Raw genomic sequence first — 56,092 nt, 5'->3', positions numbered from 1 at the left:
TAATTTATTTTTTACAAACCTAACTCATTTAATAATACAAAACAATACCCACTTTTAGTGATATTTAAGTTTTTTTTTAAACAGAAAAATAAAAATTAATCGATAAAAATTTTCATTGGGTCAAAAAAAGCGAAATATCCTTACCTATCTTACCCATCAATCAATACTTTCTTCTGGGAATCAAAATCCAATTTGATATAAAAAAGCGTAATGAGAACAACTGTAATTTCTATCAAGGCACTACCCCAATAAATGCTAGCAATACCAAAATACATTGGGAGTACAATCATCAAAGGAATATAGAATACAACTTGGCGTAATAGTGCCAAAGAACTTGCTTTTTTACTGCTGTTAATTGCCGGAAAATAGGACAACGCCAAAACGGTTATCGGCAATAAAGGCAAAGTAGATATGTAAACCCTAAAATGATACAATTGCTCCGATTTTAAAACTGTATTGGGTAGCATTGTTGAAATAACTTCTTGGGAAAAAAGTAGAGATACTATATAAAAAGGACTCAGAATAACGATACCTGTAATTGTATATATCACCAATGACTTCCAAGCTCTTTGATGTTGGCCTGCACCATAATTCATTCCCACCACAGGCTGTAATCCTCTCATCAATCCGAATAATGGAGTAAGCAAAAAAAGAAAAAACCGATTCACAACAGTATAAAAAGAAATATCATTTGCTGTTCCGTAGTCCGATAAGGCATTGAATACAACCATGCTTTGCAACACACTCATTACCGAAAAAATCATTTCCGGCAATCCCAATTTTATTATCCGAGTTCCTATCGATTTATTATAAGATAATGATTTCCAGTTGGTTTGGAATGAATTTTTCTGTTTCCCAAAATAATACAATCCCGAAAAGGAATAAATAATCATACCTACATTTGTCGCCCAAGCTGCCCCTACTACGCCCCAACCAAAAGTGGATATAAAAATAGGTTTCAATAGTATATCAATCACGAGACCAATGGCAATCATTCCTGCTGCCGTTTTCATTTTTCCTTCTCCGCGAATCAACATATTGATGGCCAACCCGTGAATCCAAAACAAAGAACCAATCAAGGTTGCCCTAAAATATTGAGTCGCCAAAACACTAATTGTTCCTTTGGCTCCCATTAAATGCAAAAGCTCTTCGGCAAATACATAAGCCGGAATCGCAAACAATAATGAAAAGAAAAGACAAAGTATATTGAAACTTCCCAACAAATGATAAAGTTTCTCTTTTTCATTTGCCCCCAACCAAATGCTCAAGGCAGCACTCGAGCCCACCCCTATTAATCGTCCAAAACCTAAGGTAATCTGCGAAAGCGGATAAGCCATTCCTACTGCCGCCAATGCTTCGTTACCGATAAGATGCCCCACAAAAATGGCATCCAAAAAATTATTAACTCCATACAAAACAATGGCCACCACGGCAGGCCAAGATGTTTGCCACATGACATGCCTGAGGTCGCCTTGAAGTATGAACTTTTTTTGATCTTTCATATTAATGAACTAGAATCTTTTTTGTGTTACAAGTCAAATTGTTGGAAAGCAATACTACTTTCTACTTTATAAACTTCTTTTTCAGCAATCGCATTAATGATAATCGCATTTCTATAGGCGCCCATACCCAAATCGGGTGTTACAAAACCGTGTGTGTGCAACTCACCATTTTGAATGAAAATTTCTTCCCCATTTTTATCTATACTGTAATTTCGAGTTACATCATAAAGCCCATCATCTGTTCTTTTGATGCGATTCTTAATCCCTTCGATAAAAGCTGGAGTTTTATATTTATAGCCGGTGGCCAAAATAACAAAATCGGACTGGTGCGTAAAAGACTGTTCTTTTTGCACTTGGGTAAAAGCCAGAGCGTAATTTGAATCTTCCTCTTTTTCATGAATATCGTCAAGTTGACAATTGGGTCTTAACTGCATATTTAAAGGAGTATCATCAACACTCATTTCATACATAGTATCAAAAATACCGTTAATCAAATCGAAGTTGATTCCTTTGTATAAAGGCGGTTGCTTTCCTAAAGTTGCTTTGCGCTTTTCAGGAGACATTCCATAAAAGTAATCCACATATTCTGGAGAAGTCAACTCTAAGGTTAACTTCGAATATTCCATAGGGAAAAATCGATCTGGACGTGTAAACCAGCTCATATACAAGCCATTTTGAGATTCTAGCATTAAATCCTGGAAAATCTCGGCGGCACTTTGTCCAGAACCAATAATAGAAACTGACTTACTATTCAGAATTGTTGGTTTATGTTTTAAATAATCTGAAGTGTGAATCACGTTCGGATACTTTTTATCCTTCATAAAATCAGGAAAATGAGGTTGTGTTCCAGTTCCTAAAACCAGTTTTTTTGTTAAATGAATTTCCTCTTTTTGGCTATGTTTGTCCACTACCCTAATTTGATAAGTAGCATTAACCTCATCAAATATAACATTCTCAACATACTTATTGAACTGGCAATTCGGTAATTGATTCACCACCCATTTGCAATAAGCATTGTACTCTTTTCTGAGAATAAAAAAATCCTCCCTGATAAAAAACTTGTACAACCTATTCGTTTCCTTCAGAAAATTAAGGAAGCTGAAACGGCTTGTTGGATCGGCCATCGTAACCAAATCAGCCATAAAAGGCACTTGTAAAGTGGCGTTATCGAGCATTAATCCCGGATGCCAGTCAAAACCTTCTGACTGGTCTAAAAAAAGTGCATAAATTTCTTGAACCGGTTCTAACAAAGCTGCCAAACCGAGATTAAAGGGACCGATACCGATCCCAATTACATCATATATTTTTTTATTTTTCACTGTATTATATTTAATAATTTAGGATAATACCCTCAATTTCAACATTCTTGCTTTCGGGGAATTTCTCCCAATAACTTTGTCTCGTGCAAAATGTAAGATGAGCTGTTTTATGAGGCATCTCGATAATTTCTTGCTTTTTAAAACCAAATCTTCCAATTAATTTATCCATTGCAATGGCTTCTACTGCTGCTTCTCCAATGCATTTCCCAACAACAGCTTGAGCAAAAATCCAATTCAAACCTACTTGAAAAGATTGAAAAGTAAATTTTTTCTCTTTCTCTGCAGGAGCAATAAAAAGATGAGAGCCATAATCGGTAGCCAAAGCATCATAATACTCGCCAACCAAATCTCTCATTGGCCAGTAAGGCTCAAAACTAAAATTAGGAACACCATTAACTTCTCCAATAAAACTGTGAGTCTCATCACTTGGCAATATCGTTCTGTACCATAATTCTAAATCCTTAATAGGTCCATCCATTTTCCAAATAGGTTTGGCATGTTCTCGATTGAACCAGTCATGAACTATTTCTAGATCCCTGTCAATATCAAACGAACGAATACTTATCGTTATCTCTTCTTTTGGAAAGTAACACGAATACAATACGTCTTTGGTTTGTGGTTTGATTAAATTTTCACAGAAAAAATACTTATTCAACGGATTCGGGCTTTCCTGAAATACGGCAGGATATTCCATAGATTCGTCTGCTTCATTGATATTTTGCAAACTTGTGACTAAATTGGATTTGGTGTACCAACTTCTGCTGTTGATAATGTAATCAACCAAACCCGTTTCATCACTATCTTCAACACTTTTGAATTCTTTATAAACCAAATCAATTAGTTTTTTCTCGTCGGCCAAACCATTACAACCAAACGCATTGACAACTCCCATAATATTATTAGTTACCAAATAATAGGTGTATTTTGGAGGTATTAAAGATTCATTAGCAATTGATTGACTTATTTCTGAAATCCCAGGAACCGCCTCTAAAATCATATCTTTTCTCCCTTCACGAAAGAAAAAACCTTGATTGTCTCTAAAATACATTTTAGCAGGAAATCCGTTTTTATCTAATTCCACCATTACGTTTTGCTGATGAAACTCGCAAGCCAACCCGTATTTGTTAAAGATTCCAACAATTGGTCGGACACAGATGTGCAAGTATTGCTTAAACCAGTCCTCTGCAACTTCTTCTTTAGTTTTGTTGAATTTCTGGGCCGTTTCATTGATAATATTGAGCAATCGAGACGGTTTTCCCAATATTCCATCCTGACACAAAGCCGCCAATAAAGTCACATTTTTGTTTTTATTTTCGCCTTTAAAAGGGTTTCTGCGGATACTGATATTAAAACCATTGATGATTTTTTCATTATAAGAAACCGCAATAAAAGCTGGATCAACGATAAAATCTATTTCAGGGAAATCTTTTTGAAGATTCTTGCCCCAATCTGTTTTCAATAAACGACTAATATCATACCCACGATGCAATTCCGGGTACAGATTGATGCGTTCCGAATTGGTGATTTTTACATGCAATGAAAACTTGAACATCCAATTGCAATCTTCATTATACACGGTTCGCACAGATGATGTTGGTGTAAAAAACGCTCCAAATTCTCCCAAACTAAACAGTTTTTCTTCCTGCATCATTTGTTTCACATCGGGTTGTTGCAACAAATAATTGGCTTCCCAAGGATGCATCGGCACTACCGAAAAAGTTGGATATTGATTTAGAAGATGAAGTACATTCAAATCCTCTGAAGTGGTATATTTTAGAAGATGTTCCTTAAATTCTTGGGTTATTGAAGCGCCATCTGCATTCTTTTCGATGATATTTTCCGAATCAATAAGGAAATAATGCAATTGAAATTCCCCTTCGGTTTCGGGTGAGTATTTTAGTAAATCGCTATCATTAAAACCTTGTTTTGATTTAGGCATCGGATGCAAGGCATGTCCCAAAATCAAAGATTGCTCTGCTTCAATAAACGACATTACAGGATCGTTGACTGATTTGTCATTTTCTTGGTGATATTGAAGGTACTTTTCTAGATTTTCAATACTGTTTGCTAAACGTTTTAAAGCGATAGTAGCATCAATATTGGCATGAATCGTTTGAGCATATTCAATGGTAAGATTCATAAAATCATACGGATCAATCGCTATTATTTCTTCCGAAACAACATTGCGTTTTACTACAGGAAAATGAAATAAATGTCTGCCACTTTCCGAAAAATATTTCAGCGGAACAAAAACTTCATATCCAATTGTCGAAAAATCTATTCGAACATGTAAATCATGTCCCGTTTTATTAAAATGATTAGCCAGAGCTACATCATATTTTGGCACACCCATATAGCGGCTCCAGTTGGTAAATTCACGGCAATAGCAATTGAGTAATGCCGTATAATTGGTTTCTACCGCAAATTGTGCAGTGGGATTAATTAAAGTTGATGTAATCATTTCCATATTGTTTAATGAGAGTTAAAATATCTAGAATATCAGTACGTTGGGTCATTGGATTTAAAATCGTAAACTTGAGATAAAATTGTCCGTTTACCTTAGTTCCGGCTACTAACCCGTGACCATTTTTATACAGTTGTGCCTTGATGTGTTGGTTAATGTTGTTTAAATCGAAAGACTTAAAAGGACAAGCCGAATAGCGAAACACCAAAGCAGACAAATCAGAATGATTGAGCAACTCAAAATGATTGTCCTTTTCTATCACTTTTACAGCTTCCTTAGTGGTTTCTATAATCTTGTCAATGTACTTCCCCAATTCCTGTTTTCCCATCAATCGAAGCGTAAACCATAATTTTAAAGCATCAAATCGGCGGGTGGTTTGTATGGATTTATTGACCTGATTGGGAATGCCGTCGTCGTCATGATCCTTCGGATTGAGGTAATCGGCATAATGGGTTATCAAGCCGAAATACCGTTTGTCATTCACAATAAAAGCGCTGCTGCTCACTGGTTGAAAAAACGTTTTATGATAATCTACGGTAACAGAATGCGCTTTTTCGATTCCGTTAATCAGGTGACGGTATTTATCCGTTAGCAATAAACCACCACCATAGGCCGCATCTACATGAAACCAAAGTTTGTATTTGTTTGCTAACTTACCTATGGAAATCAGCGGGTCAATGTTGCCAAAATCGGTAGTTCCAGCGGTTGCCACAATCGCAATCGGGATATTTCCGTTGTTGATTTCCCTCTTGATTGCATCTTCCAAAAGAATCGCATTCATTCGGAAAGAACGATCCGTTTTTACTTTTATGACCGCTTGCTCTCCCAATCCCAACAGCGATGCATTTTTTTGGATACTAAAATGCCCCGCTTCCGATACAAATATTCTAAAACGGGAGGCTTCTTTGGGCAATCCGTCTTTTTTGATGTTGTATTTCAGATTTTCGATAGAAAAATGATCTCGAGCCAGCAACAATCCCATCAAATTACTTTGAGAACCACCACTTGTAAAGATTCCATCAGCATTCTTGTCAAAACCAATTTCATCGCAAGTCCATTGAATCAGCTTTTGCTCTATTAGTGTTCCTCCCGCGCTTTGATCCCAAGTATCCAAAGACGAATTGATAGCACTAATGAGCACTTCGGCAGCAACGGCGGGAATAACCACTGGACAATTGAGGTGCGCCACATATTTAGGAAGATGAAAAGCAATGGCATGCTGAGTATATAATTCTTCAACTTCAGAAATCACTTCTGCATAAGTAGAAAGCGGTTCCTTTAAATCAATGGTTTCAAAATCCTTTTTGAGTTCTCCGGGCGAAATACCACTGAAAGGCTTTTTGTTGTTTTTTAAAAAATCAATAACACTAGTACTCGCCAAATCGATGGCGTGTTTGTATTCTTCCGAAGTTTTTGCGGTGAATAAGTGTTTACAATCAAAATCGAGCGTCGAAACTTTTATTTTTTGAACTTTTAATTGTGAATTCATACTGTAGATTTTAAAAGATGAAATATAAAAATGAGGTTCCAGATTCCTCTAAAAAATTTAGTTTTTTAGAATTTAATCGTATATCCTAAAGAAAATGTCCTTCCTCTTCCTAAATATCCAAAGGCTTTTGGGATACCATAAAAAAACACCGAGCGTTGTCCCCAAAGAGTTGTGTAATCTCTATTCAACAGATTTTGAATACCGAAATTCAAAACTCCTTTTGGTAATTTTACATCTCCCATCAAATCGAACAAGGTAAAACCGTTGATTGTATTGTGAGCCAAATCAGTATAATTCATAGAATGCTGACCCTGCAATCTAGCCGAAAATATATTTTTGTTCCACCCTACAAAAGCCATAAACTTGGAGGGATTATTTGTATAAACCGTTTGATTCTGCCAGCCATCATTTTTTGTTTCCGTTTCTGATGCCATCAAAAGTACATTCCCTCCTGCTTCAAAACCGCTTTGCATGCGATATCCCAATGCCCCTTCAAAACCAATATTTCTTAATTTTTGATCTAATAGTGAAATAGTAAACGCCGTTCTATCAATGGCTAAAGTTTTATCAGAAATTGCATAAAATACCGATCCTTGTGCATAGAAACCATCAGTGGAATGATGTCTAAATCCCAACTCCAATTGGTCTGTTTTTACACCGCTTAATGGCGACTCGCTTACATTAACACTATTTACCAGATTCCAATGATTGCCGTTTAATTGGTATTTCCCAAAACCATACGATTTTGCAGCATCAGGAACGGCAAATCCTTGTGAGAAATTGAACCAAACTTGCTCATTTTTATTAAACTTATACAATGCACTTGCATTAAATAATGTCACATCATAATTACTTTTTCCACCTTTGATTAAATCGATTGAATTACCGTAGCCAAAATGCATGTACATTTGTTCTTTGAATCCAGCGAAATCGCCTAATTTCACATTCGTATGCTGCTGGCGAATACCCCCAGAAAGTGTTAGTTTATCAAGTACATTCCAATCGGCTTGTACAAATCCAGAAACATTCGTAATTTTTGTTTCAGGAAATCTGCTCACAAAAGCGTCAATTTTATTTACCAAACCACCCGTTTCACTGCTTATTTTTGGATTATAAATAGACTGGTCGTTGCTTAATTTGTCTTGATCAGCATCAATTCCGTAGGTAATAGAAAATGCATCCCATTTTTTATACAAGACCGCTTTCAATCCATAAACATCCGTGTCTATTCGTAAAGAAGATAGAAAAGGTGGAATAACAATCGTTGCTGTCGAAGCAACTCCCTCTGCAAATGAAGCTCCGAAATTAACTTTTTCAGATCGCCCAAAAGCCTGAACCATCAAGTTCTGTCCACCAAAAATATTTCTAAGATTGTATTGCAAATTGACCATGCTCCTAGTGGTACTTGGTACAATATCTGAATGTGCTCCACCTTTTACGGCAATTAAATCGGGGTTTTTTATTCCAGCATAATTAACGCCAAAGGAAAGCCATTTATCATTTCTTATTTTTGAAACATAATGCTGCACATCCAAACTAACATCTTGATTGTCGGATAATTTAAAATCAAAACTACCCAAAACATCAATGCTTTGCCCGTACTGAAAATCAGATTGTTTTACATCTGTAATCACTTGGTTTTTATTGGCATCAAAAGCACCCGCGTTTTGCGAATAAGCCACCCCAATTCTTCCTTTTACAAAATCGTTCCCGCCTTCTATAGATTGAGCTATTGCAACATCGTGGTCATTTTTATTATTCAAACCACTTTTAGCTCTAAGGCTAGTCTCAAAAGCTACCTTTTTTGAAGTGCTGTTTTTGGTAATAATATTGATGATTCCACCCGTTGCATCGCCTCCATAAACTGCACTTGCACCCGATAGGACTTCGATTCTTTCGATATTAAAGGGATCAATAGCGTCAAATTGTCTGCTTGTAGCTCTGGCACTGTTGAGCGAAACACCATTTAACATTACCAAAACATTGCGACCTCTCATATTCTGTGAATAATTAGTTCTACCTTGATTTCCGATATCTAAGCCCGGAATCAATATTCCCAATGCTTCTTTGAGTGTTGCCCCCCCCTTTATTTGTTTTTGCAACTTCGCTTCGTCTATTACCCAAACTGTCCCCGGAATATCGGTAATGTGTTTTGGTGCACGTGACGATACAATTATGACTTCTTCTAATGATTGTCCTTTAATCGTGTCTTTAACCGATTGTGCTTTTGCTGTAGTTCCACCAATAATCAATAATGCGATCAAGGCTACTAATTTTGTTTTATTCATGCTGCTTTTTTTAAATTCTTATTTTTTATTATTTGGATTTAATCTAAATAAGTTTAATTTTGTGCGAAAGTAGCTAGAAACAAAAATAAAAAAACAACGCCAAACGGAATAAAACTAACGCCAAACGGAATAATTAAAATGCTAATAAAAATTGAGCAAGAAGAAGAGGTAATAGAGCTTAGAGAACACATCCCACTTAAAAATGAAAAGGGATATTCAGAACACACCATTTCAGCAGGAAAAGGCAATTATAAAGATTTTCTTTTCAAAGGAATTCATATTGGTTATGCGCATTTACTATTTGAAGAAAAAACAAAAATCAGTTTTGCCAATAAAACCGAAACCATTAAAATGCATTTTGTTTTTAGTGGAAGTACAATGATGAGTTCAGAAATTCAAACACATCCATTTGAAAGGTATCATCATAACCTTATTTATTCACCAAAATCAAAAACAAGCTGGGAATGGCAAGCCGATACGGAGTTACAACTGTTTGAGGTTACCCTGAAAATTGATTTTTTTAAAAAATATGTATCCAAAAAAGACCCTTACATTTCCTTATTTATTGATGCAATAGAGAAACAGATTCCCAGTTGCATAATCAACGAAAATTTGACAGTAACCGCTGAAATGATTGCTGTTATCAAAGAAATTACCGATTGTGAGCGGGAGGGAACTTATAAAAAAATGTTCGTTGAAGCTAAAATCATTCAGTTACTATTACTGCAATTAGAACAATTGTGTTGCAACAATTGCCCGATAAAATGCCAACTCAAAAAATCTGATACTACCAAAATGTATCAAGTTAGGGATGTCATTCTATCCAATTTGAAGCATCCATTTTCACTAAAAGAACTTGCGCATTTAGTAGGTACCAACGAGTTTACTCTAAAAAAAGGGTTTAAAACTATTTTTGGAACAACTGTTTTTGGTTTTCTAAACGATATAAAAATGGAAAAAGCTCAAAATTTACTAACCGAACAAGAACTAACAATAACCCAAGTAGCCGAATTAGTGGGTTATAAAAATGCGACTCATTTTACTACGGCATTCAAAAAGAAATATGGCACCTTACCTAGTGCTTTGAAAAAATAGATGAATAATCCATTTGCACTAATATTAAATTTACCGCTACCCTCACCAAAAATAGCTGTCAAAATGGTAACTTTGCTTTTTTGCAAAAATTATGCTAGATACAGACAATACGATTGAAGTTCAAGGTGCACGTGTTCACAATCTTAAAAATATAGATGTTTCCATTCCGAGAGAAAAACTGGTGGTTATTACGGGTCTTTCTGGGTCGGGAAAATCCTCATTGGCATTTGATACTATTTATGCCGAGGGACAACGCCGATATGTAGAAACTTTTTCGGCTTATGCGAGACAGTTTTTGGGCGGACTGGAACGTCCCGATGTCGATAAAATTGACGGACTCTCCCCTGTTATTGCCATTGAACAAAAAACGACCAGCAAAAGTCCCCGTTCTACTGTGGGTACCATTACCGAAATTTACGATTTCCTGCGTTTGCTTTATGCACGTGCTGCCGATGCTTACAGTTACAACACGGGCGAAAAAATGGTTTCCTATTCGGATGACCAAATTAAAGACCTAATCATTCAGAATTTTACCGGAAAACGAATCAACATTCTTGCTCCGGTTATTCGAGCCCGAAAAGGACATTATGCCGAGCTTTTTCAGCAAATTACCAAACAGGGATTTTTGAAAGTCCGTGTCAATGGAGACATTCAAGATTTAGTTTCGGGAATGAAATTAGACCGTTACAAAACCCACGATATTGAAATAGTGGTTGACAGAATGGTCATCGGGACTTCGGCAAGCTCAGCCACCAAGGAAGCAAGCTCAGCCACCAAGGAAACAAGTACAGAAGACACAAAACGTTTGTCAGAAAGCATTAATACGGCCATGCACCACGGCGAAAATGTATTGATGGTTCTCGATCAAGACACGAATGAAGTGCGTTATTTCAGTCGGAATTTGATGTGTCCTACCACTGGAATATCCTATCAAAATCCGGAACCCAATTTATTTTCTTTCAACTCCCCAAAAGGAGCTTGTGATTCTTGCAACGGATTGGGAACGGTAAACCAAATCAATGTCAAAAAGATTATACCCAACCCCAAATTGTCCATTAAAGCGGGAGGTTTTTCGCCATTGGGCGAATACAAATCGTCTTGGATTTTTAAGCAATTGGAAATTATAGGCGAGAAATATGACTTTAAATTAACGGATCCCGTTGAAAGTATTTCAGCAGAAGCGATGGAAATGATTTTGAATGGTGGGAAAGAAAAATTCAGTATTGAATCAAAAACAGCAGGTATTACCAAAGAATATAAAATTGACTTTGAAGGAATTGCACATTTTATAAAAAACCAACACGACGAAAGCGGATCAGCTACAATAAAACGTTGGGCTGCGGCTTTTATGGATGAAATAAAATGTCCCGTTTGTGAAGGTTCCCGTTTGAAAAAAGAAGCCAATTATTTTAGAATCTATGAAAAAAACATATCCGAGTTGTGTGATATGGATATTTCGGATTTGACGGCTTGGTTTTTGGATTTAGACCATCATTTATCAGACAAACAAAAGCGAATTGCCACCGAAGTAATCAAAGAAATCAAAGACCGCTTGGCTTTCTTGATGAACGTAGGTTTGGATTATTTGGCTTTAAGCCGAAGTTCTAAATCACTTTCGGGTGGAGAGGCGCAACGCATTCGATTGGCGACACAAATTGGTTCTCAATTGGTGGGTGTTTTGTATATTTTGGATGAGCCTAGTATTGGTTTACACCAAAGAGACAATGATAAACTAATTCATTCTTTGGAGCAATTACGGGATATTGGAAACTCAGTAATCGTGGTGGAACACGACAAAGACATGATTGAGCGAGCCGATTATGTGATCGATATTGGCCCAAAAGCAGGGAAATATGGTGGCGAAATCATCAGTATTGGAACTCCTGCCGAGACTTTGGCTTCGGACACCATTACTGCTCAGTATTTGAATGGAACTATGAAACTAGAAATTCCCGAAAAACGACGCGAAGGAAATGGAAAATTCCTAAAACTGACCGGAGCTACGGGTAATAATCTAAAAAATGTTACGATCGATTTGCCTTTGGGTAAAATGATTTGTGTTACAGGCGTTTCAGGGAGTGGTAAATCGACATTGATCAATGAAACCCTCTACCCTATTTTGAATGCCTATTATTTTAATGGTGTTAAAATTCCAAAGCCGTATAAAAAAATTGAAGGTTTAGAGCATATTGACAAAGTGATTGATATTGACCAAAGTCCGATTGGGCGAACACCACGTTCGAATCCTGCGACTTACACCGAGGTTTTTACCGAAATCCGAAACCTGTTTACCATGACTTCGGAGAGTATGATTCGGGGATACAAAGCGGGACGTTTTAGTTTTAATGTCAAAGGTGGCCGTTGTGAAACCTGCGAAGGTTCTGGAGTGCGCACCATAGAAATGAACTTCTTGCCCGATGTTTATGTAGAATGTGAGACCTGCCAAGGAAAACGTTTTAACAGAGAAACATTGGAAATTCGCTATAAAGGAAAATCCATTTCGGATGTGTTGAATATGACAGTTGATGAAGCGGTTCCTTTCTTTGAAATGATTCCGAAAATTTACAGAAAAGTAAAAACGATTCAGGACGTTGGTTTGGGTTATATTACGCTGGGTCAACAAAGCACCACTCTTTCCGGAGGCGAAGCACAACGCATCAAACTGGCCGGTGAATTGTCTAAAAAAGATACCGGAAATACATTTTATATTCTAGACGAGCCTACTACAGGTTTGCATTTTGAAGACATTCGTGTGTTGATGGATGTGATTAACAAACTGGTAGACAAAGGAAATACCATCTTGATTATCGAACACAATATGGATGTCATCAAACTAGCCGATTACATTATTGACATTGGCCCCGAAGGTGGAAAAGGCGGCGGACAGCTTGTTGCCAAAGGAACACCAGAGGAAATTATAAAAAATAAAAAAAGCTATACAGCACAGTTTTTGAAAAAAGAGTTATCTTAGTATACATCTTTGTCAAAATTTAAAACTTTTACAAAGAATAACAAATAAATAAAAGCTACTATCATGAAACTTCAATATTTATCCGACAACTTTGGCAATAAAACTGCCGTAGTGATTCCCATAAGTGATTGGGAAAAAATAACTAAAAAGCATAAAGATTTAGTAGAGGAATTGGAAGTTCCAGCAATACCGGAATGGCATAAAGAGATTATCGACAAAAGACTTAAAAACTACAAGGAAAACCCTAACAATGTTACGGATTTTGATTCTTTTTGTGAAGAGTTAGAAAATGAACTTTCATGAGATATAAATCATTTATTGAAAACCTTGCCAAAGAAGATTTAAGAGAAGCTGTAAAATGGTACGATTTGCAACAAATTGGGCTGGGTAAAAAGTTTTTAGCCACTGTAAAAAAAACAATTAACCAACTTAAATCATATCCAGATATTGCCCAAATTCGGTATTATGAAGTACACACTGCTGTAATGGAAGTTTACCCCTATTTAATTCATTATTATGTTGATCCAGCGATAAAAACTATTATAATAATTGGAATCCTTCATACTTCTAGAGATACTTCGATTTGGGATAAACGAAAATAAATAAAGCTTTAAACTATAAATATTAGATTCAGATCCCAAAAATTACTTAAAACTAAAAGTTACTATCAAAAATTGCACATTATTTCTGTGAATGTTTTTATATTAGCTTAAAACAAAAAGTTGAATTGAAAACGGATGTCCTAGCCCAGATAGTCGAATTGCTATCACAATTGCCTTTTCTAGAGGTAATTTTTCTTTACCTCTAGAAAAGATACAAGTGTCCTGATAATTATCGGGAAGCTGGAAATAGCTCCATCTTTCGACTTCGTTCAAGATAAAAAAATAAAAAAATATGAGATTAGAAGATTTTGACAACGACGAGGATAAAATAATCCAAGACAAACTGAAACAAAAAACTTGGAATGATATTAAAACCAATGACAGTTGGGCGATTTTTAAAATCATGGCCGAATTTGTAAATGGATATGATTCGATGAGTCGCATTGGGCCTTGTGTGACTATTTTTGGTTCGGCAAGGATAAAACCAGAGGATCATTATTATTTGCTGGCCGAGAAAATTGCTTTCAAAATAAGTAAAGCAGGTTACGGCGTGATCACTGGTGGTGGTCCCGGAATTATGGAAGCCGGTAACAAAGGAGCGCATTTAGGCGGTGGAACTTCGGTGGGATTGAACATCGAATTGCCTTTTGAGCAGCATTTTAACCCGTATATCGACAGAGATAAAAACTTGAACTTTGATTATTTCTTTGTCCGAAAAGTAATGTTTGTAAAATATTCACAAGGTTTTGTGGTTATGCCAGGAGGTTTTGGAACTATGGACGAATTATTTGAGGCCATTACCTTAATTCAAACCAAAAAAATAGGTAAATTCCCAATCATATTGGTGGGGACCAGTTTTTGGTCTGGATTGATCGATTGGGTAAAAACGGTGTTAGTCGAAAGAGAACATACAGTAAGTGCAGACGATTTGAATTTATTTAAATTAGTAGATACCGAAGACGAGGTAGTTGCTGTTTTGGATAATTTCTACAAGAAATACGATTTAAGTCCTAATTTTTAAGATTCTGTCAAGAATAATTTGGACTATTATATTTTACCACGACCCGAGCTATCGCTCAGTGTCTTTAAGTTAAGATTTTCTTGCTATTCTTTTTCTAAATCTAGTTCTCGCAAAGACGCGAAGGAGCAAAGAAAACAATTCTGAACTTTGCGCCTTCGCGTCTTTGCGAGAAACAATAAAGCTTAACCTTAATGACTTGACCGCTCGGGTCGTGGTTTACTTTTTTTCTTCCGTTTAATGCTGAACTTTTCTTAATTTTTTGTAAATTGTACTGCTATTTTATACATTTCAGTAAATTTACACATCCCCAGATTGAAAACTTACAGTAAAATCATCCTATTTGTTATTGTTTTGTTAGTTTCACAAAAACAATACGCACAGCATCACTCCAAAATGTCTGTTGAGGTAAATATGGATACCAAGACCTTGTTCATTCATCAAGAAATCATTTATTACAATACTAGTAATGACACCTTGACTTCTATCGTTCTAAATGATTGGAATAATGCCTTCTCCGACAGAGAAAGTCCTTTGGGTAAGCGTTTTTCGGATGAGTTTTACAATCACTTTCATTTGGCTACAGTAGAAGAACGCGGAGAAACTATTAATTTAATAATTGAAGATGAAAACAAAAATGTCTTTCTCTGGGAAAGAACTAAAAAACACCCCGATTTTATTGAGCTTCCATTAAACAAAAAATTGGAACCCAACCAAAAGATCACTTTGCGACTTTCCTATGTCTCTAAAATCCCGAGTGATAAATTTACCAAGTACGGCTATTCTGACGACAAGAGTATGAACCTAAAAAACTGGTTCCTTACCCCTGCCCGCTATGAAGACCATCAATTTATTAAATACAGTAATGAAAACTTAGACGATATTGCCAATGCCGTTTCTGATTTTGAAATTAGTTTTAGAATTCCCAAAAACAGAACTCTAATTACCGACCTAAACATCAGCAAATCAACCCAAAATGAAACGGAAACAACCTACAACTTAACAGCTAAAAATAGAGCCGATTTCAGCCTTATTATTGAAAAGGAATCGAACTATAAAAGTTATAAAGTTGGGGATTTGGAAATCATTACTAATCTCAGGTCTGGTAGTAAAGCAAAAGACTCTATTAAATCGCTTATTATTAACCGAATTGCAATCTTAACCAGAGAACAAATTGGGACATATCCTTTTAGTAAAATAATAATTTCACAAGCAGATTATGACCGAAATCCGTTTTATGGATTGAATCAATTACCTAAATTCATGAGACCGTTTCGTGATGATTTTCTATTTGAAATTAAATTTCTTAAAACTTATCTCAATATCTTTCTAAGAAACAGCCTGCAATTAGATCCCAGAAAAGAAAACTGGATTTATGATGGCATTCAGGTTTTTACCATGATGAATTACATTGCTAAATTCCATCCTGAAAGTAAGATGATGGGATCTGCTTCTAAATATTTTTTATTACGGGGATTCAAAATGGCCCAAACCGATTTCAACGAGCAATACAGTCATTATTATATGCTTATGGCCCGAAAAAATCTAGACCAGCCACTCCGTACGCCAAAAAATTCATTAATTAAATACAATGTTCAAATTGCCAATAAATACAAAGCAGGATTGAGTATCAAATACTTAGACGACTATCTTGGTAATGAATTGGTGACCAACGGAATTCAACAATTTTATACACTAAACAAAGAAAAAATAACCTCTAGAAGCGATTTTGAAAACATACTCAAATCAAAGACTCCAAAAAATATCGATTGGTTTTTTAAATATATTATTGATAGTCGAGAAAATATCGATTATAAATTTGAAGATGTTTCTAAAACAAAAGACAGCGTTACTTTCATCGTGAAAAATAAAGGAGTACCATTGGTTCCGATGCCGGTATTTGGAATTAAAAAAAAACAAATTGTATTTAAAAAATGGCTAGAAACCAACGAAATAGACTCTACTCTTACATTCGAAAGAAAAAATATGGATAAATTAGTCCTCAATTATAGTAATGAAGTACCCGAATTTAATTTGAGGAACAATTGGAAATCTTTGCATTCTTTTTCGCTAAATCGCCCGTTGAAACTTACTTTTTTTGAAGATTTAGAAGATCCCCATCACTCCCAATTATTTTACAATCCTACCTTTTATTATAATTTTTATGATGGCCTTTCGCCTGGAATTAGTTTTTACAACTACAGTATCTTTGACAAGCCCTTTACGTTTGTTTTGAACCCAATGTACTCCATAAACACCAAATCGATTGTGGGTACTTATGTATTGGCTATTAATCAACATTTAAGAACGGGAAGATTATACTATGTTCGGTATTCCCTAAACGGATCTTATTTTCATTATGCCCCAGATGCCGCTTATTTGAAATTATACCCCAGTTTGTCCTTGTTTTTAAGAGAACCCAACTATAGAGACAATAGAAAACAAGCTATAACTATAAGATATAACATCATCAACAAAGAGCCATCTGCTATTGTAGTGGATAGTACAGACAATTATTCCATTTTAAATGTGGGATATCACAATATTAAAACCGAAGTAACCAGTCATATTAAATTCCTAACGGATGTTCAGTTTTCGGGCTATTTTGGGAAAGTATCTGCTGAAATAGGATACCGAAAACTTTTTAATAACAAACGTTTCATTAATTTCAGGGCATTTGCAGGGACATTTTTATACAATACCTATAATACCCAAAACTATAATTTTGGTGTGTCGAGACCTAATGATTATCTTTTTGATTCTAATATTTTTGCCCGATCTGAGTCCACAGGCATTTTAAGCCAGCAATATTTATTGGCACAAGGTGGATTTAAATCATTTGTAACCCCTTCAGAATCTAATAAATGGCTAGCCACAACCAATATGAGTTATACAATTTGGAACTGGATTGATGCTTATGCCGATTTTGGTTTTGCCAAAAATAAAGGACAAAATAATGCATTCCTATATGATAGCGGTATCCGATTAAATCTGGTACAAGATTATTTTGAATTGTTCTTTCCGGTCTATTCTTCAAATGGTTTTGAAATAACACAAAAACATTACGATGAAAAAGTACGATTTATCTTTGTATTTAATCCTAAATCATTAATTAATCTTTTTACCCGAAAATGGTTTTAATTCAAAACAAAAACTTTAAAATATTGAATTATTACTCAATAAATTCAATTAAAATTACACATTTCGTAAAAATAAATCCATTTTACTAAAAATTATTTGTTAATTATTTATAAAAATACAAAATTGTATAATGATATATAGATAGTTTTTGATTAGATTTGCAGTTCAAAAGCTATACTTTTTAAATTATGAAATCGCCATGACAACTGTTAATACAAACACTAATAAAGATCTGGCGATTCCATATTCCTTTAAAAAATAAATATTATCTACAATATGATAAAAGAGAAAGTGAATACTGGTTTAACATTTGAAGACTTTAAAACCGAAGTCATAAATGATTACAAAATCGCCATAATAAGCAGAGAATGTAGTTTATTGGGGCGAAAAGAAGTATTAACCGGAAAAGCCAAATTCGGAATCTTTGGTGATGGTAAAGAAGTTCCACAACTTGCCATGGCTAAATCCTTTAAAAATGGGGATTTTCGTTCCGGATATTATCGCGATCAAACTTTTATGATGGCTATAGGCGAATTGACCATACAACAATTCTTTGCCGGATTATATGCTCATACTGATATAAAACAGGAGCCAATGTCTGCAGGAAGACAAATGGGAGGGCATTTTGCAACCCATAGTTTGAATGAAGATGGATCTTGGAAAAACTTAACCGAACAAAAAAATTCTAGTTCTGATATTTCTCCAACTGCTGGGCAAATGCCTCGTTTATTGGGATTAGCACAAGCTTCAAAAATATATAGAAATGTTCCTGGTATCGAAAATGCAAGTAACTTTTCTATAAATGGAAATGAAATTGCCTGGGGAACCATTGGAAACGCAAGTACCTCTGAAGGGTTGTTTTTTGAAACCATAAATGCTGCCGGTGTATTACAAGTGCCAATGGTAATGAGTGTCTGGGATGATGAGTACGGTATTTCGGTACATGCAAGACATCAAACCACCAAAGAAAACATTTCTGAAATCTTAAAAGGATACCAAAGAGAAGAAGGAACCAACGGATTTGAAATCTTAAGAGTAAAAGGTTGGGATTATGTTGATTTGATTGCTACTTACGAAAAAGCGGCTGAAATTGCGCGTGAAAAACACGTTCCTGTTTTAATTCATGTCAATCAACTAACACAACCTCAAGGACACTCTAGTTCTGGTTCACACGAAAGATATAAAAATGCAGCCCGATTAGCTTGGGAAAAAGATTTTGACTGTATTCGTCAAATGAAATTATGGATGATTGCTATCAATATTGCATCGCCAGAAGAGATTGACGCTATTGATCTTGATGCTAAAAAAGAAGTATTTGAAGGTAAAAAAGCCGCTTGGAATGCTTTTATAGAGCCAATTGTTGAAGAACAAAAAGAATTGGTTGCCATATTAGAAAGAATCGCGGTAACAAGCACTAAAAAAGAAGAAATTCTTAGAAATACTGCTAGTTTAAAAGGTATTAAATCTCCTTTGAAAAAAGAAATATTGGTAATGGCCCGAAAAACATTGCGTTCTATTATCAATGAAGAAGACAAATTAGAATTATCCAGTTGGATTACTAAATATATCAACAAAACACAGGAGAAATTTAGCAGTAACTTATTTTCAAACTCTGATAAAAATGTATTTTCTGTTAAAGAAGTTTTACCTGTTTATCCAAATGATGCCAAGGAAGATACTGATGGCAGAATGATATTGAGAGATAACTTTGACGCTATTTTCTCTAAATACCCAGAATCATTAATTTTTGGGGAAGATGCAGGAAACATTGGTGATGTAAACCAAGGCCTTGAAGGAATGCAAGAGAAATATGGAGAGTTACGCGTTGCCGATGTCGGTATTCGTGAAGCTTCTATATTAGGACAAGGAATTGGAATGGCATTAAGAGGATTACGTCCGATAGCCGAAATTCAGTATTTGGATTACCTACTATATGCGATCCAAATTATGAGTGACGATTTAGCCACTTTACAATACAGAACCGTTGGAAAACAAAAAGCACCTCTCATTATTCGTACCCGTGGGCATCGATTAGAAGGTATTTGGCATTCTGGTTCTCCAATGGGAATGATCATCAATGCCATTAGAGGAATCCATGTTTTGGTTCCAAGAAATATGACACAAGCCGCTGGTTTTTACAATTCTTTACTAGAATGTGACGAACCTGCTTTGGTTATCGAATGTTTGAATGGTTATCGATTGAAAGAAAAAATGCCTTTGAATTACGGAGAATTCAAAACGCCAATTGGAGTTGTGGAAACGTTGAGAAAAGGGACTGACATTACACTTGTTTCTTATGGATCAACCTTAAGATTAGTAGAACAAGCTGCCAATGAACTACTTGAAGCAGGTATTAATTGCGAAATTATCGATTTACAGTCTTTACTTCCATTTGATGTCAATCAGGATATTATAAAAAGTGTTGCAAAAACCAACCGATTATTGGTTATTGATGAAGATCTTCCTGGTGGAGCATCTGCTTATATTTTGCAACAAATCATAGAGCAACAAGATGCTTACAATCATCTAGACAGTAAGCCACAAACCTTGACTGCCAAAGAACACAGACCTGCTTATGGAACAGATGGAGATTACTTCTCTAAACCTTCGGCAGAAGATATTTATGAAAAAGTATACGCGATGATGAATGAGGTAAATCCTTCGAAGTTTCCGAGTTTGTATTAAGCAATAATTTTTAGTTTTTAAAATCCCAATCTTCAACAGCTTGGGATTTTTTTATAGAAAAAAAATACTTAAATTTGGTTAAAACTTTTATATACCAAAACTTTTCGAATACTTAGGAATTCTCATTTATTTTTATTATAATGAGCATGAACCCATACATGTACATGCAAAAAAAGCAGAATATGAAAGTAAAGCAGAATTTTATATAATTGAAGGCATTATTACTGAAGTTAAAATAACAGAAGTAAAAGGTAAAAAACCAATAATAGGGAATGATTTAAAAAACTTCGAAATATTTTTAGAAAATTATTCTGAAAAAGTGGTTCAAAAATGGGTTGACTATTTTGTCTATCATAAGGATGTTAAATTTGAAAAAATTACAAAAAAAATAAGATGAAGATAACTGTTTCATACAACCAAGATCCTAATACCAAAATCATAGCTATTAAATCAGCTAAATATCTAGGAGGATATACTTTGCATATTATTTTTGATGATGAAACCGAGAAATTTATTGATTTTAAACCATTTCTTGATAAATCACAAAATCCTTCAATAAAAAAATATTTAGATCAAAAACTATTTTCCAGTTATCAAATTGTAGATGGTAACTTAAATTGGTATGATTATGATCTTATTTTTCCAATTTGGGATTTGTACAACGGAATTACTTTGTAAATTATCTCCAAAATAGATTTAAAACGTCAAATTCAAAATCCCAATTATTTAAGATTGGGATTTTTTTTTATCTTTATTTAAAACTTATCGCCATACTTGAATGATACCATTAGAAACTTTATTTTTAGATTTAAAAGACATCAAAGTAATAGACAGCACTATCCCCTATTCCCAATACGCTCCCTTAGATTTATCTGTTGAAAATATTGAAATAACTCAAATGGATGTTACAAACGCTTCTAATTTTGAAACATTTATCGAAAGTCATTTAGATAAAAATAACGCAAAAGTGGCGTATGGAGGTTATAATGAAATACGCAATTTGTATAAACGAAGTGCTGCTTTTAATGATTTGAACACCGAGGAAAGAAACATTCACATCGGTTTAGATTTATGGATCAAAGCAGGAACTCCAGTTTTAACAGCTTTGGATGGAAAAGTGCATAGTTTTCAATACAATAACAATGTAGGTGATTATGGCCCAACTATTATATTGGAACATCAAATAAAAAATCTAACTTTTTATACTTTATACGGGCATTTATCCCTAGAAAGTATTGCTTCTCTCAAAGTAGGTGATTTTTTCGAAAAAGGAACTACAATTGCAACTTTAGGAGATTCATCCGTAAATGGTGATTATGCGCCTCATTTGCATTTTCAAATTATAAAAAACATAGAAGATAACTTTGGCGATTATCCAGGAGTTTGCAGTAAAAACAAACTAGATTATTATTTAGAAAACTGTCCAGATCCTAATTTACTATTAAAGATTTAATCTAAAATAAATAGCATTAAATTTCAATAATTAAAGAAATATAATACAATTTAAACAGAATGTAAAGGTGATAACTTATGTTTCTTATATGGTAAACCTTTTTCGTATCCATAAGTTTAATCATTGTTTTTCAAGCAAATAACTCAACTGTTTTGTTGTAATTTCGAAAAAATAAGTTCTTTATTACTAGTTATTGGCTCTGATTATAACTACATTTGTTAGGGATAATCTCTATTTATGGGATGGATTATAGAGAATACTTCTTTTTAATGTAACTGTCCAAAGTAAATATTGGAAAATGAAATTAATTTCCTCCATAGACGGCAATAGTTTACTTAAACCACTACCCAACAACTTAGCAACAATAAAAGAAATCAAACCCTCAAAAACCCCTACAAAAACACTTCCGTTTTCAAAGAAGGAGTTGAAAAAAAAACCTTTTACTGTTGTAGCCATAGGTGCATCTGCTGGGGGGCTTGAAGCAGTAACGCAATTATTGAAAAACCTTTCTCCTACTACAGGTATGGCTTTTATATATGTCCAACACCTAAGTCCAGATCATAAAAGTTTACTCGATGTGCTTTTGTCTAAAGTGACTCAAATGGAGGTTCACTTGATTGACAATATGGAATTAATGAAACCCAATAACGTCTACGTGATTCCCAATAACAAAGAAATTGAAGTAACAGACGGGCACATCAAACTAATTCCCCGACCTAAAGACCGAACTTCAAACTCATCCATTGACCTGCTTTTTTCTTCTTTGGCCGTAACACACCAGGAAAATGTTATTGGTGTAATTTTATCGGGATCGGCCAATGATGGCACAAAAGGATTAAAAGAAATAAAACAGGCAGGTGGCATCACTTTTGCTCAAGACGAATCAGCCAAATTTACTAGTATGCCCAATTCTGCCATTGCAGCTGGGATTGTTGATTTTGTTTTATCTCCAAAAGAAATTGGAATAGAATTAACACGCATAAGTCAACAGCCATTACTAATCAATAAACCCCTAAAAAAAACAGTCGAAGCAACAATAGAAATCAGTAATCCAGAATTAAATAGGATTCTCCAGCTTTTACACAAAAGAAAAAATGTAGATTTCAGTCACTACAAGATGAATACTATAAAGAGGAGAATGCTTCGCAGAATGCTAGTTCATAAAATTAAAACTCTAAATGAATACGCCGAATTACTTTCAAATGAAAATAATGAAGTCGATTTACTGTATCAGGATTTGTTAATCAATGTAACTGACTTTTTTAGAGATACCGAGGCTTTTTTACATCTAAAAAATGTAATTCTCCCCAAACTACTCGAAACCAAAACAGCAGACCAAACACTCCGTCTATGGGTAGCGGCTTGTGCCACTGGCGAAGAAGTTTATTCTATCGCTATGTTATTGATCGAAATTCAAGAAAACAATTCTAATAGCATTCCTTTTCAAATTTTTGCTTCAGACCTCAGTGCAGATGCCATTCGGATTGCTCGCATTGGAGAATATTCGACTGCACAATTGGCAACCGTTTCTCCAGAACGACTACAGCGTTTCTTTGTGAAATCAAAAAACAATTACCGAATTTCTAAAGAGTTACGAGATGTATGTGTGTTTGCCAAACATAATATCTTGCGGGATCCTCCATTTTCAAGAATGGATTTTATCAGTTGCCGAAATATGCTAATTTATTTGGACACCACCGCTCAGAAAAAAGCCATTTCCACTTTTCATTACGCCCTAAACGATGGCGGCTGTTTGATGCTTGGAAAATCGGAAACCATTGGAACATCGGCACAACTTTTTACGATTCTCGATAAAAAATTTAAATTCTATTCCCGAAAAAAAAATTCAGGATTACGTACCATTCCAGACCTTACCTCACGAATTTCTCATTCTACCATGCCAGATAAAAATACAATACCGACCTCCTCTTTCAAAAAAGTACCTACATCCGTAAACGGTACTATGGGAATGGCTTTTGATACCGTGTTACTAGAACACCATGTACCTGCCAGTGTCATCATTAATTACGATTTAGAAATCCTTCAATTTCGAGGATCTACTTCCTTGTATTTGCAGCATTCTCCGGGGAAGGCTAGTTTTAATATCTTGAAAATGGCACATATCGAGATCACATTTGAGTTGCGAAACGCCATTCATCATGCCATTAAAACAAAACTACCCATTAAGAAAATGGGGATTGAAATGAATCGGAATCCAATAGACAACACCATTCAAATTGTAAACATTGAGGCGATTCCGCTTAATATTGAAGGAGAAGAACCTTTGTTGATTGTTATTTTCACTGGATACATACAACACGAAACGGAAGAAGAATCGATAAAAGGACAACAAAACAATACCATTGCAAAAGATCGCAGAATAAAAAAACTGGAAGAAGAACTTGCAGCAGCCCGAGCTGATATGGGCTCTATCACACATGACCAAGAAGCGGCCAACGAAGAATTGCAAAGTGCTAACGAAGAAATAGTATCGAGTAATGAAGAATTGCAAAGCTTAAATGAAGAACTGGAAACCTCCAAAGAAGAAATTGAATCGACCAATGAAGAATTGGTCAGCAGCAATCAAGAATTACATTCCAGAATTCAGCAAGTAGAAGAATTATACCATTATAACGAAGCCATACTCTCTACCGTTCATGAACCCGTGCTTATACTGGATAAAGACATTAAAATCAAATCGGCCAACAAATCCTTTTGCAAAACGTTTCATGTAACCGAAGAAGAATGCATTGGAAAATCATTGTATAGATTAGGGAATAACCAATGGAATATCCAGAGATTAAGAGAACTACTGGAGGAAATCGTTCCGAAAAACAACCGTTTTCATGATTTTGAAGTAGAGCATGTTTTTCCGGTTATTGGTAAAAAAATAATGCTGCTCAATGCCCACCGCATTATTCAGGCTCGTGAAAATGAAGAATTAATTGTCTTAACAATTATAGACATTACTGATGTTCGCCATTTGGCCATTGAACTCCAAGTAAAAGAGAAAAAAGTATTGGAAGTACAACTTCAAGTCGAGAAAAAAGCGCTTAAATCAATAGAAGACAGCAATAAACGCTATAACATGATGCTGATGCAATCGCCTTTCTCATTTGCCATATTAAAAGGAAAAGACATGATGATTGCCTTAGCCAATGACAGTATTAAAGAAATATGGGGAAAAGGCAGTAACATAGAGGGCAAACCACTAATTGCTGTTTTACCCGAATTAAAAGATGGCCCAATCCCTAAAATGCTCGAAGAGGTTTACACAACGGGTATTGCCCAAGAAGGATATGAACTCCTCGTCCCTTTGATGCGCAAAGGACAATTAGAAAATGTTTATTTTAATTTTGTTTATCAACCTTATCTTGATGCCGATGAAACCATTATAGGAGTTACCATTATTGCTTATGAAGTTACAGCACACATCCATCTAAAAGATGAATTAATTGAGGCTAAGCGTATTGCAGAACAAAATACAAAAATTGCCGAAAATGCCTTAAAGTCCAAACAACAATTTTTATCGAATATGAGTCATGAGATTAGGACTCCGATGAATGCTATAATAGGATTTACCAATGTGGCTTTAAAAACCGATTTGAGTAAAGAGCAAAAAGAATTTATTACAGCCATTAAATCTTCTGGAAATGCTTTGATTGTTTTAATAAATGACATTCTGGATCTTGCCAAAGTAGATGCTGGAAAAATGACATTCGACAAAAAAAACTTTAACATATTTGAATCCATTGCCGACATCTTTTATTTATTTGAATCTAAATGTGCTGAGAAAAATTTAAAACTAGAGCAACAATATGATACCCGGATTCCAGAATATATCGTTGGTGATTGCATGCGTTTGCGACAAATTATTTTGAATTTAATAAGTAATGCCATAAAATTTACTGAGGCAGGAAAAATAATATTGAGTGTTCAAATGTTAAACGAAGATTCTAAAAAAACTACATTAGAATTTACCCTAACCGATACAGGTATTGGAATTCCTAAAAATAAACTGGCACACATTTTTGATAATTTTGAACAAGCCTCTACCGATATTTCACGATTATATGGAGGAACTGGTTTAGGTCTTGCCATTGTTAAAAAACTGGTAGAACATCAAGGGGGTACATTAATCGTAAAAAGTGAAGAAGGGAAAGGATCTACATTTGGCTTTATCATGGATTTTGAAAAATTTGGCACTGAAACTCCTTCCGATATAGAAGCTATTTCTAATACAATAGAAGGAATCGAAAATGTAAAAGTTTTGGTGGCAGAAGATATTCCACTGAATCAACTTTTGATAAAAATCATTTTAGAGGAATTTGGTTTTCAATGCGACATCGCCGAAAACGGTAAAGTAGCCATAGAAAAACTAAAAGAAAATAGTTATGACATCGTTTTAATGGACATACTAATGCCCGAAATGAACGGATTTGAAGCTACTGATTATATTAGGAATACGATGAATTCTAAAATCCCTATCATAGCGCTTACTGCAGATGTGACCAAGGTAGATGTACAAAAATCAAAAACAGTAGGAATGAATGATTACATATCTAAGCCCATTGATGAAAATCTTTTGTATGCGAAAATCATTAAACAGCTTAAGAAATCGCTATCAAAAAAATAATTTAGTGATTAGTGAAAAGGGTTGTATTCTAAAATAAACAGTATTTAATTTTAACCATATAAGAAATATAAGGTCATTTAAGCTGGATAATAAAGTAATAACTTATCTGTTCTTATATTTCTTACATGGTAAAACTTTTGATCACAATCCATACCCTTCGGGAGTCGGGAGTGTTTTTTAAATTACTAATGAGTCAATATTCATAATCTGTGAATTATACAACAATTTAGGGAAGTTGTATAACATCGATTCTAAATATCTAGACGACCTTTACCGCATCCCTTAAATAGTAAACAACTTGAAATTATATATCAAATACATGGTTAGTAATCGCTGTAAAATGGCGGTGAAAGAAGAGTTGAAAAAACTTGGTCTACACTTTATTGTGGTTGATTTGGGCGAAGTAGAAATCATGGAAACTATTTCTATGTACCAAAGGGAACAACTGAAAATAGGCTTATTAGATTCGGGGCTCGAATTAATGGACGACAAAAGAGCCATGCTGATCGAGAAAATAAAAAATGTAATTATTGAAATGGTACATCATGCCGATGAAAACATAAAAATCAATTTTTCGGAATATTTGCATGAAAAATTAAATCATGATTATACCTATATGTCCAATCTTTTTTCGGAAGTGCAAGGCACCACAATCGAACAGTTTATCATTTCACATAAAACCGAAAGAATCAAAGAATTGATTATTTACGGAGAACTCAATATTACCGAAATTGCCTGGAAAATGGGATATAGCAGTGTAGCTCATTTATCGAGTCAGTTTAAGAAAGTTACAGGCTTATCTCCTACTCACTTTAAACAGTTAAAAGATAAAAGACGAAGTCCTATTGAAGAAATTGGGAATTTGATGACACCATAGTTTGAAAAATCCAATTATAAATTAAACAAGAAAAACCAAATCTCTCCATGCAAGAATCACAATACGCCCGTAGTTTAATAGAAGCCAGTTTGGATCCTTTGGTAACCATAAGTACCGAAGGGAAAATTATGGATATGAATCAGGCGTTGACCCATATTACAGGAATATCAAGAGAAGAATTGACTGGAACTTATTTTAAAGATTATTTTACCGAACCCAACAAAGCTCATGATGTTTATCAAGAGGTATTTGCCAAAAGCTCCGTTTCAGATTCCCCGCTTACCCTTCGCCATAAAAACGGAAAACTAACCGAAGTATTATTTAATGGTTCTGTATATCGAGACAATCGCGGCAATATAAAAGGGGTAGTTATTGTTGCCAGAGATATCGCCGAACAAAAATGGGCGCTGGAATTGCGAATTGCCAACAAAGAATTGGCTTTTCAAAATGATGAAAAAGAAAAACGTGCCGATGAATTGGGCATTGCCAACAAGGAATTGGCATACCAAAATGAAGAAAAAGAAAAACGTGCAGCCGAATTAGGCATCGCCAACAAAGAATTGGCATACCAAAATGACGAGAAAGAAAAACGAGCCGATGAATTGGGAATTGCCAATAAGGAATTGGCTTTTCAGAACAAAGAAAAAGAGAAACGAGCTGCTGAATTATTGATTGCCAACAAAGAATTGGCCTATCAAAACGATGAGAAAGAAAATAGAGCCGCAGAGTTGGTTATTGCCAATGAAGAACTGGCGTATCAAAATAAAGTCAAAGAAAAAAGAGCGGCTGAGTTAGTGATTGCCAATAAAGAATTGGCTTTTCAAAATGATGAAAAAGAGAAAAGAGCCGACGAATTACACATTGCCAATAAAGAACTTATTTTTCAAACAGGTGAGAAAGAAAATAGGGCTGCCGAACTCGTAATTGCCGATATAGAACTTGAATTTCAAAACAAAGAGAAAGAGAAACGAGAGATTGCCAACAAAGAATTAGAAGCCCACAGTTATTCGCTTAAATTGGCTTCCCAATATTCTTTGAGTTTGATTGAAGCCAGTCGAGATCCATTATTCACCATATCTCCCAACGGAAAAATTACGGATACCAATGAAGCAACAGCATTGGTTACAGGCGTTTCTAGAGACCAATTAATAGGTTCCGATTTTTTTGATTATTTTACAGAACCCCAAAAAGCACGAGAAGGATATAAAAAAGTTTTTTCTAAAGGCTTTGTTGTCGATTATCCGCTTACGATTATGGACGGTAAATTTACCGATGTTTTGTTTAACGGTTCCGTTTACAAAGATGACAGAGGAAATGTAGTAGGAGCTGTTGTGGTAGCCAGAGACATTACAGAACAGAAAAGAATTGCTACAGAACTATTAGAAGCCAAGGTTTTTGCAGAACTAGCAACAACACTGGCCGAAGAAGCCAAAAGCAAAGCAGAACTGGCCACAGAAATAGCAGTAAATGCAGTAAAAGCAAAACAGCAATTTTTGTCGAACATGAGTCATGAGATTCGGACCCCGATGAATGCCATCATTGGTTTTACAAAAGTGGTCTTGAAAACTGAATTAACAGCCAAGCAAAAAGAATATTTGATGGCCATTAAAATGAGTGGCGACGCTCTAATTGTTCTTATAAATGACATTTTGGATTTAGCAAAAGTAGATGCCGGAAAAATGACATTTGAGCAAACTCCTTTCAAAATAAAAAAATCATTGTCGTCAATGCTTCATTTATTTGAAACCAAAATTCAGGAAAAAAATTTAAAATTAGTATCCGAATACGACGATAAAATTCCAGAGGTTTTGCTAGGAGATTCAGTCCGTTTGCACCAAATTATTTTAAATTTGGTAAGCAATGCAGTGAAATTTACGAACAAAGGAATCATCACAGTAAGTGTTCATTTAATGTTTGAAGATGATGAAAAAGTAATCATCGAATTTGCTGTTAATGATACAGGGATAGGGATCTCAGAAAATAAAATAGAAAGTATTTTTGAAAATTTTCAACAAGCATCAAGTGATACTTCTCGATTATATGGTGGAACTGGACTTGGACTTGCCATTGTAAAACAATTGGTAGAATCCCAAGGAGGAAGCATTAGGGTTCGAAGTAAAATAAACGAATATTCCCGTTTTAGTTTTACTTTACCTTTTCTAAAAACAAAAGCAGATGCAGCACTAGAAAATGAAATAATGGAATTAGATAATGAAATTAAGGGGATCAGAGTATTGGTGGTCGAAGATATGGCCCTCAATCAATTATTGATGAAAACAGTATTGGATGATTTTGGTTTTGAACGTGATATTGCCGAAAACGGAAAAATTGCCATCGAAAAGCTCCAAGCAAATCAATACGACGTTGTTTTGATGGACTTGCAAATGCCCGAAATGAACGGCTTTGAAGCCACAGAATACATTAGAGAAACGTTGAAATCTACTATTCCAATTATTGCTTTAACGGCGGATGTAACTACAGTAGATTTGGCTAAATGCAAAGCAGTAGGCATGAACGATTACATTGCAAAACCTATTGATGAAAGAGTATTGTATAGCAAAATTGTGGGGTTAATAAAAAAACCCATAAACTCAAAATTAAATAAAAATAGCACTTCAGAAGGTATTGAGGGTGAAAAAGTAAAATATATAAACCTTGATTACTTGAACCACCGCACCAAATCCAATCCTAAATTGATGATCGAAATGATTGACTTGTATCTAGAACAAACACCTCAACTAATCAATACCTTAAAACAAAGCTTGATTGATAAAGACTGGGATTTATTACATGCAGCCATTCATAAAATAATCCCTTCTTTTTCAATTGTGGGAATTCATTCCGATTTTGAAAACATGGCCAAAAAGATTCAGGAATTTGTAATCATACAGTCGCAAAATAATGAAATGGAAAAGATGATTTTTCAACTTGAAAACGTGTGCATGCAAGCCTGTAAAGAATTAGAAGTAGAGTTACAAACATTAAAAAACACCTTAAAATGAATACCTCAAATAAAATAAAACTATTCTTAGTAGATGATGACGCCCTATTCTTGAAATCTTTGGAAATAGAGTTTATGGATCATGCTGATTTTGAGATCGAAACCTACTCTACCGGAGAACTTTGCTTGGCCAATCTATCCAACAATCCCGATGTAATTATTTTGGATTATCACCTCGATGGTATTGATAAAGAAGCTATTAACGGTATTGACACCCTGGATAAAATAAAAGCGTTCAATCCTGAAATTGCTGTCATTATGCTGTCTTCTCAGGACAAAATCGAGGTTGCTATAGAATGCATGCACCATCAAGCTTTTGATTATGTGGTAAAAAGCGAAACGGCATTTGTTCGTTTGCAAAAAATAATATCGTCTCTATTTGAATTCAAAAAAATAAAAAAAGAATTGAATTGGTATATGGAGAGAATGTAAAGCAAGCTCCATAATAGCATTATAAATTTTACAACTATTAAGGTCGCAGTTTTCAGTCGCAGTCACAGCCACAGTTTTTAGAGTTGTCTATAAACGTTGTAATTCGTTTTCTCAACAATATTTATAAAAAAGCGGGGCTGTTTTAGAACTATTGTTAAAATCAGCACTTTTTATAGACTAAAAACTGGAAACTAGTTGAATTACTAAATTTTAAAAAATAAAAATCATGAATATCAAACGAATTTTTGGTGCATTATTAACGGCTCTCGGAATTGGAGGTCTGATTTACGATGCGGTTATATTTACAAATACTTCCGGCAGCGACAGAGACATTAGAGCGTTAGTTATTTATGGGGTTTTGGGTACTGTTTTCTTTATTGCAGGAATTAGTTTGATACGAACTACAAAAGATGAATCTTAGTTTTATGGATACAAACTTGTTTACAAATAATTCACGCTCTTTATATTTAGATTAGAGTCGAAAACATAAAGTCTTGGAGAAGCAGTAGGAATTTCAAAACCGACGATTTCTTTTTTACCAATCCCTTCCAAATACATGATCAAAGCTCTTAGGCTATTGCCGTGAGCTACTACCAAAATATTTTGTCCTACTTTTAGTTTTGGTTCTATCTCCTTTTTATAATAAGGAACAACTCTATTGTAAGTATCGGCTAAGCTTTCTCCATTTGGTGGCCGAATAGCGTAGCTTCTTCTTTCCCAAACGAAGTAAGTGCCACATCTGTATTCCCTGTAAAACGATTTTCTAAATTATAGGTCGACTGTCCGTGTCGAATAAGTGTCAATACTACCATACTTAGTTTTTTTGCATTTTTTCTACTAAAACACTGGGGATTTTGAGCTATAATCCCGCACTCTAATATCGGTAAAATTGAGAGATAAAAGAACCATATTCTAATAAAAAACAAATTACATTTCGATTAAATTTCAATAAATTCAGATTATAAAACACTGACTTTAAATAGCATACAAAATAAACATCTGTAAATTCTGCAACTATTTTCAAAAGTTATACAACAACAATACCCCCTTAAGTTCCCAACTTTGCATTCTAAAGATTTCTGAATTTGAATAATCAAAACCAGAAAATCAAACTAACAATTGTTAAAACAAGAAAATATGGAACCTCAAATTGGAATCAGTAAACAAAATTTACAAAAAAGCATTGCATTTCTATCTACTATTTTGGCCGATGAAATGGCTTTGTACATTAAAATTAGAAAATTTCATTGGAATGTATCGGGCAATAGTTTTATGGAATTGCATAAATTATTCGAAAGTCAATACAAACAATTGGAAGCATCTATCGATGAAATTGCAGAACGCATCAGCAAATTGGGTGGAAAAACAATTGGTACGATGAAAGAGTTTTCGGAACTCACAAGAATTAAGGAAAACCCAAATAAGTATCCTATACAAAAAGACATGATTCTAGAACTCTTAGAGGATCAAGAAACTGTTATCGTTCAATTGCGAGAAGACATTAAGGTGTGTTCCGAAGAAAATAGAGATGCTGGTACCGCCGATTTTATGACTGGATTAATGGAAGAACATGAAACAATGGCTTGGATACTGAGGAGGTATCTGAGTTAAATCCAGAAAACAAAACTTATAAAACTAAAAAGATGTATAAAATAGAACAAGAATTGGCATACAATTCAAGAAGTTATTGCAAAGTGGGTAAAATAATATCCCCAAAAAACGAGACTGGCGATTCAAGAATTATTCCTATTGATTTTACATCAGAGGCTTTTAAAAAATCTAATATTGCCATTACAGCAAAAGTAAGAAATCTATAGCCTGTTATTTATTATTATAATTTAAAAAAACAAACGCTATGTATCATATTTCAATTATTTCATCTAGTATAAGAATGGGCCGAAAAAGCCACAATGTTGCATTGTACTTGCAAAAGTATGTGAGTGAAAATAAATTGGCCACAGTCGAAATACTAGATTTGAAAAGTTATAATTTCCCTGTTTTTGAAGAGCGATTGCAATTTCAAACAAAACCTACAACTTCTGTACTTGAATTTGCAGATAAAATCAAAACATCCGATGGGATTATTATTGTTACACCCGAATATAATGGTGGTTTTCCCGCCAGTTTAAAAAATGTCATTGATCTTTTGTATGCCGAGTGGGAACACAAACCTATTGGAATTTCAACTGTTTCGGCTGGAGGATATGCAGGATCACAAGCTTTAATTTTTTTACAATTTGTGCTTTGGAAAATAAAAGCCTTTACTATTCCTGCTTATTTGCCAATTGCAAAAGTACAAGAGGAATTTGACGATTTAGGAAATGCTGTCCATAAAGCAGAAACGGATAAACTGGCTTCAGTTTTTGTAAAAGAACTGCTCTGGTCCATAAAATTGATAAAAAAAGAATCATATCCATCGGATGTGATTAGTTTTTAAAGAGGAAAACTCAGTTCGAGTATTTTTTTGCTTGAACTTTCCACAAGAGAACACTCGAATTGATATACAGTAATTGCATACTACACAATTTTTTAAATAAAAGGCAAAAAAAATGACTACCTCAACAACTGCTGTCATAAAGAAATTACTTTTGTTTTTTCTTATATTTGCTGGATTATATTACGGCAAAGTATTCATTATGCCTTTTGTAATTGGAGGGATTTTGGCTATGCTATTTTTGCCATTTTGCAATTGGATGGAAAAAAAGAAAATTCCAAAAGGAATAGCTGTGTTTCTTTGTCTTCTTACATTATTGCTTTTTGTATTAGGCTTAGTTGCAATCCTAAGTTGGAAAATCTCCGAAGTAATGAACGACATCTCTCTCTTAAAAGATAAAACTATTGAGACTGTCGCCTACATTCAGAAATACATTTTCAATCATTTTAATATTTCGATAGAAGAACAATTCAAAATCTTCAAAGAAGAGAAGCCTTCCTATTCCAGTATGATGCAAATCCTATTGAGCTCACTTGCCGCGATATTGACCAATCTTATTTTGGTCACAGCTTATTTTTTGTTTTTATTGTGTTATCGTTCCCATATCAAACAGTTTATTCTAAAACTTACTGCCGAAACACAACAAAAGGAAATGGAACAAATAATACACAAAGTGGCAAATATATCCCAACAGTATTTGGTGGGGCTTTCAAAAATGATTGTTTGTCTGTGGATTATGTATTATATTGGTTTTAGTTTCATTGGATTAGAGAATGCATTCTTTTTTGCCATTTTCTGTGGTTTTCTTGAGATAGTTCCTTTTGTTGGAAACATTACCGGAACAGCCCTTACTGTTTTAATAGCCGCAATGCATGGAGGCAATCTTGTCCTTCTAGGTGGCATTGCAATTACGTATGGAATTGTACAATTTATACAAGGCTGGTTAATTGAACCCTTGATGTTGGGACCTCAAGTCAAAATAAACCCATTGTTTACTATTATTGCATTGGTATTGGGCGAACTCCTGTGGGGAATACCTGGAATTATTTTGGCGATCCCACTTACTGCCATGCTCAAAATTATTTGTGATCACATCGAACCATTGAAACCTTATGGCTTTTTGATTGGCGAAATTGAACTCAAAAAAACTGCAAATTTTAGCTTCTTCAAAAAAATAAAAGGTTTATTATAATCTTTTAGACTGCCCCTCTTTCTAAAACCCTTTAAAAATACCTCTAGAACATATTATAACGTTAACGTAGCTATAAAACTGACGCCGTAAGTCTCAGCTAATTATAGCCTCCCCTTCCTATCACAAATATATCATTACCAATACAATATCGTCAAATACAGATAATTATTCAATCTGTAAATCTGTAAATGATACAACTATTAACAAAAGTTTTGTAACTCCAAAACTCGATATGTTAATGACCTTTGACGTAAATAATTAAACAAAGACACAAAATGAAAAAATTACTATTCTTATGTACGTGCCTAGCATTTACATATATTACGAATGCACAAACCGAAGATCGAAAATGGAATATTGGAATATCTGGTGGTGCAACACAGTATAACGGAGATCTAGGAAATGATTTTTATAAAACCGATATGACGTTTTATGGAGTTGGAGGTTTATCTGTTTCGAGATATTTAGGGAAATATTTTGATTTGAACTTAGCTGCAAATAAAGGAACTGTAGCTTACAACCGTGCGGATGGTTACTTTAACAGTGAGTTTTCATCCCTTGCACTGAATTTAAAAATTAACCTTTTAAATCCAGATTACGTGGTAAGACCCTATGTATTTGGAGGTTTAGGGGTTATGCTTTTTGACAAAAAACTGGATGTCGATAGTAAAAAGATTGATTATCTACTTCCAACAGCGGGTGGAGGATTAACCTTTAGACTGAGTCCTATTGTGATGCTTAATGTTCAAGAAACCTTTATGTTTACTGATGGAGACAATAGAGATGGAGTTTCTGGAGGAAGTAAAGATTTGTTTTTAATGCACACTGTGGGATTGTCTTTTAACTTAGGTGAAAAAAAAGATGCCGATAATGATGGTGTTTCAGATAGAAATGACAAATGTCCTGACACTCCAGCAGGTATAGTTGTAGAAAAAAATGGTTGTCCGCTGGATAAAGACAACGATGGTGTTGCCGACTATCTAGACGAATGTCCAGATGTTGCTGGATCAGCAGCCTTGAATGGTTGTCCTGATCGTGATAAAGATGGTGTAGCCGATGGCAATGACCGTTGCCCTGATGCTGCTGGATCAGCAGCCTTAAAAGGGTGTCCCGATGCAGATAATGATGGTGTTGCTGACATCGATGATAAATGCCCAAATACAACCGCTGGAAACAAAGTAGATGCCTTTGGATGTCCTTTGGATAATGATAAAGATGGTGTTGTAAACAGTGAGGATCGTTGTCCTGATGCTGCTGGGCCAGTCGCACTAAAAGGTTGTCCTGACACCGATGGTGACGGTGTTCCTGATATTGATGACCGTTGTCCTACCGTAAAAGGAAATATTATAAACAAAGGATGTCCTGATATTGCACCCAAAGATGTCAAAAGAATTGCCTATATCGCGGGTAAAATTTTCTTCGAAAATGCTAGCGCTAAGTTAAAAACATCTTCTTATGTTGAACTAAATGAGTTGGTTTTAATCTTAAACCGTTATGATGGTACCCATTTGCAAATCGAAGGACATACGGATAGTAATGGTAGTGATGCATACAATATCACATTATCACAGCAACGTATGGAATCTGTAAAACAATATTTAGTAAGCAAAGGTATCACCGAAACTAGATTGCTTGCTTTAGGATTTGGAGAAGGTAAACCAATAGCAACTAACAAAACTGCTTTAGGTCGTGCCAAAAATAGAAGAGTTGAGTTAAAAACAACATACTAAAGTTTTTTGAATGGTTTTGAATGGTTTTTCCCTAAAGAGGTTGTTGCAAAACAGCCTCTTTTTTTTTGGCGGGGGGAACAAGACACTATCATTTACTTAATTTAACTACAGTAAATATGACAAAAGGTCTCCCGACTTTTTCCGTGATTTTTTTTAGAACTACATGATTTTCAAAAGTTATAAAAAACTATAAAGTAACACACCTGCCAATGTGTAGCTTTTTTACTTCTATTTAAAGTAAGTGCGTTTCGATTTATAAGCAAACATGTTGAATTTCTAAGATATTTACGGAAAAAGTCGGGAGACTTCTATTAAATTTATGCCTTTCAAGAACATTTTAAAAAAGGCGCAAAAGTCTGAAGACTCATTGCGCAGCGGGATATTTTAAATAGATTAATCCGAAAATTCAGTGTAATTCTTTTTTAGTTAGAACTAAAATTTTAAGAATTTCATCAATGTTTTTCGGTTTTTCGTCAACACTCACAAATTTTAATTTAGATTGATATTTAGTGTAATAGTATGTAGTTGCATTAGAGAAGTTCTCTCTAGTTCCTATAATGGAATCAAATAAAGTTTTCTTGTTTTTATATAAATATTCATTATCTGAGGTTCTTTCATTGATTGACCTATTGATAGTGTATATTATGTGTTTATTGTTTTGTTTGGAAATTTTTTTATTAAAACTATTTTCTCCTGAGACACTTTGTAAAACTCCATTTTTATGATACTTATAATTAATTTTATAAGTAAAAAACTGGTCATCTGTTTGAAAATTTCTATTCTTAATTTCCGCTTTAATAATCCTGAATTTGTTGTTTTCTTTCTGATTTCTCCAATTTTTATTTAAAGGCTGTAATGCTTGAGAATAATCACCATAATCATCTTTTAAAAAGAAAGCCAAATCTAGTATTGATTTTTCTTCAAAAATTTTTTGTTTTAAAAAATTGTAATATTCATTATTTACTGTATAAGTATCATTATTAATGATAATATTATTTTGATTAGCAAATGTAACTTTTACATCATCTTGTTCTGAGCAATAAAAAGTTATTGATTGGTTATTACTTTTTTTAGACCAAAATGACAATTTTTCAGGTTTTTCATTTAAATCTTCTTTTAGTTTATAAATTGTTATAGTATCTTTTTTTTTAGGAAATATACCTATAAAATTTGTTATACTGGGACCATTACCCATAACAAAATCCGGTTTGTCCGTTCCATTCTCACTTTCTGATGATTTATCAATATATTTATCTTGAACGAAAGCTACAACAAATTGGGTTTCTTTTTTTTGTTGATTATTGTAAAAAGGAAAAAATAAATAACCCAAAAGGATTGTAATGTATATATATTTCATTGTTATTTTACGGGTGTTTCGCTAGTTAATCTTGTTTTTGTTCTTTTCCAGAAAATACTTTTCCCTGCATTTACTGTTCCTGAAATGCCATAAGTTTGTTTTACACCAGTTTCATAATAAAAACTGCCGGATTTCCAATATTCTTGATTTTCAAAATCAGCGGCTGGAGTTCACTATAATACCAAATACATTTTTTTACTTTACGTACACTAGCAAAAGTGAGATTCTTGCTCTATCATTGATAAGGCAACCATTCTCTATACTCAAATTTTTCGTGATTTTCAATTTTTCCTGAACTCGTATTCAAAGTCTTCGTAAAACTTAATCTTCCTTGGTTATCGTACTGATAATATTTCTTATATTTTATCCGTTTCCCACTTGGTTTATCAATAAAGTCAACATCCATTTCTTTTAAAAAATTATCAACAACATGTAATTTCATTTCTCTTATAGTAGTTCCATATACAAAAGGAGAAAATCTAGCATTTGACACACCTACATCTAATTTAAACCTTAAATTAGATGCTGATTTTAATTTTTTATCAGTCTTATAAGTTTTTATTCTAGTTAGTTATATTTTGGTTTGATTTTAGCCTTAGTATTTTGGCAAACTAACCTACAACTAGTTTACACCAGCCATAAAATAGCTTAAAATAATCAATCCAAATCAGGTTGACTATAGAATATAACGCAATTATCATCTTATTTTACTCATAATTCTACAGTAAATTTATGTTTCAAAAAATCATAAATATGAGTTTGTCCATCTTCATAAAATGTTTTTTCAGCTAGTTCTTGTACGTCCTTTGTAGATAAATAAGCCATTATTTTACCGTCCTTAAAATTTATAGTTTCTCCTATTTGAGACAATTCAAATATCTCGAAATTAACCCTAGCAGTAACAGAGTAATTGAATGTTTTATTCCCGTTTGAATCGCTGAAACTTATTCTGTTTTGCTCTTTATTGCAAGTGTATAATGCTCTATTTTTTTTATTATGGAGCATTAAGGTTACATCATTGTCTATAATTGTTATTTCTGAGGTTGTTTTAACCATATTTTTTTTAATTTATACCGAATATGTATTCAATTCGTAAATGTGATTTCTTGTTTTAAATTCCATAAGAATAGCTACTATTTTTTGTTCAGTTTTAGCTCTTCGTGAAATTCTTCTTGATATTTTAACCACTGGTCATAAGTATAGCTTTTGCCTTTGTAAGTTTGATAGATTTTACTTAAAGTTCTATCTTCCCTTACTATTCTATATTTAGTATCCTAAAAATCAGTGCGTACCACATACGACCATAGGTTCACCTTCATGTTCTATCTGATGTAATATTTCGCCTGTTTTAGCATCCAGTTTTATGACTTCCCAAGTAGATTTACCAGTTAATTTTCTTGTGTCTATGAATACTTCCCAATATTTTCTGTGATCTTCGCTTTCCTTTCTTATTCCAGTATCCCAATTGCACTCTTTATGTTTTATCGAACAGCCTCTATTTACAAGATACTGTAACACATCCTCAAAAGAAAAATCCCAGCCCAAATCATGGTCAACCACTTTCTCAAGTTTCCCTTTTTGATTAAAACGATATTCTTTGCCTAATATTAAATGATAATTATTTATAAAAATATACTTTGCTTTAATAAAACCGTTTTTGTAATATGATTTATTTATTGTGTAGATAAAATCGCTTCTTGTATATGAAAGGTCAAAACCTCCTAGTGAAGCTCCTCCTAAAGTAGTATGTTTTGTAGAACTTTTACTGAATAAAGCTCCTCCTAAAGTAGTATATCCTGTAGAATCTCTTTTACTATAGGAGTAATTATCATATACAATTCCTTTATAGCGCGTATTTCCTTTTTCTTTTGTTATAACCAATCCGTTTTTAAAATCATCTAAATTTAATTTTTCAAAAGAACCATTAAGTTGCGGTCTGTTTTTTACATTCAATTTTTGTTTTAAAGTATCTGTTTTCTGTTTTACATCTTGTGCCAAACAACTGTTTAAGTTTAACAAAAGGAACGTAATAATTATAATATAACTTGTTTTCATAGTGCAGGTGTGTGTTTAGATTACCATAAAACGGATACTATTTTTTGTTTTGTTTTAGCTCTTCGTGAAATTCTTCTTGAAACTTTAGCCATTGGTCATAAGTGTAGTCTTTCCCTTTGTAAGTTCGATAGATTTTACTTGTAGTTCTATCTTCCTTTATTATTTTTTGCTTTGGGGCTTGATTCTCTATGTCTGCATGCCATTCACGATCACCCTCAAGTTCTATTTGATACAAAATTTCGCCTGTTTTGGCATCCAGTTTTATGACTTCCCAAGTAGATTTGCCAGTTACTTTTCTTGTGTCTACAATTACTTCCCAATATTTTCTGCAATCTTCACTTTCGCTTTCTTTCTTACTTATTTCAGTACTCCAATACCCTTCTTCATATTTTATTAATAAACCTCTATTTAGAATATATTGCAACACATCTTCAAAAGGAAAATCCCAACCCAAATCGTGATCTATCACTTTCTCTAGTTGTCCGTTTTTATTAAAACGATATTCTTTGCCTAGCAGTACTTGACCGTCAATAGTAGAGGCAATGCCTTTTCTATCAATAAAACCATTTTTGTAATATGATTTCCATAAACGGTAAGCAGAATTCGATGCGGTAAATGAATAGCCAAAACCTTCTGATGGAGTACCGTCTAAAGTAGTATATCCAGTGTGATCCGTTTTACGGTATCTGTAAGAATCATAAATAACCCCTAGATAAGGTTCTATAGTTCCTTTTTCTTTTGTTATAACCAATCCATCTTTAAAATCATCTAAATTCAGTTTTTCAAAGGAATCATTAAGCTGTGGTCTGTTCATTGTATTCGTTTTAGGTATTATAGTATCTTTTTTAGAATTGTTGTCTTGTGCCAAACAACTGTTTATGTTCAGTATGAGGAATAAATTGATTATAATATAAGTTGTTTTCATGGTGCTGGAGTATAATTAGGTGGTTCTGCGCTAGCATTATTATTAGCCACTATACATTGCCAATAATAAAGAAAATATTTATTTGTTCCATAATCCATGATATTATTTGTAGACATGTATTTTAACGAATGCTTAGCTTGTGGCACGGTATTGCTACTTGTTCCTTCCTCCATATGATTCTTGCTTTCCCACGTATGTGGTAGTTTTAGGGAGTGCAGTACTTCGTGTGACAAAGTTGGTAACTCTGCATCTTTGGTCATTACTATATTTTTGGGGTTTGCCCCATCGGTATAACCTGTTAAAATTCCGACACTAGGAAATGCCAGATTATTCTTATCAATAGTAAAACATCCTTGTGCCACATAAAACACCCTCATATAGTTGTTGTATCTATTGCCTTTTGCAAGTACAAGTTTCTCAAATAAATAATCAGACAGGCTTTTCCATCCAGTTGGAATGGTAGTGGCTCTATGGTCATAATAGCATTTTAGTTTTCCTGCATCAACATACCTATGATTTAGATCGTCACGCCCTGCACGAATGGTTGAAATATCCAATTCTTCAATTATAAATATTGGATCGATCAGAGCTTGTCGCAATGTTTTCCTAATCATTGCTTTTTGCTTGTCAATAGTTATTGTTCCCGCTTTAAATCCTTCTTCTGCTGTTCCATCAACATTGACATCTGTTTTCACATTTACCAAGACAATATTTTTTACTTTTCGTTTGGTTTTGTCGTTTGGTAATACTTTGAGCGTTCCTGCTAGTTTTCTAACTTTTTGGGAGCTAGCAGGGTCTGGGTTACTCATAACGGTATAAGCTGTTATCTCTTTGTAGCCAGTTGCAAATGTCTTTTTGCATTCTACTTGTATCTCTAGCGTATTAAAGGTTCCTGTGGTAAGGGTTTTTGTTATTTGCAATTGTTTCATTCTCTCCTGTGGTTGTACAGGTGGTGTTGTAGGAGCAGCTGGAGTGCTAATAAGTGTTGGCGTGGCTGGTGGTGTTCCTGTGTATAGCGTAATTTCAAAAAATTCATTTTCAAATTCCAATATTAATTCTTCGGGTGCTACGGTAACCTCTATTTGCAATTGTAATATGGCGACCGCTTTTGTCGTTTCGTTTTCATGTTTATAGATACACAGTTTGGGTTCAAAATAATCTATGTTGTGTCCAGCAGGGTCTAATCTGTTTAGGGAGGTAAAAATTCTATATTCCCCTTTCAGCCTTCCATACAAATCTTTTACACCATCGTTGTTGGTGTCTGTGCTGTCCTCTACAAATGTATTAGCAGCCTGATTGTTGTCGTAATACCCTAATATGGTCTGATAATCTACATCGCCATCGAGAGAAGTTTGCCCAAGATTGGTTCCGCTACCAGTTCGCATCCAATCAAACATAAATTCTCCTTTCCACCTTGGGTTGGGTCTAAACATTACCGTTGCCTGTGCATCAATTTGCCCAGCAGGAGGTACTACAAAACTAGGAGAACCAAATATTATATTACTCATAATTAAGATTTATTACCTTTTATAACTACTTTTTTGTTAGAAATCAAATTCAAATCATCGTGGGTTGCAACAATTGTTACTTTTTCGGCTGTTTCTTCAATTGATTTAGCCATACAAATGTGTTTGTCTTTTATTGTTACAGTCAGATTTTTTGCTGTTTTATTAATTGCCATAAAATTATTTTTAATAGATTAAAACATATTTGATTTTTCAGCACTATTTATATTTACTGTTTTATTAGTACTTTCTAGATGCATGTTTTCTTTAGTACTAAAAACTGTCACTTTTTCAGCATGTTGAGTAGATTCTATTGAATCTCGAATGTGTTTTTTTTCTATAATTTCGGTTTTATTATTGGCGCTTTCTGTTAGATTACCAGTAGCACTCTGGTTAATATCATGCCCCGCGGTTTGTATGATGTCTTTATCTGCCGAGTTTGAGATATTCTCTCCCGCAGTAGCTGTAATACTTTCTGAGGCTTCAAAAATGATATTTTTGGCTTTTATGGTTATCGTTCCAGAAGAGGTTAAGTTTATATTTTTATTCTCTGTATCCATGTGTAGTTCATTTCCGCTTGGGTCAGAAAGCCAAATACCTGTTTTTTCTATAAACTTAAACAATTGACCAAATTTAAGTTTCCATCCTTTTATCATGTTTTTTGGATCAAAAAACTCAGGCTTCTCCTTTCCGTTATAATGTGTTGCTGCTACATAGGGACAATCTGCGTTGCCTCCCTCAAAATGTACCATTACTTCGTCTCCTATTTCGGGTCTAAAATAAAACCCACGTCCAGCACCTCCGTAGGGTTGTACCATACGCATCCATTCGCTAGATGTGCTACCACTTACCCAAAAGAAATTCACTTTTACACGTCCCATACCTTCGGGGTCGTTGTTGTCTCTTATCGTTGCGGGTTGGCTTTCGGCTTTTGCGAAAGCTTCTACATCAGTATAATGTGGGGCGCATACATCAGCAGGAATGGCTGTGAACTCACAGGTATAATTCCCGTGTACCTCTGAGTGATGTATAACTTCTATGGCAATGAGTTGGTGTTCTACGGTTTGGTTTTGTATGGTAAAAACTTGTCCCACACCAATGGGTATATAGGATACACCACTGTAAAATACGCTATTGGCATCTCTTCCTGCGGTTTGCAGTTTTACCATTTCGGCAATTTCAGAGCTGTCTTTGGCTTGGTTGGTGTAGGCTCCTACGGTTACATCAGGTTGTGAAACAGGGGCTTGTCGGTTTCTAATTACTGCCGAAAAACTATCAGCACTCCCTGTATCTGTTTTAGTTTGTGAGTTTCTAATACCGTTCCCTTGCTACAAGAGGTTTGGGACTAAATTAAGCCCATTTTTCGGATTTGCCTAAACATCTCAAATACAAACCAATTTTCCCATTAAGCCAATTGCCCAAATCTCTTGTGAGCAAGTGTTGGCAGACGTATTTCTATGAAATCCAAGTTTTCTCCATTTTAATTATTTTCCATTTACTCTTTACTTTTTTGATAAAAACTGTACGTCCATATCCACATTCTCTGCCACAAGTAAATCCAACTTCAAGAATTCCATTCTCTTTTTTAAAGTCAAATTTTATTCCCGAAACTCTTAATATTCCTGAAAAATTAAATTTATATTTTTTCTCAAAAATATTTTCTCTATCAAATTCGTTTATGTTTTTTAGTTTGAATTTACCATTCAATCTTATGTTTTTGTAATTTAGAACATATTCTTTTGTTTTATCAACTATCAATTTTTTCAAAGTATCTTTTGGAAAATCTTTAGTCACAATTAGTTCATATTCTTTTTCGTAGGGAGAAATTTTTGGTTCAAAAGCTATAATAACTTTTGAGGTGTCTTTTTCTATTTCTGCAACATCTTTTTTCCAATTTTTTAATCTTTGAATTTCTTCCGCTGTTGCTTTTGTTGAATCAATTTTCACATATCGACCTTCTTTGTCAAAAAGCATTTTCCCATATGGTGGTGGAGCATTTGAAAATATTCTAATATCTACACAAGTTGAGTCTATTATGCTTGGCAAAATTTCCGTCAAAACTTGTTTATTAAATTCGACATCATAATCGTTCTTTTTACAATTTGCAAAAAGAATGATTATGAAGATGAATGTTGATTTTAGTATTTTCGTCATAATATGTATGCCAACTGTTGCATTAGCATAATCATAGCCTCCAAAAGAGGTTTTATGTGATGCCAAATTGGTCTCAATTCCAAATTGATGTAAAGAAGATCCATTGATTAAATTCACTTTACTGGTTTTGCTATTCCCAAACTGTATGCGCATACCATCAAAATAAAACCATTGCCCATAACGTGCCGAGAGGCGTTTTAGGAATTCAAAACTCGTTTCGTTGTATTGTGGTTTGTAATCAAATATGTCCGAATGCGTGGGTTCGATAGCCTCTCTTTGGTAAAATTCACCTGCGGTTTCTTCGGCAAAAATTTTAAGCGCTATTTCTTTTAGGTTGCGGTCTAAGAAGGTTCTTGATTTTTTCATGTCATCTAATAAAATCGTGTGACTTATACCCTTAACATGTAAACCTACTGGACTACCGTTTACATCAACAGATTTTAATCCTTGAATAATCCCTTTAGACATTAATTTAACGCCAGAAAGACCCTTAAAGGTGAAAATTACTTCTTTGCCTTTATATTTACGAAGGGCTTCTGCTTGGTCTTCTGGTTTGATTACGGGAGTACCCGTATATTGCCAGACAAAGGAAAAATGATGATGATCCATCATCTTTTGTGTTAGTTTTAAATCATAATAAACAACGTTATGCGTAAAATCATCTATTGTTATGTGTACTTGCTCTGCAAAATTTGACATCTTTTAAATTTGTTTTTTTTGGGGTTAGTTAATTGTTTGATATATACGCATCTATTTTATTGTGTATTTTAGACTTAAATCGGTTGTAGTCTCCAACATATTGGTCTCCTTCATAAGAGAAAAGCAGGTAATTTAATCTCTTTTCTATTCCGTAATTTTCATCTACGAATTTTTCGAAATAGTCCCTTGCCATAGACACAACAACTTCTTGGGTAACAAAAGTGTATTTTTGCCCGTCACTTCGGGTGTATTCACTACCAATAGCAGGGTAATAGCGCTGATCATTAAATATGAAAGATTTAGGAACGGTTAACCAAATGTTTCCGTCTTTGTCTGTGAAAGTAATATATACTGAATCATTCGAAACAGTAAATAAAGTACCATTTTCGGTGTCAATAATAGATTTCTGTTTACCGTCTTTATTCTTGCCAAAAACTGATATAGAGGAATTGTATTTTTGTGTTAGTAATTCTATAACTTTTTCCAATTGTTGCATAATAATCGCTTTTGCACTTTTTAATTAGTTTGATATTGTCTCTGTAAAACTTATTTTTTGTGTAACTCTTAACGAAGTAAGATATGTATTATTTTATATATTGAGTGAAAAAGCTACAAAAAAAAATACAAAATAAGATTGAATCACAAAATTGATTCAATTAATCGACATGTGCAATACCCATTTTTAGTGATATTTAAGTTTTTACTGATTTTTTTTAAAATTAGATTAAACCAATTAATACAACTCGTAATGTTTGCTGTAGGTATTTTTTTTACAGGACAAGAGATGGTAAACTAATAGTTCTTATGCTAAAAAACTTTTGCAAAAGCTTTACATAAATAACAAAAAATCATTCCAATTAGTTGATAAGTAAATGTTTCAAAATAAACCTTTACTAAGCGTATTAAACAAGAATCAAGAAATTTGAAACAAGTACAAAATTTGAAAACTTAATAATTTACCCCCTTTAAATCTGTAAATAATATAACTTATCGAAAAAATTTTGTAACCCCGCTCAGTATTATAAATCGACCTTTATACTTCAAGTAAAGCAAGAGATATCTTTAAATAAAACACAGTATAGAAAAATTTGGTTTGGGTGAAGGGGGCTGTTGGAAACAACAGCCCTTTTCTATAAAAAACTAGTATTAACATCTCTTTACTATTTTAAAAATAATTAAACAAAAATCCATAACTATCTAAAAATCTGTAAATAATATAACTTATTTAAAAAATTTCATAACAATTTTTAGGCAGTATAAATTGACCTTTATAATTCTTGTAATTCTAAGTTTTACAAAAAAAATGACAAAATAGGAAATCATGATAGCAGTAAAAAAAGAAGGTGTACTTATTCAAAAAACGGAACTTATTTTTGAGAATGAAGGCGTTTTAAATCCTGCTGTGATAAAAGAAGGTGATTGTGTTCATCTCTTTTATAGAGCAGTCAGCAAAGGCAATTATTCCAGTATAGGATATTGTAAACTGAAAGGCCCTCTTACCGTTGAACACCGTGACCAAGCTCCTGTTATTGTTTCCGAATTTGATTATGAGTCCCACGGAGTTGAAGATCCTAGAATTGTAAAAATTGAAGGTATCTATTACCTCACTTATACTGCGTTTGATGGTGTAAACGCTTTGGGAGCTTTGGCTACATCCTCAGATTTGATGCACTGGGACAAGAAAGGAATAATTGTCCCGCAGGTTACGTATAATGAGTTTAATGCGCTTACGGCAAACAATATAAGAATCAACAATAAATACTTTCGTTACAACAATCATCAAGGCGTAATTCAGAAACAAGAACCTAAAAAAAAAGTGCTGCTGTGGGATAAAAACATCATTTTGTTTCCAAGAAAAATTGATGGCAAATTCATTTTTCTGCATCGCATAAAACCAGATATACAAATTGTTGTTGCTGTAAGAAAACTAGAAGAACTCAACTCCAAATTTTGGGTAAACTACTTTGCTAATTTTGACAAATGCATTGTAATGAAACCCAAATACGAACATGAAGCCAGTTATATTGGTGGAGGCTGTCCTCCTATCGAAACCCAGTTGGGCTGGCTTATCATTTACCATGGAGTACAAGATACGATCAAGGGATATGTTTATTCTGCTTGTGCCGCTTTACTTGATTTAAAAAATCCAATGAAGGAAATTGCACGATTGCCCTATCCCCTTTTTAAACCCGAATTAATATGGGAACTAAAAGGCGAAGTCAATAATGTGTGCTTTCCCACTGGAACCGCTTTATTTGAAGATACCCTTTACATCTATTATGGAGCTGCCGATGAACGCATAGGAACTGCCTCTGTGAGTATATCTGAATTAATGAAAGAACTAATGCTTAATACTGTTAAAAATGAAAAATAGAACCACCATACAAAATCCAAACATCCATTTGGTAAGGCTATTGAATGCTGAATTCAACATTCCTACTACGAATCATTTGATTCCTGAGACAGCCGTAAAACTTCCTGAAATCTTGTTCATTACCACTTTTCCTCCTAGAGAATGCGGTATTGCAACCTATTCACAAGACTTGATTAAATCACTAGACAATAAATTCAAGAATTCGTTCAAAATAAAAATTTGTGCTTTAGAATCGAATACTGAAAAACATCGTTATGCTGAGCCCATAAAATACATACTCAACACCGATCAACCCGATGCTTTCTCTAATTTATCCGAAAAAATCAATGCTAACGATTCGATTCAAATGGTGTTACTTCAACATGAATTCGGACTATTTAGAAAAAATGAAGCCGATCTTATTCAATTTTTAGACGTACTAAAAAAACCTGTAATTGTTGTGTTCCACACAGTATTGCCCAATCCCAATGATTTGCTTAAAGCAAATGTACAAGCGATTGGACAACTGACTCAATCGATTATTGTGATGACACATTCGGCAGCCAAAATCTTGAAAAATGATTACGGTATTGCTCCAGAAAAAATAGCGGTAATTGCCCATGGAACCCACTTGGTACCACACTCAGACAAAGAACTTTTGAAAAAAGAATACAACTTGTCCGGAAAAAAAGTGCTTTCTACTTTCGGATTACTTAGTTCTGGAAAAAGTATAGAAACAACGCTAGATGCCATGCCGAGCATCATCAAAGAAAATAAAGATATTTTGTTTCTAATAATAGGTAAAACACATCCAACTGTAGTAAAAGAAGAAGGAGAAAAATACAGAATGATGCTGGAAGAAAAAATTCAAACCTTACAATTACAAAATCATGTCCTATTTATCAACTCCTTTTTACCACTAACCCAGCTTTTGGACTTTTTGCAACTGACAGACATTTATTTGTTTACTTCAAAAGACCCCAATCAAGCTGTAAGTGGCACTTTTTCCTATGCCATAAGTTGCGGTTGCCCTATTATCTCCACTCCTATTCCGCATGCCTGCGAAGTTTTGAGTGAAGGTGCGGGAATCATAGTCGATTTTGGAAACTCGCAACAATTAGCCGAAGAAGTCAATGATTTGTTACTTGATAACCAATTAAGAAAAAACATAAGCGCAAACGGTTTGCATAAAATTGCACCGACTGCCTGGGAAAACTCGGCAATTGCCCATGCGCTATTATTTGAAACCGCCATGAAGAAATTTTTTTCCTCTAAAAATAAAAAGGCTCCCGATAATTATCGGGATGACAACCAAAATTCAAATACTTTTCTGGAAGAAAAAACAGTAAATGAAAATTTGAATTTGCACTATAAAATTCCAGAGATAAATTTAGACCACATCCAAAAACTAACCACCGATTTTGGAATGATTCAGTTTTCTATTATCAACCAGCCCGACCCAGAATCAGGATACACCCTAGACGACAATGCTCGTGCCATGGTGGCTATGTGTGAACATTTTGAGTTATTCAAAGACAAAACCGATTTAGATTACATTAAAATCTACTTGAATTTTATAACAATTTGTTTGCAAGACAATGGCACTTTTCTAAATTATGTTGATGAGGATGGTGATTTTACCGATCAAAATAACGAAACCAATTTGGAGGATTCCAATGGAAGAGCTATTTGGGCTTTGGGCTATTTAATTTCATTAAGTTCCATTTTGCCTACCGCAATTGTTGAAAAAGCGAAACTGACTTTGGAACGCGCTTCATTAAATGTCCACAAAATTCATTCGACACGAGCAATGGCTTTTGTCATAAAAGGACTTTATTATGCTAATACAAAAGAGATATCGGTACAAAATACTGCCACAGTAAAAGAACTGGCTGATAGAATGGTTCAAATGTACAAGCACGAATCAAATGAAAATTGGAGCTGGTTCGAAAGTTACTTAACCTATGGCAACAGTATTTTACCCGAAGCAATGCTTTGTGCTTTTTTGAGTACAGGAGATACGGCCTATAAAACAGTTGCCAAAACTTCCTTTGACTTTCTTTTGAGTAAAATTTTTAGCGATAATAGCATTAAAGTAGTATCCAATAAAGGTTGGTTACTCGAAGAAAATGGTATTAAAAACCAAGAAATAGGTGGCGAACAACCCATTGACGTTGCTTATACTATTTTGGCGTTAAGCAAATTTTCGATAGCCTTCAAAGACGAGGAATACATTCGAAAAATGAAAATAGCTTTCAACTGGTTTTTAGGAAACAACCATCTGCACCAAATTATTTACAATCCTTGTACAGGAGGATGTTATGACGGTTTAGAAGACACCTATATCAATTTAAATCAAGGAGCAGAATCTACGATTAGCTACCTATTGGCTCGATTAACTATTGAAAAAAACACTAGAAAACCTTTCAAACTACATACTCCCAATGAAGTTCAAGAAGAGTTTTATTTGAAATTGAATCGTGAAAAAATATTGGCTTAATACTGATTATAAATTCATCCGAATCAAGGGGGTTGAAATAAAACACTGATGTTCTTTAGATTAGACCTAACAGGTTTTGAAAATCTGCTAGGTCTGCGTTGAAAACCAAAAAGTTACAGATTAAACCCTTTATTCGCATTATTCAATATAGTCCAACAATCCCGATATCGACCACAAATTAATTACAAATTTTCCTTTTATAATTTGCTTAAAATTCATGGCTAACTTTTTTAACAATTTGTGGAAACCCACTCCATTCGTAGCAGAGGCTTAAATTTTAATATTTAATCTATAAAGCTGTGAATCATATAACTAATAATAAAAGTTTTGTAACACTTAAACTATTTTTGTTAATGACCTTTGACTTAAACAATTAAACAAAAACACAAAATGAAAAAATTACTATTTATATGTACGTGCTTAGCATTTACATATATCACCGCAGCAGAAAACTCAGACCTAAAATGGAATATTGGGATGTCTGGTGGTGCAACACAGTATAATGGAGATTTAGTGATAAATGATGTTTCTGGAGGAAGCAAAGATGCATTTTTGATGTACACTGAAGAGTTGCTTTTTAACTTAGATGATAAAAAAGATTCGGATAATGATGGCGTTTCGGATAGAAATGATAAATGTCCTAACACTCCTGCTGGTGTGGCGGTAGACAAAAGTGGTTGTCCTCTTGATAAAGATAAAGATGGTATTGCCGATTATCAAGACGAATGTCCAGATATGGTAGGATTATCAACCTTGAATGGTTGTCCTGATAAAGATAGTGACGGTGTAGCCGATAATAAAGACCGTTGTCCTGTGCTTGCTGGACCAGTAGCACTAAAGGGGTGTCCCGATGCAGATAATGATGGTGTTGCCGACTTAGATGACACCTGTCCAAATACAATCGTAGGTAACATAGTAAATGCTTCCGGGTGTCCTATGGATAATGACAAAGATGGTGTAGCAAACAATGAGGATCTTTGTCCTGATACAGCTGGACCAGTAGCCTTAAAAGGTTGCCCTGACACTGATGGCGATGGTGTTACCGATAATAATGACCGTTGTCCTACCGAAAAAGGAAATATTATTGAAAAGGGTTGTCCTAAAATTGCCCCAATAGATGTCAAAAAAATAGCCGATATCGCAGGTAAACTTTTCTTTGAAAATGATAGTGCAGAGTTAAAAATATCTTCTTTTATTCAGCTTGATTATTTGGTGGTCCTATTAAACCGTTATAATGCGACCAATTTACAAATAGAAGGACATACAGATAGCAATGCTGGAGATAAATACAACATAAACTTATCGCAAGAACGTGCAGAATCTGTAAAAACCTATTTAATAAGCAAAGGAATTCCCGATACTAGATTGATCGCTTTAGGATTTGGAGATGGTAAACCAATTGCCGATAACAAAACATCTTCTGGCCGTGCCAAAAATAGAAGGGTTGAATTGAAAACATCCTACTAACGTTTTTAAAATTGTTTTGAATGTTTTTTTGGAAAGAGAGGTTGTTGTAAAACAGCCTCTTTTTTTTGCTAAAAACGGAACCCTATTATTTTCTGATGTTGTGCAAACAGTTCTAAAAACTATTTGAAACTAAATTTTAAAACTCTTAAACCTCTAAACTTTTAAACTTCTAAGTCATAACTATCTAAAAATATGTAAATAACACAAATTAAAAATAAAATTAAGTAACACATCTCAATACTAAACTATAGACCTTTGTTTATTAAAATTCAACTTAGATACCTAACAAAGGCTCATTTCAGATCAGGTATGTCCTTAAATAATTGTACAACTCCATCTTTAAAATCATGAATAGTTCTGTTAGCACCATAAAAAACTCAGCTGTAAAATCCTATCTCAAAACTATTTTTGAAGATATTGGTAAGGCTACTCTATTTACAACTCGCTTTTTTAAAGAAGTCGTAAAACCACCCTTTGAGTTCAAAGAATTTCTTTGGCAATGTTACGCCATTGGATACAAATCCTTACCCTTAGTGAGCATTACTGGTTTTATAATGGGATTGGTTCTTACGATACAATCCCGACCAACGATGGCCAAGTTTGGTGCCGAGTCCTGGTTACCCAGTATGGTTGGACTTTCATTAATACGAGAAATTGTACCTGTAATCACAGCCTTAATTTGTGCCGGAAAAATAGCTTCTGGAATAGGAGCCGAATTGGGTTCGATGAAAGTAACAGAACAAATTGACGCCATGGAAGTTTCGGCTATAAACCCCTATAAATACCTGATTGTCACTAGAGTTATGGCAACCACAATTATGATACCGATTTTAGTCATTTATGCCGATTTTATTGGAGTTTTTGGTGGTTTCATAGGATACAACATCCATGAAAACATGGGTTTCTACCGTTATTTTACCAATGTATTAGAGCACCTGGAGTTTCTGGACATACTGCCGGCCGTACTGAAAACTTTTTTCTTTGGGTTTGCTATTGGTATAGTGGGCAGTTACAAAGGATTTAATGCCGAGAATGGAACCGAAAGTGTTGGTATAGCAGCAAACACAGCAGTGGTTACCGCCTCCTTAGCCATCTTTATCATAGACATGATCGCCGTACAAATAACCGACTTATTTTATTAAAATCATGATACAGACCAAACCATTGAAGGATAAAAAAACAACAGCTCACTCAACAGAAACCATTGTAGAACTAAAAAATTTATACAAATCTTTTGGAGATAATGCAGTTCTAAAAGGCGTTAACCTTTTGGTAAATAAAGGAGAAGACTTGGTTATTTTAGGACGATCGGGTTCTGGAAAATCAATCACCATAAAATGCTTAGTGGGTTTAATTCGTGCCGATGAAGGCGAGATCAATATTTTTGGTGAGGATATCACAAAAATGAACAATACAGCCCTAAATGAAATTAGAGTTCGAATCGGTTTTCTTTTCCAAAATGGGGCTTTGTACGATTCAATGACAGTTAGGCAAAATTTGGAATTTACCCTAAAACATCATTCCCCTTATTTGTCCTCCATTGAAGTTGATGAAGCCATTCTAGAAGCTTTAGAAAGTGTGGGATTGGAAGAAGCCATTGATAAAATGCCCTCGGAATTGTCCGGTGGAATGCGAAAAAGAATTGGCCTTGCCAGAACGATTATCATTAAACCCGAAATCATTTTATACGATGAACCTACCTCAGGATTGGATGCTATCACGGCTAGAGAAATTAGCGAATTGATATTGTATGTTCAAAAAAAATACAAAACAACTTCCATCATTATTACTCATGATATGGCATGTGCCAAACTAACGGGTAACCGAATTATGATTTTGAAAGATGGCGTAATGTGTGCTGAAGGTACCTATGCAGCATTAGAAAAAAGCAAGGACAAATGGGTTCGTTCTTTTTTTATTTAACCAATAAAATACTCAAATTATGTATAAAGAATCAGGGTTTACATGGAAATTAGGACTGTTTGTAACAATTGGATTGATTCTCTTTATTGGAACCATATACTTTGTTGGAAAACAGAAAAATTTATTTGGTTCTACTTTTACCTTAAAATCACAATTCAAAACAGTAACAGGATTAAAAGTGGGAAATAATGTCCGGTTTTCTGGAATAAATGTGGGAACAGTTAGTGAGATAGCACTCCTCACCGATTCGGCTGTCGTAGTCAAATTAGTGATTAAAGAGGACGTTCGACGCTTTATAAAAACAGATGCCAAAGCAAGCATTGGTTCCGATGGGTTGATGGGAGACAAAGTACTGACCATCTCGCCTGGGACTAAATCAAAAAGCGGTGTAAAAGACAATGCCACAATTTCTTCCATCAAAGCAATAGAAATAGAAGACATTATGAAAGGGGTAAAAACCACAGTCGACAATGCAGCAGTAATTACAGATCAATTAGCTGAATTTAGTTATAAAATAAACAACGGAAAAGGGACTTTGTCTAAACTACTGATGGATGAAAAAATGGGACAAAAGCTCAATGCAACTTTATCTAATCTGGAGACTGGAACCAAGGGATTTAGTGAGAATATGGATGCTGCCAAACACAACTTTTTGTTGAAAGGCTATTTTAATAAAAAAGAAAAAGCAGCAGCCAAAAAACAAGAAGAGATTCAAAAACAAAAGGAATTGAAATCCAAAAACAATAACCCGTGAATTATGAAATCTTTATAATGAATAGTGTAACACAATAAACGAATTTGAATTAGAACTTTGTGTATCAAATAGAAAGAAGAATATATTTCTTTTTATCTGTACTATAATGTTGAATAAAAACATTTAAAAATAAAAAAAATGAAAACATTAAAACTAATTGCCCTAACAATATTCCTTTTTGCTTCAACAGCAAATCACGCACAAGTTTCTGTAAGTGTAAACTTTGGAACACCTCCATTATGGGGTCCAGTCGGTTATTCCCAAGTTCAATACTATTATTTACCGGATGTACAGGCGTATTATGATATACGAACTACACAATTTATCTATTTTGGTGATGGAAGATGGATTAGATCAAGCTACTTACCAAGACAGTATCGAAATTATGATTTATATAGTGGTTACAAAGTAGTTCTGAACGATTATCATGGTACAACGCCATATAACAATTATAAAAGCCATAAAGCAAAATATTACAAAGGGTATAATAAAGGGTATCAAGAAACCTATAGAACAGCTAATCAAAAGAAACAGGGTCACGGCAATCATGACAATGGAAAACATGGAAATGGAAAACATTAATTCCTATTAGATCTAAACATAAAAGAGAGTCCCTTTTTCGGTACTTTCTTTTTTCATTTTAAATCGACTTTTTTGTTAAAAAAATGTGAATAATACAGCTATATCCTAAATTGCGTAACACATATTTCAGTAAAGACACTTAACTTTGTACTATGCTATTTCAGTTATGATTTTAAATAAAAATAAATAACAATATTATGAAAGCAATAAATAAAATAGTTATCCTGTTCCTTCTTCTCAATTTAGGGACATTGATAGCGCCGCAAAAAGCACTTGCACAGGTATCGGTATCTATTAACTTCCAGATTTTTTATGACAATTTAAGTCCCTACGGTAATTGGGTAAATGACTCAAGCTATGGGTACGTTTGGATTCCCGATGTATCTCCTGGGTTTACTCCTTATGGCACTAATGGCTATTGGGTATTTACCAATGCAGGTTGGACCTGGGTTTCTAATTATTCATGGGGATGGGCACCTTTTCACTATGGTCGCTGGTATAATGACTCCTATTACGGATGGGTATGGGTTCCGGATAACGAATGGGGTCCGGGATGGGTTACCTGGAGGAGATCCGAAGGGTACTACGGATGGGCAGCAATTGGCCCGGGCATTAGCATTAGTATAGCTTATAGTAGTGGTTATAGTTTACCCTACAATCAGTGGACATTTGTAAGAGACCGCGATTTTGGAAGAACCAACATAAACAATTATTATATCAATTCATCAAGCAACACCACAATCATTAACAATTCAACAGTAATAAACAATATTCAGCGCGACAATTCAAGTTCAGTAAAATATAATGCAGGGCCAGATCGAACCGAGGTACAAAGACAAACCGGTACTCCAATCGCCCCAGTTGTTCTTACAGAAAGAAATAAACCAGGTCAGAATCTGAGTAATGGTGAACTTCAGCTATACAGACCACGGGTAGAAAAAAGCAACGATGCGGGACGAAAACCTGCCCCATCCAGAGTCGTGGATTTGAAAGATGTGAAACCCGCAACACAAAGAAATCCCGAAAATCAGCCTGCTAAACAACAGCAACGTGATGATAGGCAAACTAAGCAGCAACCAGTACAGCAGCAAGGTAATAACCCACCAGCTCAACAGCAACGTGATACTCAACCTGCTAAACAGCAGCCAACACAACAGCAACGTGATGATAAGCAAACTAAGCAACAACCTGTACAGCAGCAAGGTAATAACCCACCAGATCAACAGCAACGGGATGCTCAACCTCCTAAACAGCAGCCTACACAACAGCAACGTGATGATAAGCAAACTAAGCAACAACCAGTACAGCAGCAAGGTAATAACCCACCAGCTCAACAGCAACGTGATGCTCAACCTCCTAAACAGCAGCCTACACAACAGCAACGTGATGATAAGCAAACTAAGCAACAACCTGTACAGCAGCAAGGTAATAACCCACCAGCTCAACAGCAACGTGATGCTCAACCTCCTAAACAGCAGCCTACACAACA

General features: G+C 34.3%; 44 protein-coding genes and 1 pseudogene. 28 read left to right on the top strand and 17 right to left on the bottom strand.

All coding sequences use genetic code 11. The annotated features are described in order from the left end of the window. Positions 1–149 precede the first annotated feature (149 nt). The 5 genes from FNW52_RS18250 to FNW52_RS18230 all read right to left on the bottom strand — a co-directional run bounded on the left by FNW52_RS18250 (position 150) and on the right by FNW52_RS18230 (position 9,062). Positions 150–1,502, bottom strand: coding sequence for an MATE family efflux transporter (locus FNW52_RS18250; RefSeq protein WP_143378921.1), 1,353 nt, complete (start codon positions 1,500–1,502; stop codon positions 150–152). Positions 1,503–1,528: 26 nt separating this feature from the next. Next, positions 1,529–2,821 (bottom strand): lysine N(6)-hydroxylase/L-ornithine N(5)-oxygenase family protein, encoded by a 1,293-nt coding sequence (locus tag FNW52_RS18245; RefSeq protein WP_143378920.1) that lies wholly within the window; start codon positions 2,819–2,821, stop codon positions 1,529–1,531. 10 nt (positions 2,822–2,831) lie between these two features. Then, a complete protein-coding gene (locus FNW52_RS18240; RefSeq protein ID WP_143378919.1) occupies positions 2,832–5,282 on the bottom strand; it encodes a GNAT family N-acetyltransferase in 2,451 nt (816 codons plus the stop codon). Then, complete coding sequence (locus FNW52_RS18235; protein ID WP_143378918.1) at positions 5,260–6,774, bottom strand: aspartate aminotransferase family protein; 1,515 nt, start codon at positions 6,772–6,774, stop codon at positions 5,260–5,262. Before FNW52_RS18235 ends, FNW52_RS18240 begins: the two co-directional genes overlap by 23 nt. Before the next feature lie 65 nt (positions 6,775–6,839). Continuing rightward, on the bottom strand, positions 6,840–9,062 hold the full coding sequence (locus FNW52_RS18230; RefSeq protein WP_143378917.1) for a TonB-dependent receptor: 2,223 nt from the start codon (positions 9,060–9,062) through the stop codon (positions 6,840–6,842). Between the two features lie 138 nt (positions 9,063–9,200). Between FNW52_RS18230 and FNW52_RS18225 the strand changes: the two genes are divergently transcribed. From FNW52_RS18225 to FNW52_RS18155, 15 genes are all read left to right on the top strand, one after another. Then, on the top strand, positions 9,201–10,157 hold the full coding sequence (locus FNW52_RS18225; RefSeq protein WP_143378916.1) for an AraC family transcriptional regulator: 957 nt from the start codon (positions 9,201–9,203) through the stop codon (positions 10,155–10,157). A gap of 91 nt (positions 10,158–10,248) precedes the next feature. After that, entirely contained in the window at positions 10,249–13,128 is a 2,880-nt protein-coding gene (gene uvrA / locus FNW52_RS18220) for an excinuclease ABC subunit UvrA (RefSeq protein WP_143378915.1), read from the top strand. Between the two features lie 63 nt (positions 13,129–13,191). Further along, the gene (locus FNW52_RS18215) at positions 13,192–13,431 is read left to right on the top strand and encodes an addiction module protein (RefSeq protein ID WP_143378914.1); all 240 of its coding nucleotides are present in this window, start codon (positions 13,192–13,194) and stop codon (positions 13,429–13,431) included. Continuing rightward, positions 13,428–13,730, top strand: a complete 303-nt coding sequence (locus tag FNW52_RS18210; RefSeq protein WP_143378913.1) for a type II toxin-antitoxin system RelE/ParE family toxin — start codon at positions 13,428–13,430, stop codon at positions 13,728–13,730. The genes FNW52_RS18215 and FNW52_RS18210 overlap by 4 nt, the downstream gene beginning before the upstream one ends. Before the next feature lie 292 nt (positions 13,731–14,022). Next, positions 14,023–14,751, top strand: a complete 729-nt coding sequence (locus FNW52_RS18205; RefSeq protein ID WP_143378912.1) for a TIGR00730 family Rossman fold protein — start codon at positions 14,023–14,025, stop codon at positions 14,749–14,751. A 312-nt stretch (positions 14,752–15,063) separates the two neighbouring features. After that, entirely contained in the window at positions 15,064–17,889 is a 2,826-nt protein-coding gene (locus FNW52_RS18200) for an aminopeptidase (RefSeq protein WP_370511577.1), read from the top strand. A 276-nt stretch (positions 17,890–18,165) separates the two neighbouring features. Further along, positions 18,166–20,574, top strand: coding sequence for a thiamine pyrophosphate-dependent enzyme (locus tag FNW52_RS18195; RefSeq protein ID WP_143378911.1), 2,409 nt, complete (start codon positions 18,166–18,168; stop codon positions 20,572–20,574). Positions 20,575–20,665: 91 nt separating this feature from the next. Beyond that, positions 20,666–20,971, top strand: coding sequence for a DUF4160 domain-containing protein (locus FNW52_RS21345; protein WP_143378924.1), 306 nt, complete (start codon positions 20,666–20,668; stop codon positions 20,969–20,971). Next, complete coding sequence (locus FNW52_RS18185; RefSeq protein ID WP_143378910.1) at positions 20,968–21,252, top strand: DUF2442 domain-containing protein; 285 nt, start codon at positions 20,968–20,970, stop codon at positions 21,250–21,252. Before FNW52_RS21345 ends, FNW52_RS18185 begins: the two co-directional genes overlap by 4 nt. 100 nt (positions 21,253–21,352) lie before the next feature. Then, the gene (locus FNW52_RS18180) at positions 21,353–22,027 is read left to right on the top strand and encodes a peptidoglycan DD-metalloendopeptidase family protein (protein WP_143378909.1); all 675 of its coding nucleotides are present in this window, start codon (positions 21,353–21,355) and stop codon (positions 22,025–22,027) included. 298 nt (positions 22,028–22,325) lie between these two features. Then, entirely contained in the window at positions 22,326–26,663 is a 4,338-nt protein-coding gene (locus FNW52_RS18175; RefSeq protein ID WP_143378908.1) for a CheR family methyltransferase, read from the top strand. Positions 26,664–26,982: 319 nt separating this feature from the next. Continuing rightward, a complete protein-coding gene (locus FNW52_RS18170; protein ID WP_143378923.1) occupies positions 26,983–27,540 on the top strand; it encodes an AraC family transcriptional regulator in 558 nt (185 codons plus the stop codon). Between the two features lie 47 nt (positions 27,541–27,587). Beyond that, entirely contained in the window at positions 27,588–30,542 is a 2,955-nt protein-coding gene (locus FNW52_RS18165; protein ID WP_221933412.1) for a PAS domain S-box protein, read from the top strand. Then, positions 30,539–30,973: a response regulator gene (locus FNW52_RS18160; protein WP_143378907.1), complete on the top strand. Its 435-nt coding sequence runs from the start codon at positions 30,539–30,541 to the stop codon at positions 30,971–30,973. Before FNW52_RS18165 ends, FNW52_RS18160 begins: the two co-directional genes overlap by 4 nt. A 226-nt stretch (positions 30,974–31,199) precedes the next feature. Beyond that, the gene (locus FNW52_RS18155; RefSeq protein ID WP_143378906.1) at positions 31,200–31,394 is read left to right on the top strand and encodes a hypothetical protein; all 195 of its coding nucleotides are present in this window, start codon (positions 31,200–31,202) and stop codon (positions 31,392–31,394) included. 20 nt (positions 31,395–31,414) lie between these two features. On the opposite strand, the gene FNW52_RS18150 is transcribed toward FNW52_RS18155, so the two are convergent. Together FNW52_RS18150 and FNW52_RS21200 are read right to left on the bottom strand one after the other, a co-directional pair. Beyond that, positions 31,415–31,672: a 2,3-bisphosphoglycerate-dependent phosphoglycerate mutase gene (locus FNW52_RS18150; RefSeq protein ID WP_255515647.1), complete on the bottom strand. Its 258-nt coding sequence runs from the start codon at positions 31,670–31,672 to the stop codon at positions 31,415–31,417. Further along, positions 31,645–31,785, bottom strand: a complete 141-nt coding sequence (locus FNW52_RS21200; protein ID WP_255515643.1) for a histidine phosphatase family protein — start codon at positions 31,783–31,785, stop codon at positions 31,645–31,647. Before FNW52_RS21200 ends, FNW52_RS18150 begins: the two co-directional genes overlap by 28 nt. A 325-nt stretch (positions 31,786–32,110) precedes the next feature. Between FNW52_RS21200 and FNW52_RS18145 the strand changes: the two genes are divergently transcribed. From FNW52_RS18145 to FNW52_RS21255, 5 genes are all read left to right on the top strand, one after another. Beyond that, positions 32,111–32,584 (top strand): Dps family protein, encoded by a 474-nt coding sequence (locus tag FNW52_RS18145; RefSeq protein ID WP_143378905.1) that lies wholly within the window; start codon positions 32,111–32,113, stop codon positions 32,582–32,584. A gap of 32 nt (positions 32,585–32,616) precedes the next feature. Then, a complete protein-coding gene (locus FNW52_RS20910) occupies positions 32,617–32,790 on the top strand; it encodes a hypothetical protein (protein ID WP_185966034.1) in 174 nt (57 codons plus the stop codon). A gap of 38 nt (positions 32,791–32,828) precedes the next feature. Next, entirely contained in the window at positions 32,829–33,410 is a 582-nt protein-coding gene (locus FNW52_RS18140; protein ID WP_143378904.1) for an NADPH-dependent FMN reductase, read from the top strand. A 112-nt stretch (positions 33,411–33,522) separates the two neighbouring features. Beyond that, a complete protein-coding gene (locus FNW52_RS18135) occupies positions 33,523–34,599 on the top strand; it encodes an AI-2E family transporter (protein WP_143378903.1) in 1,077 nt (358 codons plus the stop codon). Between the two features lie 275 nt (positions 34,600–34,874). Continuing rightward, entirely contained in the window at positions 34,875–36,329 is a 1,455-nt protein-coding gene (locus tag FNW52_RS21255) for an OmpA family protein (RefSeq protein WP_143378902.1), read from the top strand. 406 nt (positions 36,330–36,735) lie between these two features. Here the strand turns inward: FNW52_RS21255 and FNW52_RS18125 are convergent, their stop codons facing one another. The 10 genes from FNW52_RS18125 to FNW52_RS18085 form a co-directional block, all read right to left on the bottom strand. Then, entirely contained in the window at positions 36,736–37,686 is a 951-nt protein-coding gene (locus FNW52_RS18125) for a hypothetical protein (protein ID WP_143378901.1), read from the bottom strand. Positions 37,687–37,921: 235 nt separating this feature from the next. Next, entirely contained in the window at positions 37,922–38,179 is a 258-nt protein-coding gene (locus FNW52_RS18120) for a hypothetical protein (protein ID WP_143378900.1), read from the bottom strand. A gap of 218 nt (positions 38,180–38,397) precedes the next feature. Beyond that, entirely contained in the window at positions 38,398–38,742 is a 345-nt protein-coding gene (locus FNW52_RS18115) for a hypothetical protein (RefSeq protein ID WP_143378899.1), read from the bottom strand. A 225-nt stretch (positions 38,743–38,967) separates the two neighbouring features. After that, positions 38,968–39,741 (bottom strand): hypothetical protein, encoded by a 774-nt coding sequence (locus FNW52_RS18110; RefSeq protein WP_143378898.1) that lies wholly within the window; start codon positions 39,739–39,741, stop codon positions 38,968–38,970. A 37-nt stretch (positions 39,742–39,778) separates the two neighbouring features. Then, positions 39,779–40,666 carry a hypothetical protein gene (locus FNW52_RS18105; protein WP_143378897.1) on the bottom strand — a complete coding sequence of 296 codons (888 nt, stop codon included), beginning with the start codon at positions 40,664–40,666 and terminating at the stop codon, positions 39,779–39,781. Continuing rightward, the gene (locus FNW52_RS18100) at positions 40,663–42,174 is read right to left on the bottom strand and encodes a hypothetical protein (RefSeq protein ID WP_143378896.1); all 1,512 of its coding nucleotides are present in this window, start codon (positions 42,172–42,174) and stop codon (positions 40,663–40,665) included. The genes FNW52_RS18105 and FNW52_RS18100 overlap by 4 nt, the downstream gene beginning before the upstream one ends. Positions 42,175–42,176: 2 nt before the next feature. After that, the gene (locus FNW52_RS20905; protein ID WP_185966033.1) at positions 42,177–42,347 is read right to left on the bottom strand and encodes a hypothetical protein; all 171 of its coding nucleotides are present in this window, start codon (positions 42,345–42,347) and stop codon (positions 42,177–42,179) included. Positions 42,348–42,365: 18 nt separating this feature from the next. After that, a complete protein-coding gene (locus FNW52_RS18095; protein WP_143378895.1) occupies positions 42,366–43,340 on the bottom strand; it encodes a phage baseplate assembly protein V in 975 nt (324 codons plus the stop codon). 286 nt (positions 43,341–43,626) lie between these two features. Then, a complete protein-coding gene (locus FNW52_RS18090; RefSeq protein ID WP_143378894.1) occupies positions 43,627–45,024 on the bottom strand; it encodes a contractile injection system protein, VgrG/Pvc8 family in 1,398 nt (465 codons plus the stop codon). A 28-nt stretch (positions 45,025–45,052) separates the two neighbouring features. Then, positions 45,053–45,520, bottom strand: a complete 468-nt coding sequence (locus tag FNW52_RS18085) for a hypothetical protein (RefSeq protein WP_143378893.1) — start codon at positions 45,518–45,520, stop codon at positions 45,053–45,055. Positions 45,521–46,345: 825 nt separating this feature from the next. On the opposite strand from FNW52_RS18085, the gene FNW52_RS18080 reads away from it, so the two are divergent. From FNW52_RS18080 to FNW52_RS21340, 8 genes and pseudogenes are all read left to right on the top strand, one after another. After that, entirely contained in the window at positions 46,346–47,398 is a 1,053-nt protein-coding gene (locus FNW52_RS18080; RefSeq protein ID WP_143378892.1) for a pesticidal protein Cry7Aa, read from the top strand. Beyond that, complete coding sequence (locus FNW52_RS18075; RefSeq protein ID WP_143378891.1) at positions 47,388–49,877, top strand: glycosyltransferase; 2,490 nt, start codon at positions 47,388–47,390, stop codon at positions 49,875–49,877. The genes FNW52_RS18080 and FNW52_RS18075 overlap by 11 nt, the downstream gene beginning before the upstream one ends. A gap of 390 nt (positions 49,878–50,267) precedes the next feature. Then, positions 50,268–51,344, top strand: a complete 1,077-nt coding sequence (locus FNW52_RS21250; protein ID WP_143378890.1) for an OmpA family protein — start codon at positions 50,268–50,270, stop codon at positions 51,342–51,344. 347 nt (positions 51,345–51,691) lie between these two features. After that, the gene (locus tag FNW52_RS18065) at positions 51,692–52,486 is read left to right on the top strand and encodes an ABC transporter permease (protein WP_143378889.1); all 795 of its coding nucleotides are present in this window, start codon (positions 51,692–51,694) and stop codon (positions 52,484–52,486) included. A gap of 4 nt (positions 52,487–52,490) precedes the next feature. After that, positions 52,491–53,267, top strand: coding sequence for an ABC transporter ATP-binding protein (locus FNW52_RS18060; protein WP_143378888.1), 777 nt, complete (start codon positions 52,491–52,493; stop codon positions 53,265–53,267). 19 nt (positions 53,268–53,286) lie between these two features. Then, positions 53,287–54,021: an MlaD family protein gene (locus FNW52_RS18055; protein ID WP_143378887.1), complete on the top strand. Its 735-nt coding sequence runs from the start codon at positions 53,287–53,289 to the stop codon at positions 54,019–54,021. Positions 54,022–54,159: 138 nt separating this feature from the next. After that, the gene (locus FNW52_RS18050; RefSeq protein WP_143378886.1) at positions 54,160–54,603 is read left to right on the top strand and encodes a hypothetical protein; all 444 of its coding nucleotides are present in this window, start codon (positions 54,160–54,162) and stop codon (positions 54,601–54,603) included. A gap of 197 nt (positions 54,604–54,800) precedes the next feature. After that, positions 54,801–56,092, top strand: a pseudogene (locus FNW52_RS21340) (DUF6600 domain-containing protein); the annotation flags it as partial.

Origin of the sequence: Flavobacterium sp. ZT3R18 (genome assembly GCF_007097385.1) — a bacterium.
Classification (GTDB): domain Bacteria; phylum Bacteroidota; class Bacteroidia; order Flavobacteriales; family Flavobacteriaceae; genus Flavobacterium.
The sequence above is the reverse complement of the archived record's forward strand: the minus strand, read 5'-3'. Positions and strand labels throughout refer to the sequence as shown.

What these genes read in the sequence shown, in the direction of transcription:
- FNW52_RS18180 (WP_143378909.1), top strand. Translation starts at nt 21,353, where the DNA reads ATGATACCATTAGAAACTTTATTTTTAGATTTAAAAGACATCAAAGTA.
- FNW52_RS18175 (WP_143378908.1), top strand. Translation starts at nt 22,326, where the DNA reads ATGAAATTAATTTCCTCCATAGACGGCAATAGTTTACTTAAACCACTA.
- FNW52_RS18100 (WP_143378896.1), bottom strand. Translation starts at nt 42,174, where the DNA reads ATGAGTAATATAATATTTGGTTCTCCTAGTTTTGTAGTACCTCCTGCT.
- FNW52_RS18080 (WP_143378892.1), top strand. Translation starts at nt 46,346, where the DNA reads ATGATAGCAGTAAAAAAAGAAGGTGTACTTATTCAAAAAACGGAACTT.
- FNW52_RS18210 (WP_143378913.1), top strand. Translation starts at nt 13,428, where the DNA reads ATGAGATATAAATCATTTATTGAAAACCTTGCCAAAGAAGATTTAAGA.
- FNW52_RS18055 (WP_143378887.1), top strand. Translation starts at nt 53,287, where the DNA reads ATGTATAAAGAATCAGGGTTTACATGGAAATTAGGACTGTTTGTAACA.
- FNW52_RS18195 (WP_143378911.1), top strand. Translation starts at nt 18,166, where the DNA reads ATGATAAAAGAGAAAGTGAATACTGGTTTAACATTTGAAGACTTTAAA.
- FNW52_RS18155 (WP_143378906.1), top strand. Translation starts at nt 31,200, where the DNA reads ATGAATATCAAACGAATTTTTGGTGCATTATTAACGGCTCTCGGAATT.
- FNW52_RS18145 (WP_143378905.1), top strand. Translation starts at nt 32,111, where the DNA reads ATGGAACCTCAAATTGGAATCAGTAAACAAAATTTACAAAAAAGCATT.
- FNW52_RS18225 (WP_143378916.1), top strand. Translation starts at nt 9,201, where the DNA reads ATGCTAATAAAAATTGAGCAAGAAGAAGAGGTAATAGAGCTTAGAGAA.
- FNW52_RS18085 (WP_143378893.1), bottom strand. Translation starts at nt 45,520, where the DNA reads ATGCAACAATTGGAAAAAGTTATAGAATTACTAACACAAAAATACAAT.
- FNW52_RS18165 (WP_221933412.1), top strand. Translation starts at nt 27,588, where the DNA reads ATGCAAGAATCACAATACGCCCGTAGTTTAATAGAAGCCAGTTTGGAT.
- FNW52_RS18110 (WP_143378898.1), bottom strand. Translation starts at nt 39,741, where the DNA reads ATGAAAACAAGTTATATTATAATTATTACGTTCCTTTTGTTAAACTTA.
- FNW52_RS18060 (WP_143378888.1), top strand. Translation starts at nt 52,491, where the DNA reads ATGATACAGACCAAACCATTGAAGGATAAAAAAACAACAGCTCACTCA.
- FNW52_RS18075 (WP_143378891.1), top strand. Translation starts at nt 47,388, where the DNA reads ATGAAAAATAGAACCACCATACAAAATCCAAACATCCATTTGGTAAGG.
- FNW52_RS18090 (WP_143378894.1), bottom strand. Translation starts at nt 45,024, where the DNA reads ATGTCAAATTTTGCAGAGCAAGTACACATAACAATAGATGATTTTACG.
- FNW52_RS18250 (WP_143378921.1), bottom strand. Translation starts at nt 1,502, where the DNA reads ATGAAAGATCAAAAAAAGTTCATACTTCAAGGCGACCTCAGGCATGTC.
- uvrA (WP_143378915.1), top strand. Translation starts at nt 10,249, where the DNA reads ATGCTAGATACAGACAATACGATTGAAGTTCAAGGTGCACGTGTTCAC.
- FNW52_RS21250 (WP_143378890.1), top strand. Translation starts at nt 50,268, where the DNA reads ATGAAAAAATTACTATTTATATGTACGTGCTTAGCATTTACATATATC.
- FNW52_RS18240 (WP_143378919.1), bottom strand. Translation starts at nt 5,282, where the DNA reads ATGATTACATCAACTTTAATTAATCCCACTGCACAATTTGCGGTAGAA.
- FNW52_RS18105 (WP_143378897.1), bottom strand. Translation starts at nt 40,666, where the DNA reads ATGAAAACAACTTATATTATAATCAATTTATTCCTCATACTGAACATA.
- FNW52_RS18235 (WP_143378918.1), bottom strand. Translation starts at nt 6,774, where the DNA reads ATGAATTCACAATTAAAAGTTCAAAAAATAAAAGTTTCGACGCTCGAT.
- FNW52_RS21255 (WP_143378902.1), top strand. Translation starts at nt 34,875, where the DNA reads ATGAAAAAATTACTATTCTTATGTACGTGCCTAGCATTTACATATATT.
- FNW52_RS18230 (WP_143378917.1), bottom strand. Translation starts at nt 9,062, where the DNA reads ATGAATAAAACAAAATTAGTAGCCTTGATCGCATTATTGATTATTGGT.
- FNW52_RS18215 (WP_143378914.1), top strand. Translation starts at nt 13,192, where the DNA reads ATGAAACTTCAATATTTATCCGACAACTTTGGCAATAAAACTGCCGTA.
- FNW52_RS18095 (WP_143378895.1), bottom strand. Translation starts at nt 43,340, where the DNA reads ATGGTAAAACTGCAAACCGCAGGAAGAGATGCCAATAGCGTATTTTAC.
- FNW52_RS18140 (WP_143378904.1), top strand. Translation starts at nt 32,829, where the DNA reads ATGTATCATATTTCAATTATTTCATCTAGTATAAGAATGGGCCGAAAA.
- FNW52_RS18170 (WP_143378923.1), top strand. Translation starts at nt 26,983, where the DNA reads ATGGTTAGTAATCGCTGTAAAATGGCGGTGAAAGAAGAGTTGAAAAAA.
- FNW52_RS18135 (WP_143378903.1), top strand. Translation starts at nt 33,523, where the DNA reads ATGACTACCTCAACAACTGCTGTCATAAAGAAATTACTTTTGTTTTTT.
- FNW52_RS18050 (WP_143378886.1), top strand. Translation starts at nt 54,160, where the DNA reads ATGAAAACATTAAAACTAATTGCCCTAACAATATTCCTTTTTGCTTCA.
- FNW52_RS20905 (WP_185966033.1), bottom strand. Translation starts at nt 42,347, where the DNA reads ATGGCAATTAATAAAACAGCAAAAAATCTGACTGTAACAATAAAAGAC.
- FNW52_RS20910 (WP_185966034.1), top strand. Translation starts at nt 32,617, where the DNA reads ATGTATAAAATAGAACAAGAATTGGCATACAATTCAAGAAGTTATTGC.
- FNW52_RS18160 (WP_143378907.1), top strand. Translation starts at nt 30,539, where the DNA reads ATGAATACCTCAAATAAAATAAAACTATTCTTAGTAGATGATGACGCC.
- FNW52_RS21200 (WP_255515643.1), bottom strand. Translation starts at nt 31,785, where the DNA reads ATGGTAGTATTGACACTTATTCGACACGGACAGTCGACCTATAATTTA.
- FNW52_RS18115 (WP_143378899.1), bottom strand. Translation starts at nt 38,742, where the DNA reads ATGGTTAAAACAACCTCAGAAATAACAATTATAGACAATGATGTAACC.
- FNW52_RS18205 (WP_143378912.1), top strand. Translation starts at nt 14,023, where the DNA reads ATGAGATTAGAAGATTTTGACAACGACGAGGATAAAATAATCCAAGAC.
- FNW52_RS18185 (WP_143378910.1), top strand. Translation starts at nt 20,968, where the DNA reads ATGAAGATAACTGTTTCATACAACCAAGATCCTAATACCAAAATCATA.
- FNW52_RS18125 (WP_143378901.1), bottom strand. Translation starts at nt 37,686, where the DNA reads ATGAAATATATATACATTACAATCCTTTTGGGTTATTTATTTTTTCCT.
- FNW52_RS18065 (WP_143378889.1), top strand. Translation starts at nt 51,692, where the DNA reads ATGAATAGTTCTGTTAGCACCATAAAAAACTCAGCTGTAAAATCCTAT.